The following is a 57,550-nucleotide window of genomic DNA, read 5'->3' on the forward strand; positions in this document are numbered from 1 at the left end:
CCGCGCGGTTATGGAGACAAAAAGCGCAACAATTCACCGAAAAATGCCGTTGCCGGCACGCCAACTCCCCATTACTGGATCTGCCCATAAGACAGCTGTTGTAGGCGATCCGCCATTGGCCGCAGTCCTCACAGGCTTCGACATGACCACCCAACGCAGCGGTGCGGCAGTGTTCGATCGCCGACATCACCTTGAGCTGCTGCAGGCTCAGATGCCCTGCATGGGCGACCCGGTATCCGGGGCCGGCAGCACGGAAGATATCGGCGACCTCCAGGTCCGCGCGCACCGGTTCAGCCGGGAGGCGTCTTGCCTTCCATCAGCGCCATCAGCCGGTCGAGCGGCCCTGCGACCGCGTGGATCGTCCGGGTCGAGACCTTGGTGTAGAGCGCGGTGGTATCGAGCTTGCTGTGCCCGAGCAGCACCTGGATGACACGGATGTCGACATCCTGCTCAAGTAGGTGGGTGGCGAAGCTGTGACGCAGCGTGTGCGGACTGACGCGCTTGCGGATGCCGGCGACTTCGGCTGCTTCCTGGACCGCGCGATGCAGTTGCCGCGACGAGATCGGCGCCGTGCAGCCGCGCCCCGGGAACAGCCAGCCATGGGGGAGCATCACCCCCAGCCGCTTGCCTTCGCGCCACCACAGCCGCAGCAGTTCCAGTAGCTGCGGCGAGAGCATGGCGTTGCGGTCCCTGCGTCCCTTGCCCTGTTCGACGCGGATCAGCATGCGTGTCGAGTCGATGTCGTCGACCTTGAGGTGCGCGACCTCGGACACGCGCAGGCCCGCGCCATAGGCGACACCGAGCGCGGCCTTGTACTTGATGCCTGGTGCTGCTTCGAGGAGCCGCGCCGCTTCCTCAACGCTCAGCACATCGGGCAGCTTGTGCGGATAGCGCATGATCACCAGCACACGTGCCAGATCCCGCCGCTTCAGCGTCACCAGGAACAGGAACCGCAACGCCGAGACCGCGCCGTTGATGGTCGCAGGCCCAACGCCGTTCTCATGCTGATACAACTGGAAGCGACGGATGTCCTCGGGCGTCGCAGTATCGGGAGAGCGTCTGAGAAAGGCTGCGAAGCGTCGGACATGACGAACGTAGTCCTGCTGCGTATGTGGTCCCAGGCCCCGCATCAGCATGTCTTGCTGCATGCGCTGGCGAAGCGGTGTGATCGGAGCGTCGGTCGACAGGGTAGCCATGGCAAGTTCCTCTCGTTGAAGGGAACTCCATGGTCGGATCGCGGGCTCTACCCGCTCAAGGCCTATGAATACCGCGCCATCTCAGAATCAGGCGACCCTCCCGCGAAGCGGGTTCGTGCATGGGGCGCATAGCTGCCGGCCAGATCGCCCCGCCGCGTTTCAGATTTGCGTCCGAGGCGCCGGGATCAGGGCCAGGCTAAGACAACCATCCAAGCAACACAAAATACGGGGTAGTCGAACTCATCGTCCGGCCCCGTATTTTGTGCATCGCGGGAGGAAGGTGCGACACACTCCGTCGGCCTGTGTGCCGCAAGCCGGCGGGGTTGCAGCTTCAGGCGGCGGTGCTGACGCGGCTTGGCCCAAGAATCGATCTGACCTTGTCGGCGACCGCGCGCCCGAGATCGGCGTTGTTTTCGGCGGTGAAGTGAATGCCGTCGACACCGTCCGTGGTGACGAAATCGCCGGCGTTGAGGAAGTCGATCTTCATGAAATCGGCCATCGCCTTGTACTGACTGGCCAGATCCCTCGACTTTTCGTGACCGCCGCCGAACATGCCCTCGAACCATGGGTCGGGCATCGGGCTGAGGGGCGGCGGCGCAATGACCAGCGCCTTCGGAGCCGGATAGGGCGTGCCGACACCGCCGGCACTTGTCAGGATCTGCCCGACCAGTTTCGCCATTCCATTGGCAATCTCGTAAGGCGTCCGGCGGAAATAAGACTTGGTGTCGTTGGTGCCGAGCATCACGATGACCAGGTCCAGCGGCAGATGGCTGGCAATCGCCGAGGGCAGGTAATTGGCGCCGTTCAGGCGCGGATCGTTGGGGTCGTCGAGGCAGGTCGTGCGCGCGCTCAAGCCTTCTTCGATGATGTGATAGCCTTCGCCGAGCGCCGACGCCATCACACCCGTCCAGCGCTGATCATAGGGGTAGCGATAGGTCGGCGACCCTTCCTTGACCGGAACCCAGCCCCAGGTCAGCGAGTCGCCATAGCACATGATGTTTTTTGGCGGTGACATCCATGTCTCTCCATCTGTTTGCAATTGTCTGAACGCGCGGTTTGTCGGTCCCGGCCAGCGCCGGGGCCGAACTGCCTTTCGCTGTCTCAAGTCAGGGGGTTCGCACGCGCACTCCGTAGAAGATCGCCGCGCCGAGGATGATGACGCCCTGGGCGATGAGCTTGCCGGGCTCATCGATGCCGAGCACCGTCATCACCACGAATAGCAGCGCAAAGCACAGCGCACCGAAGAAAGGCCCCCAGACGCCGCCGTCGCCGCGGCCGAAGACGACGCCGCCAAGGATCGTTGCGGCAACCGCCAGGATCGGCAGGTCGAGACCGACCCTGACGCTGCCGACGGCAATCGAACCGGTCTGCACCAGGGCCGCGATCGCCGCGATCAGGCCGGCGAGCGTATGTGCCAGGATGACGGTGCGCTGAACCGGCACGCCGGAAAAATGGGCGGCTTCGGCATTCTCCCCGACCGAGGCGACATAGCGGCCAAACACCGTCTGCGACAGCAGCAGCGACACCGCGGCGGTCAGCAGGATCCAGAACAGAACGGGCGTCGGTACCGACAGGAATTTCGTGTTGTAGAGGTCGTTGAACAGCTTCGGCACGTCGCCGGGTGGATTTCCGCTCGACAGGAACTGCACCAGCCCTACCAGGATGATGCTGACGGCCAGCGTAACGATGACGGCCGATACCCGCCGGTTGCCGATCATGAAGCCGTTGAACAGGCCGATGACGAGGCCAGTGGCGAGCGCCAGCGCGACGAAGAAGGGCATCGACGCGCCGGGGAAACTGCCCGACGAGATGAAATAGTTGATGAGCAGGATGATGCCGCCGCCGGAGAGGTCGATCGACTTCACCCGCATGACGACGAGCTGGCCCAGCATCAGGATGCCGAGCGGAACGATCTGCCTGATGAAGATGCCCATGATGTTGAGGTTGAGCATGTTCGGCCGCGCGATCCACAGCGTAGCCAGCAGCACGAGGAAGACAAAGTATGACGGCGGTATGCGCAGCAGACGCCGTGCGATCGGATTTGCGAGAGCCATAGCTCAGAGTCCCATCTTCTTGCGGGATTGCAGCCCGACCACCGCCAGCAGGATGCCGCCCTTGATCGCGGTCTGGACAAAGGGCGAGACGTTGGCGAGGTTCATGCCATTGGCCAGCAGCGCCATGACCAGCGCGCCGATCACCGTGCCGTGCAGACTGCCGATGCCGCCCGAGAGCTGGGTGCCTCCAAGAGCCACGGCGGTGACGGTGTCGAGTTCGAAAAGCAGCCCGACATTCGGATCGCCCGACACGATGCGCCCGGCCAGGAAGACACCGGCAACGGCCGCGAAACACGAACAGACCACATAGGCGAGGATGATGTTGCGACGGTCGGAGACGCCGAAGTTGCGCGCGGCACTCTCGGCGCCGGACGCGATGCCGCCGCCGATCGCAAACAGGTGCAGCCCGTATCGCGATCCGTAGAGCAGCTTCCAGGCTGCCAGGATCACGACGATGCCCCAGAAAACCGGATAGGGAATGCCCAGGAAACTGCCTGAGACGGCAGCGATGACGATCTCCGGCACGGTGCCGCCGGAGACGGGACGCAAGATGCGCGTGATGCCGAGCACGATATACTGCGTCGACAGCGTCGCGATGATCGGATGGACGTTGAAACGGGTGATCGCCAGGCCGTTGATCAGCCCGATCAGCGCGGCCAGCATGAAGACCGCGGGGATCAGCACGATCGCCGGCTGGTCGAGCGCCAGCACCGCCGTGGTGAAACTGATGACAGAGCCGACGGACAGATCGAGCCCGCCGATGAGCACGACGACGAGTTGTCCGAGCGCCGCGATGATCAGCGGCATCGCCTGAGCAACCAGGTTGAAGAGGTTCTCGGCCGTCGCGAACTGTGTCGTCTCGACAGTCAGCCACAGCGAAATGAGCAAGGCGACCAGCAGCGGCAGTCCCCACAGGCCCTGCCGTGTGTTGCGGCCACTCAGGATGTTGAAAAGCGAACGATGCATGGAAGCCCCTAATGCTGGCGCGTGGAGCCGCCCATCAGGGCCGCGTCGAGGATCTTGTGTTCCGTCGCCTGCGCCGCCGGCATTTCGGCAACGATGGTGTCGTGATGGACGACGTAGATGCGGTCGCAGAGCCCAATCAACTCGATCGTCTCGCGCGACAGCACCAGCACCGCGCCGCCCTTGCGGGTGAAGTCGCGCAGCAGATGATAGATCTCGGACTTAGCGCCGATGTCGACGCCGCGGGTCGGCTCCTCCACCAGCAAAAGATCGAGATCGGCGGCGAGGTAGCGGCCGAGCAGAACCTTCTGCTGGTTGCCACCCGACAGGGAGCCGACCGGAGCCGACGGCCCTGACGCCTTAATGTTCAGGGCCTCCATCATGCGGGCGATGACGCTTCGATACGGTCGCGCCGGCGCGAGTTCGGATTGCCTCGAATGCAATCCGATGGCGATGTTGTGGGCGATCGGCAAAGCGAGAAAGAGCCCCTCCTCCTTGCGGTCCTCGGGAACGAAGCCGACCTTCAGTTGCTGCAAATGGCGAACGCCCGACGACGCCGAGAGCGGCATCTTCAGCGCCTTGCCGTTGACGGAAATCGTCCCGGCGAAGGGATGGTAGCGGCCGATCAGCGATCTCAGGAAGCGTTGCTGGCCCTGCCCCTCGAGCCCGGCCAGGGCGACGATCTCGCCTCTGTGCAAAGTCAGCGACAAAGGCTGCGATGTCTCGGTGATCCTGAGGTTTTCGACGCGCAGGATCTCGTCGCCCTTGTCGCCCGTGCGATCGGGAAAAAGGTCCTGGAGTTCGCGTCCGACCATCATGGCGATGAGTTCGTCCGTGGTGATCTCGGACACCACCCTGGTGCCGACCAGCGCGCCGTCCTTCAGCACCGTGACCGTGTCGCACAGCTCGAAGATCTCCTCCATGCGATGCGAGATGTAGACAACAGCCTTTCCCTTATCGCGCAGCCGGCGGATGTTGCGGTTGAGCACATCGACATCGGCCGCATTCAGCGCCGCCGTCGGTTCGTCGAGAATGAGCACGCTGGCGTCCGCCTGGATGCAATGCGCGATCTCGACGAATTGCCGCTCGGCGATCGTCAGGTTGGAAACGAGTTGTGATGGATCGAGGGTGAGGCCGAGTTCGCCAAGCGCCTTGGCGGTCTGGCTGCTCATAGCGGGATAGTCGATCGAGCCGAACCGGGTCGTCGGCTCCCGGCCAAGAAACATGTTCTCGGCGATCGACAGATTGGGCAGCAGCGAATGCTCCTGGAAAACGGTCGAAATGCCTGCATCCAGCGCGGCGCGCGGGGACTTCAGATCGAGCTTTTCCCCGTTCATGAAGATTTCGCCGGAATCGGGCTGATGCACGCCCGCCAGGATCTTCATCAACGTCGATTTGCCGGCGCCATTCTCCCCCATCAGGGCGTGAACGCTGCCCGCCTTGAGATCGAGGGAAACGGAGTGGAGCGCCTTGCTCCCTCCGAACGCCTTCGAAATGTGGGACATATCGATAAGACTGGTCACGAAACCCTCGAACGAACCGGATTCGACAGATGGAACGGCCCGCGGGGAATGCCTGTCCACTCCCCGCCAGCCACGGCGCCGTCACTTCTTGCCGTAATATTCCTTGAGCTTGTCCTCGGGCAGTTCGCTCGGCCACCAGACATTGGCGGTCAGGTCGTCGCGATAGTATTTGGCGGCCTTGTCCTTGTCCCAGCCGTCGGGGTTGTAGACGTAGCGCTTGTAGAGCTGTTGACCCTCGAGCAGGGCGACGGCGGCACGCACGCCGGCGGCGCCTTGAGCGGGGCTGTATTCCGGCGAGATCGACTTGAAGCCGTCCGTGATCCACTGGCCGAAATAGCCATTGTTGCCCTCGCCCGAAATCGGCGGAATGGGCGTGCCGAACTGCTTGAAGACATCGACGCAGGCGCGTGTCATGTCGGCGCCGGACGACCAGATGCCGTCGACCTGCGGATTGTTCAGATAGAGCGTCTCGCACAGCTTCTTGGCCTTGTCATACTGCCAGTCGCCATGCTCCTCGGCGGTGATCTGCACATGCGTGCCCTTGAGCGATTCCAGCAGGCCGTTGTAGCGGTTGGTGTCTTCCGGATGGCCGGCCAGGCCACGCAGGACCCAGATCTTGCCGTTGTCGCCGACGGTCTTCACCAGCCAGTCGCCCATCACCTTGCCGAAATGTTCGGCGCCGCCCTGGATCTCGGTGGTGTAGGCATCGGAATCGATGCGGCCGGTGTGAAGGACGACGGGGATGCCGGCGGCGACCGCCTTGGCGATGCTGGCGTTGGCCGATGTGCTGGTCACCGGCTGAACGATGATCGCGTCGACATGCTGCGCGATCAGATCCTCGATATCGGCCACCTGTTTCTTTTGGTCGAAGCCCGCATCGAGTAGGATGAACTTCGAGATGCGCTTGTCCTTGGCCGCGGCGTTCTCCGCCTCATGCGCCACCTGCACGGTCCAGGTGTTGGCGTTGACGCCGAAGTCGCTCATTCCGATGACCCAGGGCGGGTCCTTCTTGAACGCACCGGCCGCGGTCATGCGCGTGTCGTCGGGGCGCGGCGCGACGCCGTCCATCAGCTTGACATCTTCCGCATGCGCCAGGGATGTCACGGCAAGCGCTGATGCAACGAACATCCCCAGACCGACGGTTTTCAGCAATCCTAACATTGAACTCTCCTCCTTGTGGTTGCCCCGGCCGCACGAATTCGTACGGGCCGCGAGACGCTCTCCCAATGCACGCTCGTCGTCGCAAACCGACCGATGCACGCAATTCTCCCGCCCCCGAACACATGCGTGTCGAGGTCCAACCTGGGCTGGACGATGATGACGGTTGAGAACTCCTCCGGGCACTTTAGAAGCACAGCGGATTCGGCCTGTCAATAGTTAGTCATGTTGAATGACTATTCCCTTGCTTGCCTTTCACCGCTCCTCTATCCATCATGAATGGCGCTCGCCGGCTTCGGCGCGCTGTCAGTCCCGGCGGGAAAAACATGCGATCAGTCTTGTGCTACGGCGATTCCAACACGCACGGCCAGATCCCCGGCAGGGGGCCGCTCGAGCGCTATGGTCCCGATGAGCGTTGGCCGGGGGTACTGCGTGCACAGCTGGGGGCCGATTGGTATGTCGTCGAGGAAGGATTGAGCGGTCGAACCACCGTCCATGACGATCCGATCGAGGGAGCACACAAGAACGGCCGAACCTATCTTCGCCCTTGCCTGCAGAGCCATGCGACGCTCGACCTCGTCGTCATCATGCTCGGCACCAACGACCTGAAGATCCGCTTCAACAAGCCGCCGTCGGAAGTGGCGATGGGGATCGGCTGCCTCGTTTACGACATCAAGGAGCTGGCGCCAGGCCCGGGCGGCCGCACGCCCGAAATCATGATCGTGGCCCCGCCGCCGATGCAGGACGACGTCAAGGAATGGAAGTCCATCTTCGCCGGCGCGCCGGAGAAATCGCGCCTGCTCGCGCTCGAGTTCGAGGTTCTGGCGGACTCGCTGGAACTGCACTTTTTCGATGCCGGCTCGGTGGTGTCCTGCAGCGAAGCGGACGGGTTTCACATCGACGCTGAAGCCCACAGATTGCTTGGCACGGCGCTCGCCCGCGCGGTCGATGCCATCGGCTGGAGCCGCTCGGCATGAGCAATCATATCGCCGTCCGGCAGCGCGCTCTTACCGACGGGGCGACCCTTGCCTGACATGAGATTCGCACCACCCAATCCCTTGCGCATCGCGGATCGTGCGAGCGGACTGAATGCGTTGAGCGTCCGCAGCTACAACGAGCGGCTGGTGCTGTCGCTGCTGCTGCAGAACGAAGGCATTTCGCGGATGGAAATCGGCGAGAAGACCGGCCTGTCGGCGCAGACGGCCTCGGTCATTGTCCGTTCGCTTGAGCAGGAAGGCCTGGTCTCGCAGGGCGAGGCGCAGCGCGGCCGCGTGGGACCGCCCACCATCCCGCTTTCGCTCAATCCGGAGGGCGCCTATGCGGTCGGCGTCGGCTTCAGCCGGCGCAGGATCGACATCGCGCTCATCGACTTCATCGGCACCGTGCGCTTCCACAAGCAGCTGCCGGCGGATGAAGCCAATCCCTTTCCGCAAAGCAGCGATCTGCTGGGCGCGATCAGCCAAGCCATGACCAGCTTGCCGGTCGAGGTGCGCAGCCGGGTCGCCGGCATCGGCTTGGCTGTTCCCGACGACGTCGACGCCATGGCTGCAACCCGCAACGGATCGAGCACCTCCCTGAAGGCTCTGCAAGGCGAGATCGAAGAGCAAAGCAAGCTGCCGGTTTTCGTGCAGAACGACATCACCGCGGCAGCCGGCGGCGAGAGCATGTTCGGCGTCGCAAAGCCGCTCAACGACTATCTGTTCTTCTATCTTGGTGCACGGCTGCAGAGCAGGCTCATCCTCAATCACCAGATCTACAAGGGGAACTCCAGCGCCAGCTTCGATCACGGCCTCGTGCGCCTGGAGAGCGAATTAATCCTGCGCGAGCACCCGTCCGAAATCATCTGGAGCAGCAGCCCTGAATGGCCTGATCTTGGCGAGGCCTACAGCGCATGGCTGGGCGAATGTTCCGACCGCCTAAAAGCGTCGATCTCGGCACTGACCCAGTTTGTCGAATTCAGGACGGTCGTCCTGTCCAGCTATGCGCCGCAAAAGATCGCCAAGGGATTGTGCGACGACATCGGCCGGGAATTCCCCGGCATCGAAGCGCTGCCGGCGCGGGTCACCATCAGCCCGAAGGCCGTGGGAGCGGCGAGCCTGCCGTTCAGCTCGCGCTTCATGATCCAGTGATCGTACCGAACCCGCTCTGTCGCTAGCCAACACAGGCGACGCGCCCGCCCGAGCTAAAACAGCCTCAGATACTGCGCAGCGTCTGGTAGCAAAGTTTGCAATTGCGCAGAAAGAAGCCCTAAGCTCTTGCGGCATAACGTCAAGCTAACTGATTCTATTGAGTTTTTTGGCGCACCCGACAGGATTCGAACCTGTGACCTCTGCCTTCGGAGGGAAAGGCACTCCTTGCGCCAGATTTGTAGGCAGGACGGCCTCGTCAGCCGCTGCAGCGAAGTCGGAACTGGCAGCTCTCCGAGTGGGGGGAAAGGCGGTAGCGCTCTCCCGCTACCAAACTCCGACGGGGAGAGAGTGTTTCCCATTTTCAGGTCGCAGCCGCAGATTACCGTCTGAGCCGAACGCAGGCCTTCACTGTACCAGGAGAGCCTTGCAGACAGGCGAAGCCGTGAGGCGATACTCGCCCACGCCTCGACCAGTCACAGCACAGCGGATTTGAGCGAGCGCTCGACCGCCTCGCCGAGCTCATCGTGGCGCGAGGCCACCATGGCGAGGCATGGCTCCCGCCATACGACCATTTGGAGCGCGCCCTGCAGGATCATCGAGCAAAGGAGGAGCGCCTCGCCGCAGTGCGCCAGCGTGTCATACGATCCCAGGATCGAACGGCAACACGATCTTCCAGGCCGAAGTCAGCGACCGTCCGTGATACGTACTTAGGGGATTTGGGGAATAATCACAGCAGGACCGGATAGATCGCGCGCTTCGACGGCCCGATGCAGGTCTTGAACCTGGGTCCACTCGAACCGGGAGTAGGAATTGGTATCGAACATTCCGTCCGACATGGCCTTATATAGGTTGGCGGCGTTCTCCCGAAATTGCGCCGCTGCCGCGTTGTGCGGAAAAATGGAAGGTCTGGTCAGGAAGAGACAGCCTTTGCGGTTCAAGAGTTCCGGATCGATCGCCGGAGCCGGTCCGGATGCCATGCCAAAGACAATGACAGTTCCGAAAGGGGTGGTCAGATCCAGCGAAGACAGGAACGTGTCTTTGCCTATTGAATCGAAGACTGCGTCGACCTTGGTACCTCCGGTCCATTCGAGAATTTCGTCCTCCCAGCCTTTTCTCGAATAGTTGACAGCGAACGCACATCCGTTGGCTTTCGCCAACGAGCATTTCTCGTCCGATCCGACCGTCCCAATCACGGTTGCCCCAAGCTTACTGGCCCAACTTGCCACTATGGAGCCGACACCGCCGGCAGCGGCGTGCAGGAGCACCAGATGCCCATTACGCACGGGGAACGTTTTTTGTATCAGATACTGCGCCGTCAGACCTTTGAAGAAGTGGGCGGCGATCACCTCGTCCGAAAGGCCATCAGGAACGGCAACCAGCTTCTCGGCGTTGACGGTCCTGAATGTCGCGTAGGCTCCTGGGCCCGCGCCCATATATGCGACCCGATCGCCGATCTTGAACTCCTCTACTGAGGAATCCAGATCCTCAACCACTCCCACTGCCTCATGTCCCAGGCCAGTAGGCAAGAGAAGCGGCGCTATGCCTTTGCGTTGCGATATATCGATGAAATTGAAGCCTATGGCAGTCTGCCGAATGGTCACTTCTCCACGGCCGGGTGGCCCCAACTCCAAGTCAGCAAAGTGCATAACCTCCGGGGGGCCATGGTGCTCTATCTGAACAACTTGAGCCTTGGGCATTTGGAAATCCTCCTGTCGTCATCGACCGATATGGATATCGGGCCTTTTGCCGGGTCATCGCGGACGTATACGAATGTCGCCACCTCTTGCCGGCAGGCCATCATGATTGTGCGAACCAATATTTGGTTTCAGCACTGAAGGGCTGGGCCAAATCGCTCCTGAAAGACCCGAGCGCCGGCTGGCCGACAGCTTGATCAAGTTCGGGCAAACAGTCCTGTCACGTGTTGCGACCGCTCCGTCATCTGCGCCGGCGCAAGCCTGCATCGGGTAAAGCGAAACCTTGCTTCGCATTGTTCAAATTGCGTTCAGTCGCAACGTCGGCTCTTGCTCAGCAGGGGCGCAGAGTTTGTTGCGGGTCCCTGCGAATTGAATCTACCTGCCAATATTGGATCGTGGAGATGTCCTACAAACTGATCGTGCAGCAATTTGCCGACGAGATCGCCGTACGAGACGGCGAAACAATTCTTGAAGCGGCGATGCGCACCGGGCACGACTATCCTTCGGACTGCAGAAACGGAGTTTGCGGCGAGTGCAAATGCGCTCTCATCTCCGGTTCCGTGGACATGAAGCAGTATCTGGATGTCGCCCTCGACGAGGACGAGAAGCAACAGGGTTATATTCTCGGCTGCCGCTCGATGCTGCGAAGCGATTGCGAAATTGCTCTGCTTGACCGAGAAGAAGCGCCTGCGGCGGCCTTTCGTTCGGTCGAGGCAACGGTGCGATCCGTCGAGCGGGTCACCCATGACATTGCTTTAGTGCAAATGGTGACGAAGGACGGCCGGCCCTTCGACTTTGCTCCGGGCCAGTATGCCAATGTGCAATTCTCCCAGCATCCCCCGCGAAGTTATTCCTTCGCCAACACGCCGACCTCAAACCTCCTGGAATTTCACATAAGGGCGGTTCCCGGTGGCAGAGTCAGCCCACACCTCTATGCGGACCTTAAGCCAGGCGACGAAGCCATCATCGCCGGCCCAAAAGGCATGGCATATCTGCGCAAACAGCATGTTGGGCCAATTGTATTCTGTGCCGGAGGTTCAGGGCTGGCACCTATCCTGTCGATGATCCGCTGGCTCAGCCGTGAGCAGGTTGCAAGAACCGCTTATCTCTTTTTCGGCGTTCGGTCAGAAAGAGATGTCTATTGCGAAGCCGAGATCACCCATCTTTGCAAGAATCTGGGCTGGGGTCCGCCACAGATCGTGCTGTCAAGCGCGAGCGGCGAAACGGCCAGCCGCAAAGGTTTTCTCGCCGACGCTATCAGGCAGGATTTGACCAGTTGCGAGGGGATGAAGGCCTATCTCTGCGGTCCACCCATCATGATCGAGACCTGCCGTAAGTCGCTATTGGACCTTGGTCTCGCCCGACAGGACTGCCACGCGGACGTCTTCTGGACGCCCGCGTCCTAGTCGCGTCCAGCAATGATGAAAGCGTTCGTTGTCGAGCATGATGCTTTCCGACAACCGCGTTCCCTGTCGAGATCATACTCCCGATTTGCCGGCATTTGGTCCTGGCATGGGTCGTTGTGAGATGCCGCGGCGCCGGGCTGAGAATCGTTCGCTCATTCTCACATGATCACAACAGTCGGACCGAGCTGCTGCTTGGGAATGATTTCGCTGGTGTCTTGCATTATGCAGCAAAATTCCACCACTTTGGCAGCCTTCGGCGCCAGCTTACGCTGTTCGGTCATATGAGCCAAGTGTTCCAAGGTTTCCATGGTGAAGATGTCGGGCTCATCAAGTGCCGAGATAGCCGGCGCTGAGTTGCGGGCAATGTCGCCTTTGGACGAGACGTAAATCCCATCTTCCTCAAGCAATGGCGAGCAATCCCACCAGGCGCCCTCGGCGCGGAAGTCGGCTATCACGTTGGCCTTGAACTGCCCCAGTTCAGCCAATGACCTTTCTACCTGTTTCGCACCGAGCGCCACCAAAGCGTTGTGAGCCCAATCCTCAGCTACGGCGTGTACGGTCGCATGCCTCGTGACTGCGAGCTCGACAGCAGCGGGACCTGCTCCCTCATTTGCGCCGAGTACGAGAATTGTCTCTCCGGAATAGAGACGCGCCCAGGTGAGTACGCGTTCGCCTAGGCTGTAATGCGACGATAGAAGTGGCAGGATGTTGATCGGCAGTTCGGCCGGTACCGCGCATGCATCGAGCGCAGAGGCGACCAGATAGTCCGCGGCCCCACCGTCGCGGTCGATTCCCAAGAGACCGGCACCTACGCGGCGACCGAGACCGGGATCGATGATCACTATGTCGCCAAGGCGCCAGGCGGGCACATCTTCGCCCACCGCGACAATCCTACCAGCTACGCCGCTGCCGACGATGCGCCTCTTGTCACCCCCGGTGAAATCGCCGCTTAGCTCTTGCCGGCTTAGGGAGAATGCCATCACCTTGACGAGCACCTCGCCAGCATGCGGTCGCGGAACGGGACAGTCTTCGCGCACCTCCAGGGCGTCCGTCGTTCTTACAAGTGCCCTCATCGTGATCTCCCGGATCTCAATAGTTCGTGACCTGACGCAAAGGAACAGGCTGGCAGACCTAGAATAGGGCAGCACCCCTCCTTGTAGGGCCTTTTCGACTTTTCTGCGCGGGTTTGGAGCCGAAGTTTGGTTCGTTAATCGACAATGGTCAGGCTGTTGGGTGGAGCGCAATATCTGCAGGCGGAGATGATGGCGGGTCGGACTGTGGATTGCGCGAGCCGGCTTGGTTGGCAAGCTCGCTCGTCACGAAGTTGAATGGAGGCTGCGACGATGAATGCTCATGACAGGTCCGGTTTGGAAGCTGATCCGCTCTCGCCCCACGACATCGAGAGGCTCGACCGCAGCACCAACCTTGCCGAGGGCCTGCCGGGGCGGGCCTACTATGATCCGTCCTTCTACGAGGCCGAGCGCAAGCATATTTTCGCCGCCGGTTGGGTGGGCGTCGGATTCGCCAGCGACATCCCCAATCCTGGCGACGTCGTTCCCGTCAGCGTTGCCGGATACGAACTAATCCTAGTGCGGCTGAAGGACGGCAACATCAAATGCTATCATAACATCTGCCGTCACCGCGGCATGAAGCTCGTCAAGGACAAGGGTAACGTCAAGACGATCCGCTGTTCCTATCATTGCTGGACCTACGGGCTGGAAGGCAATCTTCTGGCCACGCCCGCCATCGCTGGCGTCAACCAGAACAACGCCGAGAACTTCGACCTCGCCGAGCTGTCCCTGATCGAGGTGCGCAGCGGCCAGTATTTCGACATCATCTTCGCCAACATCGACGGCAAGGCTGTCGAACTCGAGACGTTCCTGAAGCCTGTTCGCGACCGCGTCGAAGGCACCTTCGACTTCTCCCTCCTCAAGCCAGCGGATTCGGCGACGGGCCGCGGCAGCCGGGACTTCGCGGTCAACTGGAAGATCGTTCTGGAGGGAGGGATCGAAGACTACCACCTGCCGTTCGTCCACAAGGCCTTCGACCACAGCAAGGACTACACTTCCGAAATCGGCGGCGAGGTCTATTCGGGCTTCTCGTCGCGGCGCTCACTTGCCGACGCCCAGAAGCGCTACGCCACCAAGGCCTCGGACGGCAATGCGCTGCCCTTCTTCCCTGTCATGGAGGAGACCGGGGTCGCGCACGCGGTCATCCTGTTCATCTTCCCGGCCACAATCCTGACCTGCACGCCGAGCTACGTCTCCGCGTCTCTACAACTGCCGCGCGGGCCCACTTTGACCCACTACACCTCCCGCACCTACTTCATCGGCGATGCGGCCATCGCACCGGAATTCAAGAAGCTGCGTGACGAGAACACCATCTATTGGAAGCAGGTTCTCGACGAGGACGACGGACCCTGGACCCAGGTCCAGGCCATGGCGCCCATCCGCGAGGAACTCAACCTGCCAAGCCGCTTCTCTCCGCACTGGGAAGTCGCCCTCCACAACTTCCAGAAAACCATCGCCGCAAAACTGAAAGCTGCTCAGTAATCAATCCCGTCAAAACCGAGTCGTGGAAAAGCACCGGCATGGACAACACATCGAAGCCACGCAACGCCATGCCGATGTTGGGCATTGCCGATTCCACCACGTTCATGGGCGTCGCAGCCTGCACAGATATCGAAGATCTCGACGCACAAGTCGTCGTGATAGGCATTCCATGCGCCACCCCCTATCCGGGCGCTGTTGGCTACGCCCACGCGAACCTCGACGCACCACAAGCAATTCGAGACGGACTGGCGATGTGGGCTGGAGCGAAGGACCGTTACGACTGGGATCTTGCCGCGCTCCCTTTTTGTGGAAGGGAAGGTCTCGTTCGAGACTTTGGCGATTTGCCAACGCGGCCTGACATGCCAGAGGAGAATCGCAATCTTATCCACGAAACCATCTTGAAGATCATCGACAGGGGGGCCGTTCCCGTCGTGATAGGCGGCGACGATTCGGTGCCAGTTCCAATCATCAAGGCTGTTGCGGCAAGAACGCCAGATCTGACCATTCTACAGATCGACGCGCATATCGATTGGCGCGACGAGGTCGATGGAGAACGCTACGGGCTATCCAGCGTGATGCGGCGCGCATCGGAACAGCGGAACGTCGCCACGATGGTCCAAGTAGGCGCCCGCGGCCTGAGTTCGGCTGGCCACAACGAAATCGCCGACGCAGAAGCTTGGGGCGTGAGATTTTTTCCGGCGCATGTCGTTCGTCAAAAAGGCATCCAACAGATTGTTGAAGCAATACCGGCCGAATCCCGGGTCCACATAAACCTCGACTTAGACGGCCTTGATCCTACAATCATGCCTGCTGTGTTTGTTCCGGCGCCTGGGGGGCTGTTATACTGGGAGGTCGTCGAACTCATCAAGGCTGTCGCGGCAAAGGCAACGATCTGTAGCCTTGCAGCCGTGGAGTTTGTTCCGTCGAAAGATCCGCGCGGCACTTCGGCGTTGACCGCTGGCCGGATCATCTCTTTGGCCATCGGGTCCATTCTTAAAAATGTATCGTCTGCGGCGGCCAGATGAACGGCCGCGCCCATCACCCCTTCGATCGGGGACAGATCACAGGGGGCGCTTCTCCAAACCTGACCTTGGCGCTACGCCGTGAGTCGACCCGCTGCGGCCCTTCTGTTGAGGAACTGCTGCGGCAACTCCTTCCCCCGTCCGCTCGTGGCGCTTGTCGCTAAGCGCATCGCGATTCGGACCTCGATGATCTTCAGCCCGCGCTCGCTCGGACATGCCGTCCGCCGTCACGTCTTCAAACATCATCTCGGCGATGGTGTCGGAAACACGGTCCGCCGCGGCAACCAGCGCTTCATCGAGGTGATGAATGTAGCGGCTCGTGACTGACCCTGCGGCATGGCCGAGCATTGCGCCGATCGTAGGCTCGGAGTAGCCGAGATCGCCAGCTATAGAAGCGAACGAATGCCGAAGCGTGTGCGGAGTGACGCCGACAAGGCCAGCGCGCTTCACCATCCTCAGCCATGCCTTTGGCAGGCCCCCGAAAGACTCTGCTTTGCGTGCGCCTGCCATGACGAACGCCGCACCCGTAGACGGTTCACCGAGAGCCTCCAGAACGACTTTTCCAACAGGGCGGACCGAAGCGCGTTGGCAGTAGTTTTCTCGGATGACAGCCTTTTTTGTTGACCGTCATTAATCCCGTCGAGCGCAGGAAGCTCCAACTATACCATCCCACCGTGCTGGTGCTCTGATTTTGCCGGATGGAACGCGCCTTGCTCTGTCGCAGGGGCCATTGGGGTTTCGCCAAAGTCCAATCCTGCCGAGGCCCGCCGAGTATGGTAAGAGGTTAAAAGGGGGCAACTATGGTGACCACAAAACTCACGCCGCGCGTGCCGCGGAGCCATCTATCCGTACGTGTGCCTTGGCACGATGCCGGCTGGGATGGCACGGTCTGCCGCGCACCGAGTCAAAACTCGAGTTGTTTGGCGCTCAATCGCATTGGCGCCGCCAAGAACGATGAAGTTGAGGAACCGTATGCCGGTCAGTTTCTCGATTCAGTTCCACGCGACGAAGCGCCACCATGTTTCTCGGAGCGGGTTAGCTTTCTGTCGGCCAGACCACAGCATCGTCCGTCTCGCGCGCCATGCCTACGCGCGAACTAGCGATGATCATCGGCACATCCGCGACACCCTCTTTCTTCATCCGGCCTTTTCAGCGGCCGCCACCCCCTTCGGCTGGCTTCTGAAGGACCGCGCATGGGGTGAAAAATGGAAGAAGGGATCGATCGACGCCGGTGCTCTGGCCGAACGGTGGGGCATCGACTCCCATCCCGAATTTGAACCCGACGGTCCTGACTGGCTTTACGATCGCCCCTGGATCCAAGGCCATCGTAATCAGCAGGGCCTGCTCGACGCATTCTTCTCAGCCATTGAGCCGAAAGAGAGTCTCGTCTTCTTCTACGCCAAGCGAACACCCCTGCTCGACGACGATCAATGGATCATCGTGGGAGCCGCCAAGGTGACGTCGATCGGCGACTTGCGCGAGTGGGACTATGAACCCGGCGCCACCAGCCCAATTCGCTCGTATCTGTGGGAGCGAAGCGTCTGCCATACGTTGCGTCCGGACGGGTCGGGCGGAGTTCTCCTTCCCTTGCACGAGTTGCTTAGGCAAGCCGAGGCCGATCCAGCTCTCGACATAAGCGACTGCATCGCCTTCGTGCCGCCTGAATATCGGTCGGAATTCTCCTACGCGAGCGAGCTGGTCTCGCAGGGCACCGCGATCTCTGCACTACTGGCAATGAAAGAGGCGCTCGCGACCTTCGGCCGTCGCTTCGGCGGCGCTTGGGGATCGCAACTGAAATGGATAGACGAACGACTCGGCGAACTATGGGAGCTTCGCGGACCGTATCCGGGACTAGGATCGCTTCTCACGGCGCTCGGCGTGCCGCACGGCCATCAACTCGCTCAGCACGCTTGGTCGCTCGCCGGCAAAAACGGCAACACCTGGACCGCGCTCGGCAAACTTGTTGCGGCTCCGGCCACGGCACCGCGTGATCTGGCACCACAGCTTGCCGCGCTCAAGGACATTTGGACCTACCTGCATTCAAATGGGGGCACCAAACGGCGGACGCTGGCCATGCTGCTGGCCCGGGTCAATCTCTCATCAGAGCAGGCGGCACGCTGGTGGGATCCAGCCGCGCGTGGCGCTGCCGAATTGAGCTATGTCGGCAAACCGATTGCGGACGATGCGATCGTCGCCAATCCCTATCTCCTCTTCGAATGCGATCGAGGACAGGTCGATCCGATAGCCTTCCGCACTGTCGACCAGGCGGTTTTTCCTCAAGCCGCCGTGCTCGACGCCCATCCGGTGCCGGCTCCGTCAGCCATGACGGGCCCGGTCGATGGTCGGCGTCTGCGCGCAGCGACCCTCTCGGTGCTCGAAGAGGCCGCCAACGAAGGGCATACGCTCCTGGGACGCGACATGGTCCTCGCCGCAGTCAAAGGCCTCGCCGTCGAGCCTTCACTTCCAGCGACCACCGATCATTTCGAGATTCACAGCGAGGCGCTCAAGCCGCAGATTGAGCATTGCACACTTGATGACGGCGCGCCCGCATTCCAGCTTGACCGCCTCGCGGCGGCGCGGATGCTCATCGAGCGGACGGTCATCAAACGCGTTAGACAAGGCAGGCGCCTCGACGTTCCGGTCGATTGGCGCGCCGAGCTGGATAGCAATCTGCCGGGTTCCGCGCCTAAAGGGTCACTCGAGGACCAGGGTCGCAAGGAGAAGGCAGCGGCGCTTCGCGAACTTGCAGCGTCCCGGCTGTCGGTCCTGATCGGCGCCGCCGGCACCGGCAAGACAACTCTGCTAAGGTTTCTCTGCCAAGCGGATCCGATCAAGAACGCGGGCGTGCTGCTGCTCGCGCCGACGGGCAAAGCGCGAGTCAGGCTGCAGACGCAAACCGGGATTTCGGCGAAGACTCTGGCCCAATTTCTGCGGCCTCGGAGATATCGCGAAGCGACGCAAAGCTACCACGTGATTGGCGATCTGGAGCGTTCTTCAGGGCATAAGACGGTGATCGTCGACGAGGCGTCGATGTTGACCGAAGAGCAGTTGGCCGCACTCATTGACGCATTGAGTTCTGTCGATCGCATTATATTGGTCGGCGACCCCAGCCAGTTGCCCCCAATCGGTGCGGGTCGGCCATTCGTTGATATCGTCTCGTTGCTCGCGCCGGAAATCGTCGCGCCAGGAGCGCCAAAGGTTGCGCCAGGCTACGCGGAACTGACCGTTGGTAGCCGGCAACGCGGCGCCGACCGTAGGGACTTAGAGCTTGCTGACTTGTTCAGCGGGCGAGCCTCGGGACCCGCGAGCGACGAGATCATTTCGCACCTCTACACCGGCTATAACGGAGGCCATCTGCGTCTCTGCCTGTGGTCGTCCCCCTCTGATCTTGCTTCACTGCTTCCCAAGATCGTGGCGGAGGAGCTCGGCATCGACCCGGCCGATCGCGAGGCGTCTTTCTCCGAGCTTGCGCTCGGAGGCACGCGCAGTGGTGACCATGTCTATTTCAACTTCTGGTCTTCAGGGCCGGCCGCCGACAAATGGCAGATCTTATCGCCGTTGCGAGGTGACGCCGCCGGCACGCTGCTGACCAATCGGCTCGTCCAGAAATATTTTCGCGGCGAGACCCGCAAGGCCGCCGAACTGGCTGATCGTCGCTACGCCAAGGTTTCCCCGCCTATGGGCAAAGACGGCATCATATACGACGACAAGGTGATCAACCTTGGCAACCACCGGAGGACCTGGGTCTATCCGGATGCGGACGCGGACGGCAACGCTTCGCTTTGCTACGTCGCGAACGGGGAGATCGGCATCGCGACTGGACCCTTTAGAAAAAAAGGCAAAAAAACGAACCTCAACAACGTCCGCGTCACTTTCTCCTCGCAACCCGGTTTTGAATATACCTATTGGCCCAGCGATCTCGGTGAAGACGGCAGCCTGCTCGAATTAGCTTACGCACTGACCGTCCATAAGGCCCAGGGCAGCGAGTTCGACACGGTGTTCGTGGTTCTGCCCAATCCCTGCAGAATCCTGTCCCGCGAGCTTCTCTACACGGCGCTGACCCGTCAAAGCCGACGACTCGTGATCCTGTGTCAGGGCGACCCGCATCGGCTGGTTGATTTCCGACACCTGTCCGACGCGGCCCGCCGCCTTACCAATCTATTCGGACCACCTCGACCGATCGTAGTTGGAACGCGGATTTTTGATGGCAAACACATTCACCGCTCACGCCGCGGCGAACTGATGATCTCCAAATCGGAAGTGATAATCGCCAACGAGTTGCAAAGCGCCGGTCTTGATTACGCCTATGAACGTCCACTCATCGTCTCTGACGGCAGCCGTCGATATCCTGACTTCACGGTCGAGGACGCGGTAACCGGCAGCATCTGGTATTGGGAGCATCTCGGCATGAAGGGAGATGCCGAATATGATCGGAAGTGGGCGCTCAAGCTCCAGTGGTATCGGGACAATGGGATCCTGCCAGAAGAGGCGGGCGGTGGCCCCAACGGCATCCTGGTAACTACCGAAGAGCTCGACGGTATCCAGACTGACCAGATCATGGCGCTGATCGCGAAGATCAAGGATGGTGTCTAGGGTTGGCCTCCTTACTCGCGTATAGTCTGCGGGGGCGAGCCTCGGATGGTCGCGGCAGCGTTCGCGGGTCGGCGGCTAGAATGTCATAGGACTCCAGCGGAGACATAGTTGTCAGTTTCATTCACGCTGGGGCGCCAATTGGCCAGAGAAGATTCGAACTAGCCCTCGCAAAGGCTATCGAATTTTCGAATGAAGGCTTCTTGAAGGGACCTGTTGGTCGTGAGCTGCCGTCCGTACGATTTGACGAAATCATTGAAGGCAGGTTGCAGACGATTCCGATAAATGGCCGGAACGCTTGTATCGATAGCCTGTTTAGCTGACGGGTCTACCTGTATACGCCATCGCCCTTTTGTCCGCGCTTCATGTAACAGCCCACACCGGACACAGGCATAAAACTCCCTAGCGGTTCCCGCGCGCGCAAACATAGTTTTGAAGGGCTCATTTGCTTCAAGGAAGCCAACAAACATATTGCCACTATCCGAATATTCATCAGCTCCCAACGGGGGGTCGCCTTTTCGCCGATAGCGGTAAGACTTGCCCACGAGCGTAGAGGCCAGAAATTCAATCAGTGAACAGTGAAGGGTGACGATAGCAAATCCTTCACCCGCCTTTTCCGGCATATTTTCCAATGCCCCAACCGGCTCAAAATACCTGCTGTTCAGACGCGCCAAGAAGAAGTCGCCAAAAGCATCTGTCCAGAGCTGCGGGTTCTTCGATCTTGAGAGCCGGCGTCTGGCCGCGGACCAATCGCCTACCGTCTTGTCGCCGGCGATGCGGGTATCCCTGTGAAGCCTCACAACGTTGCTCCCAACAGCGCCAGAGCCTCTATCCGCGATGGACGATCCTGGACCGGGTCGCCTGCCGTCTGAGTGTTCTCGACTGCAGCGACATACTCCTCCGGCAAAGCGTGTTCGCGCGCTCCGGCCACCACGAGGCGCAGATACCAGTCGTAAGGCTTCAAATCGGGATCGAGAAAGCCATCACTGGCAATGTAGGTGAAGGCCTCAAGCTTTCCCGTTTCATCGCCAGTTCGCACGCGAAACCGTTCCACGCGATCATATCCCTTGCCGGCGCCCTCGAAACGGTCAAGCTGCGATAGCTCGCGTTCATCAAGCTCAAACATCACGCCCACAATCCGCTGCCCAACACGAGTATCCGGGACAAGTGTGGCCTTCCCGGATCCGTCTTGGCCGCGCTTGAAGAATGCGAGCGAATAGTTGCCTGCCGTCGCAACCCCTTTGACCTTTGCCGAAGGGCAACGCGCCTGAAGACGGGCTGTGAGCATATTTGAGCCATAAGCGAAGTACAGCAGCGTAGCCATTTTGAGGAAACTACCACGGAAGCCGGCGGAGACGTATGGACTGCCCGTTGCGCCAACGGACAGACCTTCAAACTACGAATCTGGGGGTCAGGAGTTCGAATCTCTTCGGGAGCGCCATTCCAAGTCGTTGAAATCGTTAACATTTTTGGCGATCAACCGGCAGCGGCACCGGCTTAATTTTTTTCAGCCGGTTTTGAAAGAACGGACATTCCTTCGAGTTATGTCGCAGCTTGGCGTAGGCGCGACCGGGAAAGGAAGTGAAGCCTGACCCCGTGTCCCCCAAGAGCGGCCACGTTCGAAACCCATGCGGCACCAACTGACCGCCGAGTCGTAACCGATAGAGCGCTGCCCTACCCTGGCCTCGTCGAAATGCTCGTCGGTGCACGACAAGCCTTTGCGCCGGTCGAAAGGAATCGCGTGAAGTGCTTGGTCACAAGCGGATGGTCAGAAGAACGTGACCGGAAATGGGACCAGGACCCACGCGATGGGCGGATGTGGTCGTCATTATGACCGGGACCGCGAAAGTCGAAGAAGCGGGACAGCCAGCGTTCCAGCGGATTTGTAGCTCTCGCTGTGACTTTGCCAACGCTGGGAACTGACCTGCGCGGCAGACCCATCTCCCCGACAACAGATCATGACTTCGAGCCTATGTCGGTATCGGTGGTTGCGTGAACCTGCACCGTGGCGGATACATGCTCACGAACTGAAGCGGTTGGTGGAATGATTAGCGGAGTGAGTGAGGCCTTGGCTTCGTCGCGATTTCTATGAGGTCTGGAAGCTCACCTATGGATTGGATCTATCCACAGCACCTCTTCGGGTGCTTCCACAGGTTTGATGTCCAGATTGACGACCACCGGCTCTTGGCCTGACCTGACAAGAACGCATTCCAGCGTCTCGTCGCGGCTGGCATTGATCTCCTGATGCGGCACGTAAGGCGGCACATAGATGAAGTCGCCGGGGCCGGCCTCCGCCACATACTCCAGGCTCTCGCCCCAGCGCATGCGCGCCTTGCCCTTGACGACATAGATGATGCTTTCCAGATCGCCATGGTGATGAGCGCCGGTCTTGGCGTTGGCGTGGATGGTCACCGTGCCGGCCCATATCTTTTCGGCGCCCGCCCGAGCCTTGCTGATCGCCGCCGCGCGGTTCATGCCGGGCGTCTGCGCCGTGTTGGGGTCGAGCGAATTGCCGGGAATGACCTTTACCCCGTTCTCGCGCCAGTCGACTGGCGCGTGGTCGTGGTCATGCTCATCGTGGCCGTCGTGCCTGTGGTCGTGTGTCAAGATCTTGCTTCCTGTTGTCGGCTGTTCACGCCGCGACGCGGGCGGTGATGGTCTTCAGGGCAGCGATGATATCGACCGGTTCGGTGCGCACAAGCCAGTCCGGGCTGACATCGGCAAATCGCACCGTCCTCGATTGATCGATGATCACCGCCGTCGGCATGGGAAGTTCCCAGGTTCCCGTTCCGGTCACCTCGCCGATCGGGTTGCCGCTTTCGAGCGAAACGCGGCGGGAAGGTTCGTCGAAGGAATAGAGGATGCCGAACCGGCGGCCCAGCGCATTGTCCGCGTCCGTGGCGATCAGGAAATCCAGCCTGTGACGGTCCTTGATGTCGTGCAATTTTTCGCCAACTTGCGGACTGATCCCCACCAGGGTCGCCCCCAGCCTGCTCAGCTCCGGCGCAAGATGCTGATTGTAGTAAGGCAACGCGACATTGCAGACCGGGCATCCCGCGAAGCGGAAGAAGATCAGCACCAGAGGCCCGTTCTCGAGAAGACCCTCCAGCGTAAGTGACTGGCCGTCCACCTCGGTCAACGCGAAGGGCTGAACGGTATCTCCTGCTTTGACGAAGGCCGAGCGGTCGGCTGTATCGACGAGCAGGCGGCGCTGGTCGACATTGATCTTCAACCTGTCGGCCGGCATCGTCAGCGCCCGCTTGGCCTGGAATTCGGCAAGGGTTCCGTTGAGCGATTGCACCTTGGACATTGGTCTTCTCCGTGGTGAAGATTGGACGCCGAAGCGGCGCGGATGATCCGGCCGTCGAGTTTCGTTCAGGATAGGTGGCCGAGGCCGCCGCGCGAGAGAAGAAATTGCGCGAAGGGTTTCGCCGCGCAACGAATTGTCTATTTCGGGCGGCCAAGCCGAGGCCAGTTTTCCATCGAACGATCGGGCACGAACTGGCATCTACCAAGCAGCAGTCGGTCACAAGATGCGCGCGTCCGGCTGGGCTCGGCCGCAGGCATGATTTTCTAACAGACAGCAAACATTCGAAACGACAGCGACTCCTTCTCTCTAAAATCTATAAATATTGTAGACATTAAGACGCCTCGGCAGCCATTCGCTCGCGCAGTCCGGTGTTCGTTCGAAAAACTTGGAACTTTCAACGACAAAGGGGGCCTGCATGTCTCACGCAAAACTGGTCGGCCTGATCGGCAGTTTCAACCGTCCCTCCAAATCCTACGCTCTGGTAGAGGCGGTCGCAGGGCTTGCATGCGCCCGATACGGTCTTCGCTCTAGACTCTACGACCTGGCCGATATCGGTCCTTCGCTGGGCAACGCCCGGCGCTATGATGATCTCGACGCGGGCGCGCGGAAAGCCATGCAACACATCATCTCGGCCGATGTGCTCGTCGTCGGGTCGCCGACCTACAAGGGCAGCTATACCGGGCTCTTCAAGCATTTTCTCGATCTGATCGATCCGCTCGCCCTGCAAGGCAAACCGGTAATCCTGACCGCCACGGGCGGCGGCGACCGCCACGCGCTGATCGTCGAGCATCAGCTTCGCCCGCTTTTCGGTTTCTTCATGGCGCATACGCTGCCCAGCGCCATCTATGCGGCAGACAGGGATTTCGACGACTACCGCCTCGTCTCGCAGCCCGTTCGCCATCGTGTCGAACAGGCTGTAGCCGAGCTTGGTCCGTTCTTTCCGCAAGCATTGCATCACGCCGTGGCTGCCGAGTGATGCCGTCGTCTATTGCGGCAGAAGGGATGCGTAGATGACGGTTACCCCGCTTCGTCCAAGGGCTGCAACGACCGCTCGCAAATCCGTCGAGGCGGCGGCTGAATTGGCGCGAACATTTGCCGAGACCGCCGGCGACTTGGATGAGAGTGCCGCATTTCCGCACGAGAACATTTTTCGGTTGCATGATGCTGGTCTTATCGCCCTGACGGCGCCGGTCGAACTCGGCGGCGGCGGGGCGGGTCTCGCCGAAGCATCTGAGGTAATCCGCGAAATCGCCCGCGGCGAACCGTGCACCGCGCTTATCCTGATCATGCAGTACATAAACCTTGCCACGCTGCCAGGCGGGCGCTGGCCCGAACACCTCATGCGCAAGGTGGTCGGCGATGCCGTCGAGAACGGCGCCTTGATCAACGCGTTTCGCGTCGAGCCAGAACTCGGCACGCCGATACGAGGAGGGCTCCCGGCGACAACGGCGCGGCGCACGGCCGATGGCTGGTCGATCAGTGGCCGAAAGATCTATTCGACGGGCGTGGAAGGCCTGAGCTGGGCGATCGTATGGGCGAGAACCGACGAAGATGAACCGCGTGTCGGCGGCTTTCTGGTTCCCGCCAATGCGCCTGGACTGCGCATCGAAAAAACCTGGAATCCACTCGGCATGCGCGCCACCGGAAGCCACGACGCCGTGCTGGAAGATGTGCGTATCCCCCTCGACCATGCCGCCGACATTCGTCTTCCGTCTGAGTGGGATACGCGCGGCGAGGGACAGGCCGCATGGTTCGGCACGCTGCCGGGCGCGCTCTATACCGGCGTCGCGCAGGCAGCGCGCGATTGGCTGGTGCGCTTTCTGAAGGAGCGCGTGCCGACCAATCTCGGCCAGCCGCTGGCGACGATCCCACGCATCCAGCAGGCGGTTGGGGAAATCGAGGAATTGATCGCCGTCAACCTCCGGCTGATCGCATCAGCGGCGCGCGATGTCGACGAAGGGCGTCCTTTCACCCTGTCGGCAGCCGGCCTGATCAAGGTGGTCACGACGGAAAACGCCATTGTCGCCGTCGAAAAGGCGCTGAAGCTTACCGGCAATCACGGCATCTCACGCCACAACCCGCTCGAGCGCCATCACCGCGATGTGCTTTGCGGTCGCATTCACAGCCCGCAGGAAGACACGGTTCGGCTCGGCGCCGGCCGCCTTGCGCTCGGTATCTGACCAGCAAACGACGGAGGTTTTCGTGCCAGTCGAATTCATCGGTTACATCGGAAATTTCAACGCATCGGAGACGATCGCCCGTTCCGGCCCAATCATCAGCCGCGAACACATCGCCGCTGCCGCCGCCATCCACGAGAATGGCGGGTTCGACCGGGTGCTGCTGGCGTTTCACTCCACGTCACCGGAAAGCATCCTCGTCGGCCAGTATGTGACCAGCATCACCCGGAAACTGAAATTGATGATCGCGCATCGGCCGGGTTTCACGGCGCCGACGCTTGCCGCGCGCCAGTTGGCGACATTGGATCATTTGAGCGGCGGCCGGGTCTCGGTCCACATCATCACCGGCGGCAACGATCAGGAGCTGGCGCAGGACGGCGACCACCTGACTAAGGACGAGCGCTATGCCCGCACGAGCGAGTATCTCGACATTGTGCGCAAGGAATGGACCAGCGAAAAACCGTTCGACTTTGAGGGCAAGTATTATCGGATCGCCGGCGGCTTCTCGGAGGTCAAGCCGCGCGGCCAAGATGGCATCCCCGTCTATTTCGGTGGCTCCTCCGACGCGGCGATCGCAGTCGCCGGCAAACATGCCGATATCTACGCCTTGTGGGGCGAGACCTATGCGCAGGTTGCCGAGACAATCCAGCGCATCCGCGCCGCGGCGGACGCTCATGGCCGCGCGCCGCGCTTCAGCCTGTCGCTGCGCCCGATCCTGGCAGATACGGAGGAGGCGGCATGGGCGAAAGCCGACCGTATCCTGCAGCGCGCCAAGGCCCTGCGCGCCAGCGCTTCAGGCGAGCGCCTGATCAACGTCAATGCCAAGAATGGTGTCAGCGGGCCCCCTAACGAAGGTTCGCGCCGCCTGCTGGCGGCGGCCGCGCAAGGCGCGCGCCTCGACAAGCGTCTGTGGACGGAAATCGCAGCGCTGACCGGAGCCAGCGGCAATTCGACCTCGCTGGTCGGCACACCCGACCAGGTCGCGGAGGCGATGCTCGACTACTACGATCTCGGCGTCACCACCTTCCTCATCCGCGGCTTTGATCCACTCGAAGACGCCTTCCACTACGGCCGCGATCTCATCCCGCGCGTGCGGACGCTCGTGGCGGCGCGGGACCGCGCCGCGCCGCATGTCCAGGCGGCCGAATAGTTCCCAGGCGCAAGGTTGGCGGCCCCCACTAATCCAGCACGGCATCCTCAAGGAGAATCGAACATGACCTGGAAGACTTTTGCATCGGCAGGCAGCAGTTCCCTTATCGGCGGGCTTGACCGCCGCTCGTTCCTCAAGACGGCGGGAGCGCTCGGGCTTGCTGCGCCGCTTGGCGCGGTGTCCGCAAGCAGCCTCTGGGCGCAGGCCGTGGCACCGGCCAGCGAGCTGAAGAAGATAAAGTTCGCAACCAACGCCTCGGCCATCTGCCTGGCGCCGGTGTTTGTCGCGCAAGAGCAAGGCATCTTCAAGAAATACGGGCTCGATGTCGAATTGGTCAATTTCGGCGCCTCGACCGAAGCGCTTCTTGAAGCCATTGCCACCGGTAAGGCCGATGGCGGCGTCGGCATGGCGCTGCGCTGGCTGAAGGCCCTGGAGCAGGGCTTCGATGTGAAGATCACGGCCGGATCGCATGGTGGCTGCACGCGTCTCGTCGCGCTGAAATCGAGCGGCATCACCGATCTCAAGCAGCTCAAGGGCAAGACGATCGGCATTTCCGACCTCGCCAGTCCCGGCAAGAATTTCTTCTCGATTCTGCTCCACAAGGAAGGGCTCGATCCGATTGCGGATGTCGAATGGCGCCAGTATCCCGGTGAGCTTCTGCAACTCGCCGCCGAAAAGGGCGAGATCCAGGCCATCGCGGACGGCGACCCCAAGGCCTATTTCTGGCTGCAGGATCCGAAATACATCCAGGTCGCGTCGAACCTCGACCACGGCTTCGAAAACCGCGTTTGCTGCATCGTCGGCCTGCGCGGCAGCCTGATCCGCGATGATCTCCCCGCCGCGCAGGCGCTGACCCGTGCGCTGCTCGAAGCGCAGGACTGGACTGTTGCCAAGCCCCAGGACGCCGCCAAGGCCTTCCTGCCGAATGCACCCAAGGACAAGACGGTCGACGAGCTCGTCGGCGTACTGCTTTCGCAGACGCACAATCACAATCCGGTCGGCGCCGATCTGAAGCAGGAAATCGCGCTCTATGCGCAGGAGCTGCGTGACGTGCAGGTGTTCAAACAGTCGACAGATCCGCAGGAGTTCGCTGAGCGCGTTTATGCCGACGTGCTGACGGCGTAGGAGATGCTACGATGACTTCGATTGATCCATCGCTTTCCGGGCATTCTGAAACCTCTCCTCTGGAGGGAGCTCCCGCGCGAACCGGTGCGGGCATATGGGTGTTCGGGCTGGCAGCAGCGGCCAGCTGGGTCGGCGTGGCCGCGCTGATCGAACTCTGGCCGGAGATCATCCCGCAGCCTTACGGCCGGGAGCTGGCGATCATTTCGCTGGTGATCGCGCTCGGACTGATCGTCGTCGCGGCAACGGGGCGGCTCTTTGGAGCCGCCGCAATCACCACCCGCTATTATGGACCCTGGTTCGTCGCAGCCGCGATCGTTGTCGGGGGCTGGGAGATCGTGACGGCAAAGACCGGCGTTTTGCCCGTGCCCTTCTTCTCGTCGCCGCAGAGCATTCTGGAAGTGTTCTTCGACGATTGGGGCCGGCTTGGCATCAGCGTCTGGTATTCGGTGCTTTTGCTGGCGAAGGGCTATTTCTTCGGCGCTGCCGCGGGCTTCGTCACCGGCGTGACCATCGGCTGGTCGCGGGCGGCGAGCTACTGGGTGCATCCGCTGTTGCGGCTGATCGGACCGCTGCCGGCGACGGCCTGGCTACCACTCGCCTTCTTCATCTTTCCGACCAGCGGCTCGGCCAGCGTGTTCCTGATCGCGCTCGCGACCGCCTTCCCGATGACCATCCTCACCTGGTCGGGCATCGCCAGCGTCAACCGGGATTATTACGATATCGCCCGCACGCTCGGCGCAAAGCCATCATTCCTGATCCTGAAGGTCGCGATACCGGCTGCTCTCCCGCATGTCTTTGTCGGACTTTTCATGGGTCTCGGCACGTCCTTCGCAGTGCTCGTTGTCGCCGAAATGCTCGGTGTGAAAGCAGGCCTCGGCTGGTACCTGCAATGGGCTCAAGGGTGGGCCGCCTATGCCAACATGTATGCGGCTCTTCTGGTAATGGCGCTGATGTGTTCGAGCCTGATAACCATTCTCTTCAGAGTGCGCGACTGGACGCTTTCGTGGCAGAAGGGCCTGGTCAGATGGTAGCTCTTGCAACGAACACCATTGCAGCGTCCGCCGCTGCCGGCCAGAAGATCGATATCCAGAGCGTCTTCCATCAATTCGAGCTCGAGGGCGAGCCGCTGCCGGTGCTCGACGGCATCGATTTTTCGGTGGAGCCAGGATCGTTTGTCGCGCTGCTCGGCCCGTCCGGTTGCGGTAAGTCAACGCTGCTTCGCCTTCTCGCCGGGCTCGACCATCCGACCAAAGGTGACTTGAAGGTTGATGGTGAAAACGTCGGCGATCCGGATCCCTCGCGCATCATGGTCTTCCAGGATCCGACTTTGTTTCCGTGGCGCACGGTGTGGGACAATGTAGCGCTTGGCCTCGAAGCCCGAGGTATCCTGAAAAAGTCGCGCCAGCGTGTCGATGATGCCATCCAGCTCGTCGGGCTTGACGGCTTCGACAAGGCCTATCCGCATCAACTCTCAGGCGGCATGGCGCAGCGTGTGGCGCTGGCCCGCGCCTTGGTGAACGAGCCGCGCCTGCTGCTGCTCGATGAGCCTCTGGGCAAGCTGGATTCGCTGACGCGCCTCACCATGCAGACGGAGCTTGTTGGGCTTTGGCAGCGCGCCGGACTGACCGCCGTTCTCGTCACGCATGACGTGGAGGAAGCGCTGTTCCTGACCCAGCGTGTGCTGATTTTTGGCCCGCGCCCGGCGCGCATCGTCGCCGATCTGAAGGTTGATCTTCCCTATCCGCGCCATCGCGGTGACCCGCGCCTTGCCGAACTTCGGCGCGAAGCGCTCGGCCATCTCGGTCTGGCGGCGACCTGGTAACCGAACACGGATTGGAAGCCCCGATCATGGAGAAACTGAACCGCAGCCTACGCGCCGCCCTTGCAGCCGCCGCTTTTGCGATTTCGTTGCCCGCCAGCGCTCACGTCACTTTCGAGAACAAGGAGGTGGAGGCAGGACGCCCCGTCAGGTTCGTGCTGCGCATTCCGCATGGCTGCGCGGGTTCGGCGACAACCGCCATACGAATTGCGATTCCCGACACGCTGAGCGGCGTGACGCTCGAGCCCAAGCCCGGCTGGACGCTTTCGGCCGCGACCGGCGATGCGACACCTGTTCAGGTCGCGGGCGCCGGCAACGGCAATGGCGGCCTGCAAGAGAAGGAGATCGCCTGGACTGGCGGCAGGTTGGAGAACGGCCAGCACGACGAATTCATCTTTTCGGCGACGGTCAGCGCGCAGGCTGGCACGATCTACGTTCCGGTCGTGCAGGAGTGCGAGAAGGGCGTCGAACGCTGGATCGAGATCCCGCCGGCCGGCGGTTCGTCCGAAGACCTCAAACATCCGGCGCCCTCGGTCCGCGTCCAGCCTTGACCCTGCCGACCAGAGCGGCACTCCTGGCGAAGGCAATGGTGGCGATCTTCGCCGCCATTTTCGTGCTGGGGTTTTGCGCCGGCTCGGCTTTTGCCCACGCGACGTTGATCACGGCCGAGCCCGCCGACGGAGCGGTTGTGCCGGTTGCCCCGCAAGCCGTTACGCTGCGTTTCTCCGAGCCGGTACGACCATTGGTCGCGCGGCTGATCCATCCGGGCGGACACACCGAAATCCTGAAAGACATCGATGACAGGGGCTCGGTCATCGTGCTGACCCTGCCGCCAAACCTCGAAAGAGGCACACATATCCTGTCCTGGCGCGTGGCATCGTCCGACGGCCATCCGATCGCCGGCGGGCTGCTGTTCTCGGTCGGCGCGCCGAGCGCGGTTGCCCCGCAGGCCGTCCAACAATTCGATCTCCCGGTTCGGATCGGCCTCTGGTCGGCACGATTTCTGCTGATGCTCGGGCTGATCGTTGGCGTCGGCGGCGTGGCCTTCGAGGCCCTGATCGGCCGCTCTGGCCCAGGACAATGCCGGATCGTGACGGGGTCTCTCTTCCTGGGCCTGGCCGCGACGCCAGTGCTCATCGGGTTCCAGGGCCTCGATGCGCTGGGCGAATCCGTTCCAGCCCTGACCCGGTCCGAAGTCTGGAGTGCCGGCCTCTGGGCAACGAGCTATGGCCGCTCCACGTTGCTGGCGGCGACGGCACTGGCCCTCGCCTATGCGGCCGGCGAGGCCGGCCGGACGCGGTTCGGCCTTTGTCTTGCCGCCCTGGCGCCTCTGCTGGTCGGCGTGGCGGTCGCCAGCGCCGGTCACGCCTCGACCGCATCGCCGCGATACCTCACCGTGCCTGCCGTCTTTCTCCATACGGTGTCGGTCTTGCTCTGGATCGGCGCATTGGCGCCACTCGGTATGGTGCTGGCCCGTGGAGATGCCGCAGCGTCTCTCGCGCTCAGGCGCTTTTCATCCGTCATTCCGGTGATCGTCAGCGTCCTCGCTCTGTCCGGTCTGCTGCTTTCCGTCGTGCAGGTGCAAACCGTCCCGGCTTTGTGGAATACCGACTATGGCCGCGTGCTTGTGGCCAAGCTCGCATTGGTTTTCGTGCTGTTCGTGTTCGCAGCGATCAACCGTTTCTATTTGACCGCTCCCGTGATTGCCGGCGACGCCCGCGCGACGCGGCGGCTGACGCGCAGCATAGGGACTGAGATCGCCATTGGGACAGCCATTATCGCCGTACTCGGCCTGTGGCGTTTCACGCCGCCGCCGCGCGCGATCGCGGCAAATCCCGCACTGTTTGAGGCGCAGGAAGTCCATGCCCGGAAGGACGGCGTCGGGGCCAACCTGTCGATCCATCCGCCCATCGTCGGGCCGGTCAGGATCGAGATCCGTGATCTCAATCTCGATGGAAAACCGCTCACACCGATCAGTGTCAGCGTCGATCTCGACAAGCCGTCTTACGGCATCGGCCCGTTCACACGCGACGCGCGCCCGATCGAAGGGCATGGCTATCTCGCAGACGGGTTCGTCTTGCCTCTCGACGGGTTCTGGATCGTGCGTATAACCATTGTGCTCTCGGAATTCCGGTCGGTGACGCTGATCGACGTCTTTGATGTCCGCAAGAGCGTTCCGACAAAAACTGGATGAACACGCCGAAGCCTCCGCCGGACAGCCGCGCCGGAGAAATCAACTCCCCAATACGCCGCGAATTCGCAATCATATTTCTAGTCTATAGATTTGATAAAATTTAGGTTGATGTGACGTTCGGCCGTTCGCGCAAGATGATTTTCGTATTCGGCCTCATCGACCGAACAGGAGATTGAGATGTCGAAAAAGCGCCAGTTGAAACTCGGGTTCATGCTGCATGGCGTCGGAATGGGATGGGGCGACTGGCGTCACCCGGACGCCGACCCGACCGCGAGCACCAGCTTCGAGTACTACAAGAGGCAGGCGCAGCTCGCCGAAGCCGCCAAGTTCGATTTCCTCTTTGTTGCCGACAGTGTTTTCATTACCGAAAAATCCAGCCCGCATTATCTCAACCGCTTCGAGCCGCTGACGATCCTGTCGGCCCTGGCCGGCGCGACTTCCCATATCGGCCTCGTCGCCACGCTCACCGCCAGCTACAGCGAGCCCTTCAACGTCGCGCGCCAGTTCGCCTCGCTCGACCACATCAGCGGCGGTCGCGCCGGCTGGAACGTGGTGACCTCATGGCTTGAAGGCAGCGCGGTCAATTTCAGCAAGTCCTCGCATCTGGCGCACGACACGCGCTATCGGCTTGCCGCCGAACATCTCGATGTCGTCCAAGGTCTGTGGGATTCCTGGGAAGACGACGCGCTCGTTCACGACAAGGCGAGTGGCGTGTTCTTCGATCCGGCAAAGCTTCATCCGCTCAATCACAAGGGCGAGTTTTTCCAGGTCAAAGGGCCGCTCAACATCGCCCGCTCGGCGCAAGGCCAGCCCGTGATCTTCCAGGCTGGTGCTTCCGAAGACGGCAAGAACTTTGCGGCCAAGCGCGCCGACGCGATCTTTGTCCACCATGACGATCTCGACGAGGGCAAAACCTACTACCTCGACACCAAAAAACGCGCTGCCGGTTTCGGTCGTGATCCCGACGAACTCGTCATCCTGCCCGGAATCCGCCCGGTGATCGGGTCGACCGAGGAGGAGGTCGAGCGCAAATACCGGGAATTCGCCAACCTGACCTCCATCGAGAACGCGCTGTCGATGCTCGGCCGCCCGTTCAACGACTATGATTTTCTACAGCACGACCTCGACGCGCCGTTCCCGGATGTCGGAGCGCATGGGGCGAACAGCAACCAGAGCACATCGCGCAAGATCCTGGAAACCGCGGCGCGGGAGAACCTTACGCTTCGCCAGGTCGCGCTGCGCTTTGCGACGCCGCGCACCGAATTCGTCGGGACGCCGGAGCAGGTCGCCGATGCGCTCCAGCGCTGGCTGCAAGAACGCGGCTCCGACGGTTTTGTGATCAACGTGTCGTTGCCGAAGGAGTTCGACGTCTTTGTCGAGGCCGTCGTTCCAATCCTTCAGGCGCGCGGCGTCTACCGCACCGAATACGAAAGCGAGACGTTCCGCGGCAATCTCGGCATTCGCGTTCCGCCCAACCGTTACGCCACGAGTGTCGCCGTGGCGGCCGAGTAAGCCTTCTGCCGCCCCCCCAGCAAATTCCTCCCACAAGCTGAAAGTGAACCCTCCCATGACCGCCATCTCCCGTCGCACATTCAGCCTCCTCGTTGGCGGGCTAGCAGCCGTCGCGACCCTCTTAACGCTGCCGGCTCTCGCCGCCGAAGACCTGAGCAAGGTCGTTCTGCGCGTCGGCGACCAGACCGGCGCGACCCGCGCCAAGCTGGAAGCGGCTGGTCTCCTCAAGGACGTGCCTTATCACATCGAATGGTCTGTCTATCCGGCCGCCGTCAACCTGCACGAGGCGCTCAAGGCCGACGCCGTCGACATCGGCCAGGCGGCGGATTCTCCAACCGTCAGCGCGATTGCAGGCGGCTCCAAGATCAAGGTCGTCGCCAATTTCTCGAATGGCGGGCTCGGCAGTTCGCTGATCGTTCCGGCCGGCAGCACGATCAAGACGATCCAGGATCTCAAGGGCAAGACCATCTCGCCGACGACCCGCGGCAGTGTTGCTCACTATTTGACACTCGGCGTGTTGAAGAGAGCCGGGCTGACCACCAGTGATGTGAAACTCGCCTTCCTCACGCCGGCCGACGCGAGCGCCGCCTTTCAGTCTGGCAGCATCGATGCCTGGGGCACGTGGGGCATCTACCTGGCGCGCTCGGTCGGCACGCTGAAAGCGACTGTGCTGATCGACGGGCCGGGCATCAACACCGGAAACTTCGTGCTGAGCGCGACCGACGGCGCGCTTGCCGACCCCGGCAAGGCTGCCGCGATCGCCGATTTCTCCGACCGCATCGAGCGCGGCTACAAATGGTCGCTCGAAAACAAGGGTGCGTTCATCGATTTCTATGCGGGCTTCACTAAGCAGGACAAAGCCCTTGTCGAAAATATCTATCCGATAGAAGCCGCATACAAGCGCACGCCCATCGACGACACATTCGTCGCCTCGCTGCAGAACGTGTTTGACACGTGGAAAGAGGCCGGCGTGCTAACCGGCTCGCTCGACCTCCGCGACTACGTCTATCGCGGCCTTCCGATCAACTGAGGCAGATTTGAGGAACAAAGGTCGATGAACTCGATCGCGACGATCACCATCGCACCAAGCGCCGCCGAAAGACATGTGCCTGGTGAACCGGCAGGGTTGGCCAGGCAACGCATCGAGCCGGCCTCGGCTTCCGCGCGCAGCCTGCCGCGCTGGGTGAGGCGGGCATCCGGACCAATCGCTCTTGTCCTGCTTTGGCATATTGCCTCGCTGACGGGCGCTTTGCCTGGTGAAGTCTTGGCTGGTCCGTCCACGGTGATCTCCAGCGCCGTCAAGCTATTCCAGACAGGCGAATTGCAGGCAGCGATATGGGTATCTCTCGTCCGTGTGCTGATTGGCCTGGCAATCGGCGGTACGGTCGGGGTGGCGCTCGCTGTGCTGGCGGGGCTGTTCCGGATCGGTGAAGATCTCATCGACGCGACGATGCAGATGGCGCGCACGCTGCCCCATGTCGCGCTGATTCCGCTGCTCATCATCTGGTCTGGCATCGGCGAAGCGCCAAAGATCGCGCTGATCGCTCTGGGCACCGCTTTCCCGCTCTACCTCAACGTTTATGCCGGCATTCGCAACGTGGATTCGACGCTGATCGAGGCCGGTCGCACGCTCGGGCTTTCACGCGCGGCAATGATACGGCATGTCGTGCTGCCGGGTGCGCTGCCGAACGCACTGGTTGGTCTTCGCTATTCGCTCGGCGTTGCGTGGCTGTCGCTCGTCTTCGGCGAGCAGATCAATGCCGCGGCCGGCATCGGCTATCTCATGGCCACGGCTCGCGAGTTCTTCCAGACCGACGTCATCGTGGTCTGCCTCGTCGTCTACGCACTGCTTGGGCTTGCGGTCGATTTCACGGTCAGAACTCTAGAAAAGGTGTTCCTCGCATGGCGGCCAGCGTTCAGCGGAACTTGACAGTGGTCGAGACGGATGCGCCTGTGCGCGTATCCGAACGGCCGAAGGTTGCAGGACAGGCGGTCAGGGTTCGTGGCCTCACGCGTCGCTTCGACGAGCGCGAGGTGTTGAAGAGCCTCGACGTCGACATCGCGCCGGGCGAGTTCGTGGCGCTTCTCGGCGCCAGCGGCTGCGGCAAGAGCACGCTGCTGCGCATCCTCGCTGATCTCGACCGCGAAATCATCGGTGAGGTCGAGGTGCCGGTCCGCCGCGCCGTCGCGTTCCAGGCGCCGCGCCTGATGCCATGGAAGAAGGTGTGGCGCAACGTCGTGCTCGGCCTGCCGGGGCGGCCTGACAGGGCGCGCGCGCTGGCCGCGCTCGAGGAGGTTGGCATCGGCCATCGCGCCGACGCCTGGCCGAAAGTTCTGTCCGGCGGCGAGGCGCAACGCACCTCGCTCGCACGCGCGCTGGTCCGCGAGCCCGACTTGCTGCTGCTCGACGAACCTTTCGCCGCGCTTGATGCGCTGACGCGCATCAAGGCGCAGGACCTGGTAGGCGAACTCTGGGAACGGCATGGCTGCGCCATTCTTCTGGTCACGCATGACGTGGAGGAGGCGGTGCTTCTCGCCGACCGGGTCCTTGTGATGAAAGACGGCATCATCGCGCACGAGGAGCGGATCGACCTGCCGCGCCCGCGCGACGTCGCCGATCCGGTCTTTGGCAGAACACGCGGCAGCCTTCTCGACTGGCTGGGGGTGCGACATGGAACTCACGGCAATGCCTGAAGGTCTTGGACGATGAGCCGGTCGCCGGAAGAGACGCTTGGATTGACCGCTGACGTGCTTGTTGTCGGCGGAGGTCTTGCCGGAACCTGGGCGGCGTCTGCCGCGCGTCGAGCCGGCGCTTCCGTCATCCTAGTGGATAAGGGTCATTGCGGCACCAGTGGCGTAACCGCGACTGCGGGACCGGGGCATTGGTGGGTGCCTCCCGATCCTGCGGAACTCCGCGAGACCACGATCCTCAACCGACTGAAGACCGGCTTTGGCCTCAACGATCCGGAATGGATGGCGCGCGTTCTGGCGCTCACTTGGGAAAGCCTGCCGACCCTCGAGGGCTTGTACGACTTTTCCACGGACGAGAATGGCGTGAAGCAGTATCGCGCCTTGCGCGGCCCGGAATACATGCGCGCCCTGCGCAAGCTGGTGGACGGTCTTGGCGTGACCGTTCTCGACCACAGCCCGGCGCTGGAATTGCTCCAACGTGCCGACGGCTCGGTGTCAGGCGCGCGCGGCATCCGGCGACAGGCGGGCGGGGACTGGCAGGTCAATGCCGGCGCTGTGGTGATGGCCACCGGTGGCACGTCGTTCCTGTCGCGCCTGCTTGGCTCGCACACCAATACAGGCGACGGCTATCTGATGGCGGCGGAAGCTGGCGCCGAACTCTCCGGGATGGAGTTCACGACCTACTATACGGTCGCGCCGGTACGCTCCACGATGACGCGCTCCATGTCCTACGCCTTCGCCACTTATTACGACGAGGACGGCGCGGTGATCCCGATGCCGCCAGGCCCGGATACAACGCGGCCACTGGCGCGTGCCATGTTGAAGGGACGCGTGTTCTGCGACCTCGCTCGCACGCCCGAGGACATCCGTGCTCAGGTGCCGACGATTTCGCCGAACTTCATGTTGCCGTTCCGGCGGTGGGGCATCGACCCCTATAAGGATCGGTTCGAAGTGACCTTGCATGGGGAAGGGACGATCCGCGGGATCGGCGGGCTCCGCATTGTCGGCGAGGATTGCGTGACCTCTGTTCCGGGCCTCTATGCCGCTGGCGATACGGCGACTCGCGAACTCGTTGCGGGCGCGATTTCGGGAGGCGGCAACATCAATTCGGCTTGGGCGGTGTCGTCTGGTCAATGGGCCGGAAGGGGTGCGGCGCGCTTTGCCGCGGAAAATCCTGCCGCGCCGGGCGCAAGACCCATCGGGCAGGCGGGCCTGCGTCCGGCCACCGTGCCGAGCGATGTCGATCTCGGTGCGGCGCAGTCCGCCATACAGGGCGAGATGCTACCTTACGACAAGAACGTCTTCCGCAGCGGTCACGCGCTGAAACGTTCGGCCGAAACGCTCGACGCCGCCTGGGCGGAGTTCGATGCGCGCGCCCGCGGCGTCGGCGATGCGCTGCTGAGAACTCGGGAGACCGCGGCCATGCTGGCCACGGCGCGCTGGTGTGTCGCGTCGGCTCTGGCACGCGACGAAAGCCGCGGCATGCACCAACGCGAGGACCGGCCGCAGACCGATCCCCGTTTCAACCGGCGCATTCTCGTCGGCGGCCTGGACAAGGTCTGGACAAGGTCCGACTACGGCCGCGCATTGGAACTCGCATCATGATCGAACTCGTCATCGCCGAGCGTTGCACGGGCTGCAACGCCTGTGTCGAAGTCTGCCCGACCAACGTGTTCGAAGTGGCAACCGGCGGCTTGCCGCGCATCGCCCGGCAGGCGGACTGCCAGACCTGCTTTATGTGCGAACTCTATTGCCGGGAAGACGCGATCTATGTCGCCCCGGACTGCGAAGCCCCTACCCTAGTCGACAGCGACGTGATCGTGGCCTCCGGTCTGCTCGGCGAGTTCCGCCGCAACCACGGCTGGGACGAGTGGGCAGCCGATTCGCGCTATACTAACGAACATTGGCGGATGGAGAGCGTGTTCCTGCGCGCACGGGATATGGCGATCTCCGAGGCGGCGGCGAAACGGAAGGATGGAAACTAGCCGTCGGGCAAGTGAGGATCGTGCGACCTGACGACGGGAGTGTTTGATGATTTTGGCTGAAGGTGTAGTGCAACCGAGGCGAGGCAGTAAGAACTTGCCCCGAGGCAGCTTTCGGGCGAGCTTCCTCAAGCCGCCGGCTGCATGGCCGCCCTCAGCAGCATACCGAATAAATCGCGCGGTTCGTCGGGATCGGCGAGCAGGTCGAGTTCCTCGTAGAGGCCGGTCGCCTGCAACTGGTCGCGCACATAGCGCAGCGCCGAAAAATCCTCGATGGCGAAGCCGACTGAATCGAACAGCGTGATCTGCTTGGCGTCCTGGCGGCCTTGCACCTTGGCGGTGATCACTTGCCAGAGTTCGGTCACGGGATGGTTGGGATCGAGCTGCTGGATCTCGCCCTCGATGCGTGTCTGTGGCGGGAACTCGACGAAAATGTCGGAGCGCAACAGGATGTCCTTGTGCAGTTCGGTCTTGCCGGGGCAATCGCCGCCGACGGCGTTGATGTGGACGCCGGAGCCGACCATGTTGTCGGTGAGAATTGTGGCGCACTGCTTATCGGCGGTAACCGTCGTGATGATCCCGGCACCTTCAACCGCTTCCTGCCCGGTTTCGCAGATGGTGATGTCGAAGCCCATGCCAGCCAGGTTCAGCGCGCATTTCAGCGAGGCCGAGCGGTCGATGTCATAGAGCCTGAGCCGGTCGACGCCGGTAAGCGCCTTGAAGGCGATCGCCTGGAATTCCGACTGGGCGCCGTTACCGATGATGGCCATGGTGCGCGCGCCGCTTGGCGCCAGATACTTGGCCGCGACAGCAGACGTGGCGGCGGTGCGCAGCGCGGTCAGGATGGTCATTTCGGTCAGCAACATCGGGTAGCCGCTGCCGACGTCGGCGAGCACGCCGAAGGCAGTGACCGTCTGCAAACCCTGGCGCATGTTCTTCGGATGGCCGTTGACGTATTTGAAGCCATAGAGGCGCCCATCGCTGGTCGGCATCAGCTCGATGACGCCATCGTGGCTGTGCGAGGCGATGCGAGGCGTCTTGTCGAAAAGTTCCCAGCGACGGAAGTCTTCCTCGATGTAGCTGGCGAGTTCGGTCAGGAAGCGCTCGACCCCGATAGCAATCACCAACTTCATCATGCGATCGACGCTGACGAAGGGGACGATGTTCAGCTTTGCCGTGGTCATTATCAAAAGCTCCCGGAATGGCTGCGGGTGGGGCGGTCCATGATACGGCGGCCCATCAGGCTCGCCGTCAGGTCGACCATAAGCGTCGCGGTGCGGCCGCGCTCGTCGAGGAAGGGATTGAGTTCAACCAGATCGAGGCTGGTGACCAAACCGCTGTCGGACAGCATCTCCATCACCAGATGCGCCTCGCGGAAGGTGGCGCCGCCGGGAACCGTGGTGCCGACCGCCGGCGCAATTGACGGGTCGAGGAAGTCGACGTCGAGACTGACATGTAGCAGCCCGCCTTCCGCCGACACGCGCGCCAGGAAGGCGCGCAGCAGCGGCGCGATGCCATGCTCGTCGATGGCGCGCATGTCGTGCACGGTCACGCCCGCCTGGTTGAGCGCGCTGCGCTCGGCCGGGTCGACGCTGCGCAGGCCCATGGTGCAGATACGCTTGGGATCGACCGCTGCCGGCAGATCCGGAAAATAGCCGCTAAAACCCGGCTGGCCGCTGGCGTAAGCGAGCGGAACACCGTGCAGATTGCCGCTGGCGGTGGTGTCGAGCGTGTGGAAGTCCGGATGCGCGTCGAGCCACAGCACGAACAGCGGACGCCCGGTTTGGGCAGCGCGGCGGGCGAGGCCCGACACGGTCCCGGCCGAGATCGAATGGTCGCCGCCGAGAAAGATCGGCATGGCGTCGTCGCTCGCGGCGTAGGCAGCTTCGGCAATGGCGTATGTCCAGGCCGATATCTCGGGCAAGGCCTTCAGCGCCAGGTTGCCATGTATGACGTGCCTCACCGGAATTGCCTGGACGGCGCCCATATCCTCGACAGCGTGACCGAGGCCGGACAGCATCTCAACAAGGCCGGCGGTCCTCAGCGCACTCGGCCCCATTTCGCATCCCATTCTGCCAGCGCCGTCCTGCACCGGCGCCCCGACGATTTTGCAACGCATTGTTTTTTCCGCGGCCCAAGTTTCGAATGATCGCGAGAAGATCATGGCGAGCCGGCGATCTGAACAGGCAAAATTGGCAATTCGGGAAGCGTGGTTTATCGTAATGGCACCCAAACTGATCAAAATGGTACCCCGATGGATTCGCTCGACGAACGGCTTGTGACCTTGCTTCGGCATGACGCTCGGCGCAGCGTGTCGGATCTCGCCGTCAATCTCGGCGTCTCGCGCGCCACGGTCAGGGCACGTATGGAGCGGCTGGAACGGTCCGGCGACATCATCGGCTACACGGTGGTGCTGCGCGCGGACGCGGTTGATCAGCGCATCCGCGGTATCATGCTGATTGAGATTGAGGGCCATGCCGCCGACCGCGTGGTCCGGGCGCTGGGTGGCTTTCCGGAAGTCTCGACCATCCATACCACCAATGGCCGCTGGGATCTGGTCGTCGAACTTGGGACCGCATCACTGACGGATTTCGATGCGGTGCTGCGGCGCATCCGACTCATTGCCGGCATAACAGGCAGCGAAACCAGTTTGCTCCTGGCGACGCCGCGCACGACCCGAGCGCGACTGACCTAACGGTGGCGCTTAGCCGTTGCTGCCGGCCAGAAACTGACGGAAGCGCTCCGATCGGCTGGCAGTGAATAGCTCGCCTGACGGTCCTTCATCCTCGACCAGCCCCTTATGCAGGAATACGACCTTGCTGGAGACATCTCTGGCGAAACCCATCTCGTGGGTTACGATGAGCATCGTCCTGCCTTCCTCGGCAAGCGCGCGCATGACACGCAAGACTTCGCCGACAAGTTCGGGATCGAGCGCCGAGGTCGGCTCGTCGAACAGCATAACTTTGGGCCGCTGGGTAAGCGCCCGCGCAATGGCCGCACGTTGCTGCTGGCCGCCGGACAGGTGGGCCGGATAGTGGTTGCGCTTATCGGCAATCCCGACCTTGACCAGCATCGCCTCCGCCTCTTCCACGCATTCCGCGCGAGGACGTTTCTGGACGTGGATGGGCGCCTCGATCAGGTTCTCGAGGATCGTCATGTGCGACCAAAGATTGAACCCTTGAAACACCATGCCGACGCGAGCGCGTATTGCTTGGAGCTGCCGCAAGTCGGCCGGGCGCGTCTTGCCGCCCTTTTTCTCGAGCAGGATTGTTTCGCCCCCGACCTCTATGCGCCCTTCATCCGGAACCTCCAGCATGTTGATGCAGCGCAACATCGTTGATTTTCCCGATCCGGAAGAACCAAGGATGGAGACCACGTCTCCCTCCCTGGCCTCCAGGGAGATGCCCTTCAGAACCTCCAGATTGCCGAAACGTTTACGGAGCCCGGTCACGCTGACGGCCGGTTGATGCGGGTTTGTCATCATGCACCTCTGTGCAGGGCGTCGGCGGACACCGGTGGCAGTCTCAAATGACCAGTCAGACCGTAGTCAGCCCACTGAAGAAGCCGCGTGACGAGGAAATTGATCAGGAGGTAGATGGCCCCCGCGACAACAAGAATTTCGATGGCGCGGAAAGACTGGGAGATGAGTTTGGCGGCAAGGCCCGTCACCTCCATCAACGTGATGATCGATGCCAGCGACGTCGCCTTGACCATGAGGATGAACTCATTGCCGTATGCTGGCAGTGCCTGACGCAGGGCAAGGGGAAAGACGATCCGTCGGTACAGCACGGTCGTGCGCATGCCACAGGCGCGTGCCGCTTCGATCTGGCCTGGCGGCACCGACAGCAGAGCGCCACGAATAACCTCGCTCGAATAGGCAGCCGTGTTCAGGCTCAGGGCAATGAGGGCGCACCAGTATGGTTCGCGCAGGATCGGCCAAAGAAAGCTCGTCCTGATAGCATGAAACTGTCCGAGCCCATGGTAGATAAGGAATATCTGGACAAGGAGCGGGGTAGACCGGAACACGAAGACATAAAACCGGGTTGGCCAGGCCAGCATGAAGATTCCGGACAAGCGCGCTAGAGCAAGGGCGACTGCCAGTACAGTTCCGAGCGCCACCGACGAAACCGCCAGTTTGAGCGTCAGTGGGACCCCTGTCAGGAGCGTCAGCAGCGTCTCGTACAGGAAGGAGAAGTCCATCATACTGGCCTCGTTCCACGCGTGAGGCGCCATTCGGTCCGCCGTAGGAGCCATCCCGAGATCGACGAGATCACCAGATACAAAACAGCAGCGGCAAGGAAGAAGGTGAACGGCTGGCCAGTGGAACCGGCGCCGATTTGCGCCGTCCGCAGAATTTCCACGAGGCCAGTGACAGAGACAAGCGCGGACTCCTTCAGCACCAGTTGCCAGACATTGCCGAGGCCCGGCAGCGCGTGCCGGAGCACCAGTGGGGCCACGATCCTGCGAAACAGTGTCAGCTGCGACATGCCGCTTGCTATCGCCGCCTCGATCTCGCCTGACGAGACCGCCCGATACGCCCCGCGCATGACCTCCGTCTGATAGGCGCCCGATACCAGGCCGATGGCAAGCGAACCAGCCAGGAAACCGGGTAAGCTTATGAAGCCAGATGCTCCAAACAAACCGCCCAGCGGCGTCAGCACGGCACTCGAGCCAAAATAGAACAGATAGATCACGAGCAGATCGGGTATGCCGCGAAGGATCGTCGTATAGGCGTCGGCAAGGCCCCGGGATAAGTAACCACCCTTGAGCTTTGCCCAGGCGCCTGTCGTACCAATCAGCAGGCCTATCCCGAACCCTGTCAGTGCCACCGCCATGGTCATTACGGCCCCATGAAGTAGCAAAGGCCCCCAGCCATTCTCGCCAAACCCAAGTAGGAAGCCGGAGCCCATCACCCTGTGGCTCCCTGCTGCTCGTGCTGCGCGGCATGAATTGCCCCAGAGGCGATCGCACCGTTCGAAAATCGGGCGGGACTGAAAGCTGCAATTGAGAACGCGCTTTTGCCGTCGGCGATCATCTCGGAGATGACTGAACCCACGATCGGTCCAAGTTGAAATCCATGACCGGAAAAGCCGAACACATGCCAGAAGTTTTTGGCGACGGAGCTTGCACCGATGATCGGAAGGATGTCGGGCGTAACTGCCTCCAGCCCTGCCCATGTTCGAACGATGGTCGCCTGACGCAGAATCGGGAAAAAATCCCAGACTGTTCGCGCACTTTCGACCATGCGGTCAGCCACGGTCAGCGTGGTTCCGGCATCGAGGTCCGGCTCGCCAAGAACGCCGCCGCCGATGACCACCGTGCCGACTTCCGTCTGCTTCAGGGATAGCTTGCGGTCGATGCCGATGACGACGGGATCGAGAAAGCGCTGTATGCGCGAGGTTACCATAAGGGTCAGCGCGAGATGCGTGCTTGGCAATTGTTCGCCGATCATCCCTGCGATCTGCCACGCCCACGCACCACCACAATTGACGACAATGTCCGCATGCATCTGGCCTCGTGTTGTATCGAGCTGCCATTTCGAACCAGCTTCCGCCACATCGGTCACACAGGTGTGCTCATAGAAACGGGCGCCAAGCTGCTCTGCCCTGGCACGGAAGGCCTGTGTCGAGCGAAACGGATTGGCGTGGCCGTCGCGACGGGAAACAATGCCGCCAATACACATGTCTGATAGTGTCGGGACCAGTCGCCTGACACCCTTGGCATCGAGCATTTCCTCCAAATCGTAACCCAACGCCTTCATCTCGGCGGTCCGCTGCGCGCACCAGGCGAGTTCCGAGGCGCTTGCCGCCACCCCCACCTGTCCGACGCGGCTGATAAATTCGCAGGTTTCAGCCAAGTGCGATCCGAGCAGCCTGTCCAGGTTTTCCCAGATATCCATCGCTGCGATCGACAGCGGGATTTCAGCGACGTCCCGCATCAATTGCCTGACGCCACCGGCATTTACGCCCGAGGCATGGCGGCCCACGATATTCTTTTCCAGCACGATCGGCTTGAAACCCTGCTGCGCCAGATGAAGCGCGATGGAGCAACCGTGCAGGCCTCCGCCGATGATGATGACGTCTGTTTGCATGGTCCCCTAGACTCTCTGGCTGGGATCGCCCGAACTGGCAGACAGTTCAGGGTCGCATTCGGCATTCTGCAGATGAGCCAGTTGATCGAGTGGCAGTGGTTTGACCGGAATGCGGAGCCGGAAATAGCCGACATCCTTCATCGAGAGGCCGCGGTGCTCAGCCAGGATTCGCGCGATCGTCTGGCCACACATGCGGCCCTGGCATTGCCCCATTCCGCATCGGCTTTGAGATTTGAGCTGATCGAGTTCGACAAAGCCCTGGCCGTCGATCAGTTTTCTGATCTCCCCAGCGGAGACCTCTTCGCAGCGGCAGACGATGTCAGCGTCGGCCGGAGTCCTGATCGCCTCAGAAGGAGAATAGAGGTGGTCGAGAAGGCTGCGCAGGCCTACCTGACGGGCGAGCGCCTGCTTGTCCCCGGTTGCCAGCCGGTCTCGTTCCTTCATCGATATCAGCCCAAGTCGAAACGCTGTTTCCAGCGCGGCAAGTCGCCCGGAATGTGGCGCGGCCTTTGCACCTCGGGTACCCGCTCCATCGCCAGCAACGGCGATACTCTCATGGCTGGTGGTGCCCCATTGATCGACAACCGGTGCCCAGGCCACTTGCGCCTCATCCCATCGATGTGCGCACCGCAGGCTCGCGGTCAACTGGATGTTCGGGATCACGCCCTCGTGCAGAAGAAGAGCAGACGCATCCACTCGATGGCGCTGTCCTCGGCTTTGAAACGTGACCGCTTCCAGTCGGTCCCGGCCTTCAGCTCGGATGTCACTTGCATGGAATACTGGAACGCCGGAGGATTTGATCGCTCGGATCCACTTCAACCCGTCAAGCAGATCGCCGGCGCCAGCACGCACTTGTGACAGAAGCCGGATTTTCGAAAACCACGACGTGGGTTTCTGCGTCTGAAGGATTGCCCGCAAAGGTGCACTAGCAGCAAGCAGTTGCAGAGCGATGAGATAGACAAGCGGTCCAGAGCCGGCGAGAACCGTGTCTTCATCCGGTACGATGCCGGCGGCTTTCATCACGGTCTGGACGGCGCCTGCCGTCATAACCCCCGGCAGCGTCCATCCCGGCACGGGCACCGACCGCTCGGCAGCCCCAGTTGCGATCAGCACGCGGTCGGCTTTGAGAAGATAGGCCTGCCCAGATTGTGAAACACCGATCTTGCCGCTCGGCGTGACCTGCCAAACCGAACTCGAAGGCTCGTAGCGAACTCCACTTTGGCGGAAGCCCTCTACCAGCGCGTTTCCCTGTCCATAATGCTTTCCCAGGATTTTCAGCAGGCGCCAGGAAGAGCGGCTGACCGCTTCGATGTTGCGATAGGCTTGGCCGCCTGGAGTGGGCTGCTCGTCAAGAAGCACGGTATCGATGCCGAGGCCTGCGGCAAGTGTGGCGGCCGCCAGGCCCGCTGGACCACCGCCAATGACCGCAAACTGGCATGTTCTTGGCAATGTCATTTGTCTTCCAATCTGCCTGTGCCCAACTGAGACCGAACGATCATTCCGTCGGCAACAATCGACAGGCACGCTTGACGGTCCGACTTTCCGTCGATTTCCACCAGGCAATCGAAGCAGTTTCCAATCATGCAGAAGGGCAAGCGCGGCGATCCCGAAACGGGTGTCGTTCGGAAGTGATCGACGCCAGCAGCAAGCAATGCGGCGGCGACACTTTCTCCGGCCTGGCATGAAATCGCCTGACCATCGAAGACGATCGTCGCCGTCGACGGCACTTCGTTGAGTCGTCGAAATTTCATAGCGCATTTCTTCTCGAGTTCGGTTGTCGCTAGAGCCTGAGCCCGCGCTGCGAATGAAGCCAAGCCCCATTGAGCCGCCGCGGAGCCTCATCGTGCGGTGCGAGCGATCCGAGGTCGCTTGCACGGGTCATGTCAGTCCTTGACCGAAATATCGGCCCCGAACCATTTTTCCGTCAGGGCCTTGTTGAACCCGTCGGAATCCACCGCGTGGATCGCCGTGTTGAACTTCTCCTTGAGCGCGGTATCGCTTTTGCGAAGCGCAACATTCGTCGTACCGCTGCCGAGCACGCCTTCGACGAACGTTGGCCCGACCAACTGTGCACCACTCAACTCGGGCTTGGCCAAAGCCGCGTTGAGGACCGTGACGTTCGCCATGACGAGATCAACCCTGCCTGCCACCAGGTCGAGGTTCATCTCATCGATCGTCTTGTAGGAACGGATGGTCACCGCATCCTTCAGGTAGGCATCGGCAAAGAGCCCAGCCGTCGTCGATCCCTGAACGCCAAGAACCTTTCCTTTGAGGGAAGCAGCCAGATTTTCGACCACCTTTCTGGAGCCGTCGGGATTGGTGCGCAGGTTGAAATCCTCCCGCGCCGGAACGACGTTGTCGAGGCCGCTCTCCTTCATGGCCATGAACGCGTTCGGTGCCCTGGAATATGGATCGGAGAAAGCAGCGACTTTCTGACGATCGGGTGTCACCCCCATGGACGCAATGATAGCGTCGAACTTCCCTGCGTTCAGCGCCGGCAGCATTCCATCCCAATCCTGCCCCACAATCTCGCATTCAGCCTTCATGCGACGGCACAATTCCTTGGCAAGATCGATCTCGTAGCCGGCCAGGCTCCCGTCGGGGAGCGTGTAGTTCCAGGGTGCATAGGCACCTTCCGTGGCAATACGGATGTGGGTGACATCCTCAGCCCAAGCTGAGCCTGCCGACGGCATGACGGTGAGAGAAAGGACGGCCGACAACAGAATATTCTTGATCATGTGAACCCCTTTTTGTTGCCGAACAGCGACCGACACATCCGAAATGAATCGGAAAATTGAATAGGGTCGGTGCGAGCGACAATCGACCCGCACCTGCGCCAAGCTCGTGAAACTGTTCGATTTAGTCTGCTTTGTGCAGACCTCGTTGGAGTTAATTACAAATCGCCGCTCCGTTCCAATACGAAAAGTTGCGCAGCGTATAGGAGTTACCTATGGATTTGACTCATCACTTCCGAGGAGCGATCCATGAACTACAAGCAGCTTGAGGCGTTCCGCGCTGTGATGGAGGCGGGAACCGTGACCGGCGCGAGTGAGCTTTTGCATATCGCCCAGCCATCGGTCAGCGCGCACATCTCCAACCTTGAACACGCGTTGAAGATTCAGCTGTTCATACGGCGTGCGGGTCGCCTGGTTCCAACCGCAGAAGCGATGCTGCTCAACGAGGAGGTTGGCCAGATCGTCAAGGGCATGACGCGGATTCGTCGCTTGGCCGATGACATTACCCAACTTGAGGCCGGCCGCCTCACCATCGGTGTCTATCCAGCACTTGCAAGTATCGTCCTGCCGCGTTTTCTCAAGGATTTTGCCGGACGCCATCCGAAGGCTCGGATGAGCATTTTCCCCAGCGCCTCACCGAGGATCGCCGAGCTGACCGCTGGGCGGCAGATCGACGTTGGTCTCATCCAGGCGCCGGTGGTCGACATTGCGATCACCTGCGATCTGATCTTCGAGGCCGAGTGTGTCTGCGTGGCGCCTCTCGACCATGCCTTTGCCAACGAAGAAATCATTGGCCCATTACAATTTGCGGAGCAGGCTTTCATCGCCTTGGGGCGAGATGATCGTACCAGGCAGGATATTGACCGCGCGCTCGCCGATGCGGGCATCTCCATCGACTGCCGTTTTGAAACTCCCTTCGCCGATACAGCCTGCGCGCTCGTCGCACAGGGCCTGGGAGTTTCGATCGTCGATCCGTTTTCTGCAGCCCGGTGGGAAGGCCAACTCACCATCCGACCTTTCGCTCCTCGACTTCCCTGTCACATCTACATGACACGCAACCGCACGCAGGTGGCATCGATGCTGCAACAGGTATTCGAGCGGGAGTTCCGAACCGCGCTTGAAGATAACCGAAGTGGCAATGTGAGGCTGTTTTAGCTGAAGCAGGAGGATCACATGCAAACTGGGTCGCGACGCTTTAGGCCGCACACTTGCGATTATCCATCGGGTTGACGAACTCGCGACGAAAGGCCAGCCGAGCTCGCCACGGCCAAGCTGAGGCGAGCGCGGCGCCGACGGCCTTAAAGGAAAAAGGGCGTACAAAGCGCAAGCACCGAAATGTCCCCTGACGGGGACAAGCCATCTCGTGCTGAAGCCGGTTCGTGACTCCGAGACCGGTTCAACAGGGCGGCCTAAGGAGCGTTAGCATAGCGCCGCCGCAGGCGGGACGCGGGACTGACCGCCCCCGGCGAGGGGTGCCATTCGGATCGCAAGTCGCGGGCTGGCGGTTGGCGATTGAGGTTTGCCCTTGTTCAAGGTCCCGAGTGAGGTTTTACCAGCACGCTTGGATCGTTGAGGTAAGGATCTAGAACCGTCTTTGTCTTCGCATGCTGGGTGTTTGGGTTGATCAGAGTAGGAGATCGGACCAGCCCTTCCTTCGAGATGCTCGTGTCGTGGGCGGTAATGTGGCCCGCCCAAATTGACCCTTCGGCAGCCGAATCCTTGACGATGGGGCTGTTGTCAAGGCCAAATACACCGCTACCGGAAACGTCAAGTCAGCAGCCTTTCCATCCGAGATGCCGCGCTGCTGCTGCCATTCGGCATAGTGGCGCGCCGGTGCAGACTTGGCTCAAAGCGCATCCTTGATTCGAACCACAATGGTGAATCATCAAAGCAGGGGATCAAACACGTAACTCTTCGGTCATCGGTTCTAAAACCTATGGGAACGGTCGGCCTTGTCCTTCCATAGGCGGGCCTACCGAGCCCCTTTCGATGATGGCAGTCGGCAGAATGAGCTTTTCGGGCGGTCGAACTTCGCCCTTCAGACGTCGAATAAGAAGCTCCGCGACGCTTTTGCCAAGCGCATAGTCGGGCTGGTCGATGACGGTAATCGGCGGGGTTGTCACGCTCGTCCAGTCCGCATCATGGAAGGTGATCAGCGAAATGTCCTCGGGAACCCGCAAGCCGTGCTGGCGGATCACCCTGAATATCTCCAGCGCTATGACACTGTCGGAGGCAAGGATCGCCGTCGGCCGATCTGGTCCGGACAGCAGCCTGTCGGTAATCCTGCGCGTTTCGGCGGGGCTTGTCGCACCAAGGCGAACATAACGTTCTGGCCGCTCAATTCCGGCATCTCGACACACGGTGAGGAAACCGTCGATGCGCTCGCGAATCGAAGAGGTGTATATTTGCCCGAGATCGCGGTACTCACGCCCTTCGGCGTCGACCGCGATCACATAGGTAATCTTGCGGTGGCCGGCATCCGCAAGAATGCAAATGGTGATGCCGCGATCGTCGGCGGTGACAGTGTCGACATCCAGATCGGGCAGCGCCCGGTCAAGCAGGGCAAGCGGCCGGGCTGAACGGTGGATGTCGCGCAGATGCGAGATATCCCGCAATTCCGACGGCGTGACGATCAGCCCGTCGACGCGCTTGCCAACCAACAGCCGCACAGCTGCCTTTTCGACTTCGATCCTCTCGCCGGAGTTGGCCAGAATGACGTTGAATCCGGCTGCCCATGCCGCATCGGTGATGCCGCGCACCGCGAGGCTGAAGAAAGGGTTCTCGATGTCGCCGACAACCACCCCGATGATGCCGGACCGGCCGGTCGTCATGCTGCGGGCTAGCTCGTTTGGACAGTAGTTCAGTGTCTTGGCGGCGGCCATGACGTCCGCGCGGATCGCATCGCTGACGACGCCGTATCCGCCGAGCACGCGCGCGGCCGTCGCTTTCGACACATCTGCCGCGCGGGCGACGTCCCTGACTGTTATCGACCGGGGATTGGGCGCGGTTGTTTTCATCGGAACGCGATCATCCGGTCCGCGCTACGCAGGTGGCAACCAGGCGGGAAGCGCGAACGCTATTTTGCTGGGTGTGGATAGCCGAAGGCTCCCTCCCACTCGCAAGCAGCGGCCGCTGACTTCGCTCCATGCAGGAGAGATGCCTCGATGGCAGCTCCCTGGATTGTGGCGGAAAGGAAGCCTGCTATGAACGCGTCACCCGCCCCCATTGTGTCGACGACCTTGGCTTGAACGATCCCTTGGCGGAAAGTGGATCTGCCGTCACTGAAGACAGCGCCACGTACGCCTTGGGTAACGCACACCATCGGTGCGCCGAGCGAATGGAGTTCCCGTATGAACGCCTCTGTCTCTGGGTCGTTCATGTCCGAGGCCGAGAGGAAAGCAGTCGTCACGAGCGGGCAGATCGCGGCGAAGTAATCCTTATCGCGACCGGTCGAAAAATCGTAAGAAAGGCGCCGCATGGGAGCGAATTCGGGGCAACTCTGGCTCAAGATAGCTGAAACACGACGAGTGGACGTTTCCGAACCGCTTAATCAGAGACAGATCGGATTCATCCATGCGCAGGGCGAGACGCTTTCGCACGCCACCGTGGTTGGATCCGACGAAGACACGATCGCCGTCCACGAGAGTGACTCTGGCTTTGCCAGTTTCGCCCCTGACGTAACGCGTATAGTCGTCGGAGAGGCCCTCGGCGGCCATGCAGGATTGAATGTGCCTGCCTTCCTCGTCGTCTGCCAGAATTCCGAGATAGACCGTATCTGCCAGTCCGGACCTTCGAGCAAGAACGGCCACGTTGAGCGCATTTCCACCCGGATAGTAGACGCCCTGGTCGAGATAGTAGTCCACAACATTGTCGCCGATGCCGACCAAGCCGCGTTCGCGGGAGAAGTTCGAATCCATTTTGATGCCTACGACGAAGAGAAAGAAAAAGGCGGAACCGCGGTCGGTTCCGCCCCCTTTGTTCCTAGTATTCCATCTTCCACATGAAGCGACGAACAGTCAGCGGATGGCCCTTGGCTTCTGATAGCTTGTCTGCGTAAACCCGCAGGACGGGCGAGAAGACCCGAGGTGCAAGGTACTCGGACACTGTTCCAGGCAGCGAGGTAACCCCGAGATCCTTCGCGTCCAAGACAGTCACGCGCTTACTGTATTTTTGCACGAAGGTAAGCGCGCGCTCGTCCATCGGACGGGATGGTCCCACACCAAGAAGCTGGATGAATGGCACGTCGAAGTCTGTGATCTCGAACGGCCCGTGGAAATATTCGCCGGCGTGAATCGCTGCCGAGTGAACCCACTGCATTTCTTGCAAGAGGCAAATGGCGAAAGAGTAGGCCGGGCCGTAATTCGCTCCCGAAGCCATCGTGTAAATGACAGCCTCACGTTTGTGGGCCTCTGCAAATTCAGCGACCTTTCCAAGATGCTGCGAGACGAGGTTGTCCACCAAAGCAGGCAGCGCGGCGAGGCCCTCGTCGAGATCATCGATCTTGGTGTTGCCTTCCCGAATTTTGAGAATGCCAAAGGTTAGTCTCGCCAACACTGCGGCCTGGTGTATCGGCGACATGGTCATGGGCGAGAAAAAATAGGAGACGGTAAATTCGGAAGCTTGATCGAGAGGGCTGCCAAGGTCATGCGTCAGCGAGATCGTCAACGCACCCGCCGCGCGCGCGATTTCGACGGCTTCGACCGCTTCGGGGGTCGTGCCCGAATGAGAAAGGGTGATGACGATCGAATTCTTGCCGAGGCGTTTCGGTGCCCGCGCTTTGAACTCGGCCGCATTGAGGGCGTTGCCAATGATGGCCTTTGCCTCGCGCTCCACGATGTACTGGTTGGGGAGCATTTGGGCATAGGAGCCGCCACAGGCAACGAAGAAGATGTCAGTGACATTTTCCCGAGCCGCCACGGCATTCAACGCATTCGCAATTTGCGTGTCGGTTTGTTCGGCAGTCATGTCGAGTCCTTACTTGTTTTGACGAGGTTAAAGGCGCGCGTTTGCGCTATGTAAACCGCGCTATCTGGGGGCGCGGGATCTGGAAAGCTGACCGATCACGATCAGCAGTATCGAAACGGTGACGAGACAGGTGGAGATCGCGGCGATCGTCGGATCGACCTGATCCCGTAGTGAATTGAACATCTTGCGATTCAGGGTGGCGCCCGATCCGGTCGAGATGAACATTGCCACCACGACTTCATCGAACGAAGAGAAGAAGGAGAACAACATCGCCGACACTATTGAGAATCTTATCTGCGGCAGCGTAACGGTAATGAAAGCGTACAGTCGGGTCGCACCGAGGCTGCGGGCCGCTTGCTCCTGGTTCATGTCGTAGGAGGCGAACCCCGACGTCATGACAATCATGACGAACGGCAACGCAATGGCAGTGTGCATGAGAGTCAGGCCGAGCGTCGTGTTTACGAGGCTGAGACGCGCAAAGACGAATAGAGAACCGACGGCAAGTAGGATGACGGGGATAGCGATCGGCAGAGCGAACAAGCCCCAGAGAGCGGTCTTGAAGCGTATCCTGCCGACCCAAAGGGCATACGCTGCGGCCGTTCCGATGATCGTGGCGGATAACATGCTGAGGATGGCAACGTTGACCGAAATCAATGTTGCTCGCATCCACGCCGGCGACGTGAAGTAGCTCTCGTACCACCGAAGAGAGAAGTGCTTGGGGGGGAACTCCAGAAATTCCGATCCCGAGAACGACATCGGGATAACAATCAAGGTGGGCGCTACAAGAAACGCTATCGCGAAGATGGTGATGATGTACAGCCAGAGGCGCTGCAGATGCGTGACTTGCGTCATTGACGCAGGTTGAAGCAACCATTTCATCGGAACATCCCCTGTCCGGCTCTTCTGCCGACATAGGTCGCCACGAGGATCAGTAGAATGGTGATCACAAGCAGAACGATTCCGAGCGAACTGGCAGCGCCCCAGTTCGTGTAGAGGCGTGCAGTTGCATCGATGCGCATCGCAGCCATGATCACCCTGCCACCGCCCAGCACCGCTGGAGTGACGTAGAAGCCCAGGCACAGGACGAACACCATCAGGATGCCTGCGAGGAATCCGGGCAACGAAAGCGGGAAGAAGACGTCGCGAAAGGCCCGTGCGGGTGTGGCGCCGAGGTTAGAGGCGGCGGCGATTAAATTTTGGTCTATCGCTTTCATCGAGGAGAAGAGGGGTAGGACCAGGAAGGGCAACATGATCTGTACCATGCCAATAATCGCACCCGTCACGTTGTGACTTAACTCGAGCGGCTCCTTGATCAGCCCAAGCCCAATCAGGCCATTGTTTATGAGGCCGTGGTCCTGCAGCAACACGAGCCACGCGTATGTCCGGACGAGTACGGGGGTCCAGAAGGGCAATAGGACAAAGAGCAATGCCCAATTCTGCAGACGCTCCGGCAGATGCGCTAAAATGAACGCCAGCGGATAGCCGATCGCAGCCACCATGATTGTGGTGAGAAGCGAGATCCGGAAGGTGATGTTAAAGACCTCGCCATAGACTGGAGTCGTCCAAAGTCTCGCGTAATTTTCGAAGCTGAAGGAGCCGTCCTCCCCAACAAAGGAAAGATAGAGCATGACTCCAATCGGCAGAAGGATAGCGCATGCGAGGAGAGCTATGCCTGGCAGGAGAAGGGCCTCAAGACTGAGGCGTTCCCGCCTATCGGCCTTTCGAAGCACTTCACGGTTTAAGCTGCTCGACTGCGTGGGGGTAGGGCTTGTAGACATGTCAACGCCCCCTGTCGTCGCGTACGACTCGGCTCTCGCTCTTGTGTAGACTGAGCACGATCGGACTGCCGACAGCGGGCAGGTCCGAATTGCTTGCCTCGTTGAGGTGGCGTCGAACCGTTATCAACTCCCCCCAGCGAGACGGACGAATGCCAGGCTGCTTTCGCCCTGGAAAAGGACGCGCTCCAACGAGCCGTCAAAGTAATTGCGGTCCGGCCGCTTTTGATCGGCCTTTCCAACCTCTAGTTTTTCCGGCCTAACGACCAGAAGACCAGGCGCTTGCCCCGCCGTGCTATCGGCGACATCGAGCAACTGGTCGCGATAGTAGGGCGCGCCATCTCGGATCGAGACGCTAAGCAATGTGGACTCGCCGATGAATTCGGCGATGAATGCGGTTTTCCTCCCCTGAGAGACACGATTGTGCCGCCAAGGTCAGGCATTTCCGTCCACCACTATGCGGCGGCGCTTCATGGCTATGCTGCCAGCTCCAGCACGCGCTGCCAGCGCGGATGCTCGTGCAGTGGCGCAAAGTCAGAATCCTGCTTCACCCATGCCTTGGTCTCGTGGTTTGCATGAGGCAGCAGGCGTTCCAGCAGATCGAGCGCACGATCGAGCTCGCCGAAATGACAGCAAAGGCAGGCGGTATTGTATTGCGTCAGAATGTCGTCCGGATCGATTGCCAGCGCACGTGCCGACCATTCCGTGGCACGTTCGGTCTCCCCGATCAAGGCGAGAGCATTTGCGCCGAGATAGGCTGGCCGGGGGTTCTCAGGATACTTCGCCAATTCGCGCTCGGCGCGTAACACGCCTTTGCGACCCGCTTCCCTTTCGTCTTCCGGCCGCCCTAGAGAACGATAAACCTGCATAAGCAGAAGAACAGACTGGTAGTCATCGGGCTTGATCTCGGCGGCCCGCTCGTAATGGTGGGCAGCCCCTTTGAGCTTACCTTGTGCATAGCACGCACGCGCGTAGAAATAATGCGCTTCGAATAGATTGGGATCACTTGCGATAGCCTGCTCGAACTCCTTTTCGGCCTCTTCATATCTTTGGCCGACCGACAGAGCGAGGCCACGCGACGCGTGTGCTTCTGCCAGTCCACTTTCGATATCGAGCGCCTTACCGCTGTTGGCCAGAATGCTTTCGAGAGAAACTTTCTCGTCGTAATTTAGGAATAGAAAGGAGTCGCAGTCGGCGATGCCCGCATAGGCGCGCGCATAAAGTGGGTCGAGTTCGATAGCTTTGCCGAACATCCGCTTCGCCAGCACATAGTAGGTTTTGGACGTTCGGTGAAAAAACTCTCTCCCCCTCAGATAATACGTATAGGCCTCTACATTGTCAGTGGGAGCCGCCCTGATCGCCTTCTTTTCGGCCGGCAGCAGCTTGACCTTGAGCTGATCGACGATGGTGTGAGTGATCTCGTCCTGGATCGCGAAGATGTCGGTGAGTTCACGGTCGTATCGGTCGGCCCAGACGTGACCGCCATCAGCCCCGTCGATAAGCTGTCCCGTGATACGGACGCGCTGACCTGCCTTCCGTACGCTCCCCTCGAGCACGAATTTGACGCCGAGTTCCCGCGCCACTTGCTGCACCTTCACGGGCTTGCCTTTGTAGGTGAATACCGTGTTGCGGGCGAGGACGTGGAGGCCAGAGATTTTCGACAGGTCGGTGATGATGTCTTCGGTAATTCCGTCGGAGAAATACTCCTGCTCGGGGTCGCCGCTCATATTTGTGAACGGCAGGACAGCGATTGAAGGTTTTGCCTTCATGTGGCTTTGAGGAGATGCTGTTATCGCGCTGTCCTCAAAACTGAACGGCGCGGCGAGTGCGACGTGGTAGACCCTGACCGGCCGGTCGATGTTCTTGAGCTCGTGTTCCCCCATGTCCTCGAAATCCAGATCAAGATTCTTGCCGAGATGGTCGCGAACCGCACCGGAGATCGCAATGCCTCCGGGCCGGGCGATGCTTTCAATTCGCGCCGCCACGTTGACGCCGTCGCCGTAGATGTCGTTGTCATCGAAGATTATGTCGCCAACATTGATGCCGATGCGAAATTCGATGCGGCGCTCCTCTTGCACGTCGGCGTTGCGCTCGAGCATCCTGCGCTGGATGTCGGTCGCGCAAGCGACAGCGTTCACGACGCTCTGGAATTCCACCAGCATACCGTCGCCTGTGAGTTTCACGATCCGGCCCTGGTGCTCGGCGATCTTGCCGTCGACCAGTTCTCGCCGATGCGTCTTGAGCGCCGAAAGCGTGCCGCCCTCGTCGAGACCCATGAGCCGGCTGTAACCGACCACATCGGCAGCAAGTATCGCGCTAAGTCTCCGTTCCATGCGCGGCTAGCCTGTTTTTTTCGGCGGGTCAGGGTAGCAGGTTCTCACAGCAGCGGCATCACACTAAATACGGTCCTCGTAACACCGGAAGGAGAAGGCATTCAACTTAGGTGCAGACGAGGCGAGCCACGGAGATAAAGCGGAAGCGATGAAAGCCCCTGCGTCAAGAGTGTCACCGCGGCCTCATGGCTTTTTCTACGGCGATCACGGAGCGTCCGCTTCCTGTACCTATCCGAAGTTGACAGGCACGTTCTGGACCGAGCCGGCGGTAGGATTCGGCTCTGCCGTACAGCCGCGGAGCGTTCTACGTCGCCGTTGGGTGGAGGACCGCTCTTCAAGTGTGGCTCTCGGAACGACGTGGTTGCCGGACTTCCGGTCTTTCAGCTTCAGTCGACGGCCAAAGGAGGCTTTTCCCGACGGCGGAATGACAATGCGCGCGGCTATACGGCCGCGCGCTTCAGTTGTCGGGGGTCCGACTGATCAGATCGCCTGACCACCCGAAACCTCGATCCGCTGTGCCGTAACCCAACGGTTATCCTCGCCCAGAAGGCTTGCCACCATCGGCCCGATGTCGTCGGGCAGACCCACGCGGCCAAGCGCGGTCATCCCTGCGAACTGCGCGTTGACTTCGGCATTGTCGCGCACCAGCCCGCCACCGAAATCGGTCTCGATCGCTCCGGGCGCGACCGTGTTCACTGTGATCCCGCGCGCACCCAGCTCTTTCGCCATATAGACGGTCAAGATTTCGACCGCCCCCTTGGCGGCCGCATAGGCCGAGAAGCCCGGATAGGACACGCGGGTCAGGCCCGAAGAAAAGTTCACGATCCGCCCGCCATCTGCGATGAGCGGCAGAAGCGCCTGCACGAGGAAGAAAACGCCCTTCACATGGACGTCGAACAGACCGTCGAACTGCGCCTCGGTGGTATCGCCGATTATGGTGAATTCGCCGTGGCCGGCATTGTTGATTAGGTAATCGAAGCTGTCGCGGCCCCAGGTCTCTTTCAGCGCCGCGCGCAGGGTCTCGGCAAAGGCCGCGAAGCTGGCGACCTCGCCGAGATCGAACTGCAGGGCAACCGCCTTACGGCCCAGGGCTTCGATCTCGGCCACAACCTCGCGAGCCTGAGATGCGTTGCCGCGATAGGTGACGATCACGTCGCGGCCATGCTGCGCGATGCTGACAGCGGTGTTGCGGCCGAGGCCGCGGTTGGCGCCGGTGACAAGTGCGATCTTGGTCATGCGGGAAGTCCTTTCATCCGAAGCGATGGGGACAACATGCGGCAAGAGCGTCTCCAGTTGTTGCCGATTCCTCGCGTAGTCTTGCCTGTTCCTGCAAATCTGGATCGGCCTTGCGGCAAAGATTTTCCAGAATGTCCGGATTTCTTGCCTGATCCTTCTTTAGTTCTT

54 protein-coding genes are annotated in these 57,550 nt (G+C 61.1%); 22 read left to right on the plus strand and 32 right to left on the minus strand.

What is annotated here, in order from left to right; translation table 11 throughout:
• The 7 genes from NKH02_RS21540 to NKH02_RS21570 all read right to left on the minus strand — a co-directional run.
• Positions 1-286: transposase zinc-binding domain-containing protein (locus NKH02_RS21540; RefSeq protein WP_352881251.1), on the minus strand; the 286-nt coding region annotated here is incomplete at its 3' end.
• Positions 287-290: 4 nt separating this feature from the next.
• Positions 291-1,196 (minus strand): tyrosine-type recombinase/integrase, encoded by a 906-nt coding sequence (locus tag NKH02_RS21545; protein ID WP_352881253.1) that lies wholly within the window; start codon positions 1,194-1,196, stop codon positions 291-293.
• A 331-nt stretch (positions 1,197-1,527) separates the two neighbouring features.
• Positions 1,528-2,211: an SGNH/GDSL hydrolase family protein gene (locus NKH02_RS21550; RefSeq protein ID WP_352881255.1), complete on the minus strand. Its 684-nt coding sequence runs from the start codon at positions 2,209-2,211 to the stop codon at positions 1,528-1,530.
• Between the two features lie 91 nt (positions 2,212-2,302).
• The gene (locus tag NKH02_RS21555) at positions 2,303-3,250 is read right to left on the minus strand and encodes an ABC transporter permease (protein WP_352881256.1); all 948 of its coding nucleotides are present in this window, start codon (positions 3,248-3,250) and stop codon (positions 2,303-2,305) included.
• Between the two features lie 3 nt (positions 3,251-3,253).
• Positions 3,254-4,216: an ABC transporter permease gene (locus NKH02_RS21560; protein ID WP_352881258.1), complete on the minus strand. Its 963-nt coding sequence runs from the start codon at positions 4,214-4,216 to the stop codon at positions 3,254-3,256.
• An 8-nt stretch (positions 4,217-4,224) separates the two neighbouring features.
• Entirely contained in the window at positions 4,225-5,736 is a 1,512-nt protein-coding gene (locus NKH02_RS21565; protein ID WP_352881259.1) for a sugar ABC transporter ATP-binding protein, read from the minus strand.
• An 81-nt stretch (positions 5,737-5,817) separates the two neighbouring features.
• A complete protein-coding gene (locus NKH02_RS21570; protein ID WP_502913851.1) occupies positions 5,818-6,864 on the minus strand; it encodes a substrate-binding domain-containing protein in 1,047 nt (348 codons plus the stop codon).
• A 356-nt stretch (positions 6,865-7,220) separates the two neighbouring features.
• On the opposite strand from NKH02_RS21570, the gene NKH02_RS21575 reads away from it, so the two are divergent.
• Together NKH02_RS21575 and NKH02_RS21580 are read left to right on the plus strand one after the other, a co-directional pair.
• On the plus strand, positions 7,221-7,871 hold the full coding sequence (locus NKH02_RS21575) for an SGNH/GDSL hydrolase family protein (RefSeq protein WP_352881262.1): 651 nt from the start codon (positions 7,221-7,223) through the stop codon (positions 7,869-7,871).
• Positions 7,872-7,928: 57 nt separating this feature from the next.
• Positions 7,929-9,023 carry an ROK family transcriptional regulator gene (locus tag NKH02_RS21580; RefSeq protein ID WP_502913852.1) on the plus strand — a complete coding sequence of 365 codons (1,095 nt, stop codon included), beginning with the start codon at positions 7,929-7,931 and terminating at the stop codon, positions 9,021-9,023.
• Between the two features lie 707 nt (positions 9,024-9,730).
• Here NKH02_RS21580 and NKH02_RS21585 read toward each other — a convergent pair.
• Positions 9,731-10,720, minus strand: coding sequence for a quinone oxidoreductase family protein (locus NKH02_RS21585; protein ID WP_352881265.1), 990 nt, complete (start codon positions 10,718-10,720; stop codon positions 9,731-9,733).
• Between the two features lie 398 nt (positions 10,721-11,118).
• Here NKH02_RS21585 and NKH02_RS21590 point away from each other — a divergent pair, with 398 nt between their 5' ends.
• Entirely contained in the window at positions 11,119-12,123 is a 1,005-nt protein-coding gene (locus tag NKH02_RS21590; protein ID WP_352881267.1) for a 2Fe-2S iron-sulfur cluster-binding protein, read from the plus strand.
• A 158-nt stretch (positions 12,124-12,281) separates the two neighbouring features.
• Here NKH02_RS21590 and NKH02_RS21595 read toward each other — a convergent pair whose 3' ends face one another.
• Entirely contained in the window at positions 12,282-13,196 is a 915-nt protein-coding gene (locus tag NKH02_RS21595; protein ID WP_352881269.1) for an alcohol dehydrogenase catalytic domain-containing protein, read from the minus strand.
• Between the two features lie 270 nt (positions 13,197-13,466).
• On the opposite strand from NKH02_RS21595, the gene NKH02_RS21600 reads away from it, so the two are divergent.
• Together NKH02_RS21600 and NKH02_RS21605 are read left to right on the plus strand one after the other, a co-directional pair.
• Positions 13,467-14,675: an aromatic ring-hydroxylating oxygenase subunit alpha gene (locus tag NKH02_RS21600; protein WP_352881271.1), complete on the plus strand. Its 1,209-nt coding sequence runs from the start codon at positions 13,467-13,469 to the stop codon at positions 14,673-14,675.
• A gap of 38 nt (positions 14,676-14,713) precedes the next feature.
• Positions 14,714-15,700, plus strand: a complete 987-nt coding sequence (locus NKH02_RS21605) for an arginase family protein (protein ID WP_352881273.1) — start codon at positions 14,714-14,716, stop codon at positions 15,698-15,700.
• A 36-nt stretch (positions 15,701-15,736) separates the two neighbouring features.
• On the opposite strand, the gene NKH02_RS21610 is transcribed toward NKH02_RS21605, so the two are convergent.
• Complete coding sequence (locus NKH02_RS21610) at positions 15,737-16,207, minus strand: tyrosine-type recombinase/integrase (protein ID WP_352881274.1); 471 nt, start codon at positions 16,205-16,207, stop codon at positions 15,737-15,739.
• Positions 16,208-16,669: 462 nt separating this feature from the next.
• On the opposite strand from NKH02_RS21610, the gene NKH02_RS21615 reads away from it, so the two are divergent.
• Complete coding sequence (locus NKH02_RS21615; protein WP_352881276.1) at positions 16,670-20,290, plus strand: AAA family ATPase; 3,621 nt, start codon at positions 16,670-16,672, stop codon at positions 20,288-20,290.
• 158 nt (positions 20,291-20,448) lie between these two features.
• Here NKH02_RS21615 and NKH02_RS21620 read toward each other — a convergent pair whose 3' ends face one another.
• The 4 genes from NKH02_RS21620 to NKH02_RS21635 form a co-directional block, all read right to left on the minus strand.
• The gene (locus tag NKH02_RS21620; protein ID WP_352881278.1) at positions 20,449-21,087 is read right to left on the minus strand and encodes a hypothetical protein; all 639 of its coding nucleotides are present in this window, start codon (positions 21,085-21,087) and stop codon (positions 20,449-20,451) included.
• Positions 21,084-21,611, minus strand: a complete 528-nt coding sequence (locus NKH02_RS21625) for a gamma-glutamylcyclotransferase family protein (RefSeq protein ID WP_352881280.1) — start codon at positions 21,609-21,611, stop codon at positions 21,084-21,086. Before NKH02_RS21625 ends, NKH02_RS21620 begins: the two co-directional genes overlap by 4 nt.
• Before the next feature lie 779 nt (positions 21,612-22,390).
• Positions 22,391-22,894, minus strand: a complete 504-nt coding sequence (locus NKH02_RS21630; protein ID WP_352881282.1) for a cupin domain-containing protein — start codon at positions 22,892-22,894, stop codon at positions 22,391-22,393.
• 25 nt (positions 22,895-22,919) lie between these two features.
• Positions 22,920-23,597: a peroxiredoxin-like family protein gene (locus NKH02_RS21635; protein WP_352881284.1), complete on the minus strand. Its 678-nt coding sequence runs from the start codon at positions 23,595-23,597 to the stop codon at positions 22,920-22,922.
• Positions 23,598-24,012: 415 nt separating this feature from the next.
• Here NKH02_RS21635 and msuE point away from each other — a divergent pair, with 415 nt between their 5' ends.
• The 14 genes from msuE to NKH02_RS21705 all read left to right on the plus strand — a co-directional run bounded on the left by msuE (position 24,013) and on the right by NKH02_RS21705 (position 38,250).
• Positions 24,013-24,573: an FMN reductase gene (gene msuE, locus NKH02_RS21640; protein WP_352881286.1), complete on the plus strand. Its 561-nt coding sequence runs from the start codon at positions 24,013-24,015 to the stop codon at positions 24,571-24,573.
• Between the two features lie 34 nt (positions 24,574-24,607).
• On the plus strand, positions 24,608-25,777 hold the full coding sequence (locus tag NKH02_RS21645; RefSeq protein WP_352881287.1) for an acyl-CoA dehydrogenase family protein: 1,170 nt from the start codon (positions 24,608-24,610) through the stop codon (positions 25,775-25,777).
• A gap of 22 nt (positions 25,778-25,799) precedes the next feature.
• Entirely contained in the window at positions 25,800-26,924 is a 1,125-nt protein-coding gene (locus tag NKH02_RS21650; RefSeq protein ID WP_352881289.1) for an LLM class flavin-dependent oxidoreductase, read from the plus strand.
• Positions 26,925-26,987: 63 nt separating this feature from the next.
• Positions 26,988-28,049, plus strand: a complete 1,062-nt coding sequence (locus NKH02_RS21655) for an ABC transporter substrate-binding protein (protein ID WP_352881291.1) — start codon at positions 26,988-26,990, stop codon at positions 28,047-28,049.
• Positions 28,050-28,060: 11 nt separating this feature from the next.
• Positions 28,061-29,080 carry an ABC transporter permease gene (locus NKH02_RS21660; protein ID WP_352881293.1) on the plus strand — a complete coding sequence of 340 codons (1,020 nt, stop codon included), beginning with the start codon at positions 28,061-28,063 and terminating at the stop codon, positions 29,078-29,080.
• Positions 29,074-29,871, plus strand: coding sequence for an ABC transporter ATP-binding protein (locus NKH02_RS21665; RefSeq protein WP_352881295.1), 798 nt, complete (start codon positions 29,074-29,076; stop codon positions 29,869-29,871). Before NKH02_RS21660 ends, NKH02_RS21665 begins: the two co-directional genes overlap by 7 nt.
• A gap of 26 nt (positions 29,872-29,897) precedes the next feature.
• The gene (locus NKH02_RS21670; protein WP_352881297.1) at positions 29,898-30,419 is read left to right on the plus strand and encodes a YcnI family copper-binding membrane protein; all 522 of its coding nucleotides are present in this window, start codon (positions 29,898-29,900) and stop codon (positions 30,417-30,419) included.
• A complete protein-coding gene (locus NKH02_RS21675) occupies positions 30,416-32,062 on the plus strand; it encodes a copper resistance CopC/CopD family protein (RefSeq protein WP_352881299.1) in 1,647 nt (548 codons plus the stop codon). The genes NKH02_RS21670 and NKH02_RS21675 overlap by 4 nt, the downstream gene beginning before the upstream one ends.
• Before the next feature lie 177 nt (positions 32,063-32,239).
• Positions 32,240-33,574, plus strand: coding sequence for an LLM class flavin-dependent oxidoreductase (locus tag NKH02_RS21680; protein ID WP_352881301.1), 1,335 nt, complete (start codon positions 32,240-32,242; stop codon positions 33,572-33,574).
• 55 nt (positions 33,575-33,629) lie between these two features.
• Complete coding sequence (locus NKH02_RS21685) at positions 33,630-34,604, plus strand: ABC transporter substrate-binding protein (protein WP_352881302.1); 975 nt, start codon at positions 33,630-33,632, stop codon at positions 34,602-34,604.
• A 24-nt stretch (positions 34,605-34,628) separates the two neighbouring features.
• Entirely contained in the window at positions 34,629-35,504 is an 876-nt protein-coding gene (locus NKH02_RS21690) for an ABC transporter permease subunit (protein ID WP_352881304.1), read from the plus strand.
• 23 nt (positions 35,505-35,527) lie between these two features.
• Complete coding sequence (locus tag NKH02_RS21695; RefSeq protein ID WP_352881305.1) at positions 35,528-36,268, plus strand: ABC transporter ATP-binding protein; 741 nt, start codon at positions 35,528-35,530, stop codon at positions 36,266-36,268.
• 12 nt (positions 36,269-36,280) lie between these two features.
• On the plus strand, positions 36,281-37,870 hold the full coding sequence (locus NKH02_RS21700; RefSeq protein WP_352881306.1) for an FAD-dependent oxidoreductase: 1,590 nt from the start codon (positions 36,281-36,283) through the stop codon (positions 37,868-37,870).
• Entirely contained in the window at positions 37,867-38,250 is a 384-nt protein-coding gene (locus NKH02_RS21705; RefSeq protein WP_352881308.1) for a 4Fe-4S binding protein, read from the plus strand. The genes NKH02_RS21700 and NKH02_RS21705 overlap by 4 nt, the downstream gene beginning before the upstream one ends.
• A 125-nt stretch (positions 38,251-38,375) precedes the next feature.
• Here NKH02_RS21705 and ocd read toward each other — a convergent pair whose 3' ends face one another.
• Entirely contained in the window at positions 38,376-39,431 is a 1,056-nt protein-coding gene (ocd, locus tag NKH02_RS21710; RefSeq protein WP_352881310.1) for an ornithine cyclodeaminase, read from the minus strand.
• A gap of 2 nt (positions 39,432-39,433) precedes the next feature.
• On the minus strand, positions 39,434-40,366 hold the full coding sequence (rocF, locus tag NKH02_RS21715; protein ID WP_352881312.1) for an arginase: 933 nt from the start codon (positions 40,364-40,366) through the stop codon (positions 39,434-39,436).
• 135 nt (positions 40,367-40,501) lie between these two features.
• Here rocF and NKH02_RS21720 point away from each other — a divergent pair, with 135 nt between their 5' ends.
• Positions 40,502-40,942, plus strand: coding sequence for an Lrp/AsnC family transcriptional regulator (locus NKH02_RS21720; RefSeq protein WP_352881314.1), 441 nt, complete (start codon positions 40,502-40,504; stop codon positions 40,940-40,942).
• Between the two features lie 9 nt (positions 40,943-40,951).
• Here NKH02_RS21720 and NKH02_RS21725 read toward each other — a convergent pair whose 3' ends face one another.
• The 7 genes from NKH02_RS21725 to NKH02_RS21755 all read right to left on the minus strand — a co-directional run bounded on the left by NKH02_RS21725 (position 40,952) and on the right by NKH02_RS21755 (position 47,058).
• On the minus strand, positions 40,952-41,728 hold the full coding sequence (locus tag NKH02_RS21725) for an ABC transporter ATP-binding protein (protein WP_352881315.1): 777 nt from the start codon (positions 41,726-41,728) through the stop codon (positions 40,952-40,954).
• The gene (locus NKH02_RS21730) at positions 41,728-42,447 is read right to left on the minus strand and encodes an ABC transporter permease (RefSeq protein ID WP_352881383.1); all 720 of its coding nucleotides are present in this window, start codon (positions 42,445-42,447) and stop codon (positions 41,728-41,730) included. Before NKH02_RS21730 ends, NKH02_RS21725 begins: the two co-directional genes overlap by 1 nt.
• The gene (locus NKH02_RS21735; RefSeq protein ID WP_352881317.1) at positions 42,447-43,157 is read right to left on the minus strand and encodes an ABC transporter permease; all 711 of its coding nucleotides are present in this window, start codon (positions 43,155-43,157) and stop codon (positions 42,447-42,449) included. The genes NKH02_RS21730 and NKH02_RS21735 overlap by 1 nt, the downstream gene beginning before the upstream one ends.
• Positions 43,157-44,338 carry an NAD(P)/FAD-dependent oxidoreductase gene (locus tag NKH02_RS21740; RefSeq protein ID WP_352881318.1) on the minus strand — a complete coding sequence of 394 codons (1,182 nt, stop codon included), beginning with the start codon at positions 44,336-44,338 and terminating at the stop codon, positions 43,157-43,159. The genes NKH02_RS21735 and NKH02_RS21740 overlap by 1 nt, the downstream gene beginning before the upstream one ends.
• A 6-nt stretch (positions 44,339-44,344) precedes the next feature.
• Positions 44,345-45,793, minus strand: coding sequence for an FAD/NAD(P)-dependent oxidoreductase (locus NKH02_RS21745; RefSeq protein WP_352881320.1), 1,449 nt, complete (start codon positions 45,791-45,793; stop codon positions 44,345-44,347).
• The gene (locus NKH02_RS21750; RefSeq protein WP_352881321.1) at positions 45,790-46,089 is read right to left on the minus strand and encodes a (2Fe-2S)-binding protein; all 300 of its coding nucleotides are present in this window, start codon (positions 46,087-46,089) and stop codon (positions 45,790-45,792) included. Before NKH02_RS21750 ends, NKH02_RS21745 begins: the two co-directional genes overlap by 4 nt.
• A 132-nt stretch (positions 46,090-46,221) precedes the next feature.
• The gene (locus tag NKH02_RS21755) at positions 46,222-47,058 is read right to left on the minus strand and encodes a transporter substrate-binding domain-containing protein (RefSeq protein WP_352881322.1); all 837 of its coding nucleotides are present in this window, start codon (positions 47,056-47,058) and stop codon (positions 46,222-46,224) included.
• Positions 47,059-47,322: 264 nt separating this feature from the next.
• Between NKH02_RS21755 and NKH02_RS21760 the strand changes: the two genes are divergently transcribed.
• Entirely contained in the window at positions 47,323-48,228 is a 906-nt protein-coding gene (locus NKH02_RS21760; RefSeq protein ID WP_352881324.1) for a LysR substrate-binding domain-containing protein, read from the plus strand.
• 779 nt (positions 48,229-49,007) lie between these two features.
• On the opposite strand, the gene NKH02_RS21765 is transcribed toward NKH02_RS21760, so the two are convergent.
• The 9 genes from NKH02_RS21765 to NKH02_RS21805 all read right to left on the minus strand — a co-directional run bounded on the left by NKH02_RS21765 (position 49,008) and on the right by NKH02_RS21805 (position 57,382).
• A complete protein-coding gene (locus NKH02_RS21765; protein WP_352881325.1) occupies positions 49,008-50,090 on the minus strand; it encodes a LacI family DNA-binding transcriptional regulator in 1,083 nt (360 codons plus the stop codon).
• 59 nt (positions 50,091-50,149) lie between these two features.
• Positions 50,150-50,551, minus strand: coding sequence for a PfkB family carbohydrate kinase (locus NKH02_RS21770; protein ID WP_352881327.1), 402 nt, complete (start codon positions 50,549-50,551; stop codon positions 50,150-50,152).
• The gene (locus NKH02_RS21775; protein WP_352881328.1) at positions 50,511-50,990 is read right to left on the minus strand and encodes a PfkB family carbohydrate kinase; all 480 of its coding nucleotides are present in this window, start codon (positions 50,988-50,990) and stop codon (positions 50,511-50,513) included. The genes NKH02_RS21770 and NKH02_RS21775 overlap by 41 nt, the downstream gene beginning before the upstream one ends.
• Before the next feature lie 64 nt (positions 50,991-51,054).
• The gene (locus tag NKH02_RS21780) at positions 51,055-52,038 is read right to left on the minus strand and encodes an SIS domain-containing protein (protein ID WP_352881329.1); all 984 of its coding nucleotides are present in this window, start codon (positions 52,036-52,038) and stop codon (positions 51,055-51,057) included.
• 60 nt (positions 52,039-52,098) lie between these two features.
• Positions 52,099-52,917 (minus strand): ABC transporter permease, encoded by an 819-nt coding sequence (locus tag NKH02_RS21785; protein ID WP_352881331.1) that lies wholly within the window; start codon positions 52,915-52,917, stop codon positions 52,099-52,101.
• Positions 52,914-53,666, minus strand: coding sequence for an ABC transporter permease (locus tag NKH02_RS21790; protein ID WP_352881333.1), 753 nt, complete (start codon positions 53,664-53,666; stop codon positions 52,914-52,916). The genes NKH02_RS21785 and NKH02_RS21790 overlap by 4 nt, the downstream gene beginning before the upstream one ends.
• A gap of 273 nt (positions 53,667-53,939) precedes the next feature.
• Positions 53,940-54,176 (minus strand): TOBE domain-containing protein, encoded by a 237-nt coding sequence (locus NKH02_RS21795; protein WP_352881335.1) that lies wholly within the window; start codon positions 54,174-54,176, stop codon positions 53,940-53,942.
• Between the two features lie 113 nt (positions 54,177-54,289).
• Entirely contained in the window at positions 54,290-56,146 is a 1,857-nt protein-coding gene (locus tag NKH02_RS21800; protein ID WP_352881337.1) for a TPR end-of-group domain-containing protein, read from the minus strand.
• Positions 56,147-56,626: 480 nt separating this feature from the next.
• Positions 56,627-57,382, minus strand: a complete 756-nt coding sequence (locus NKH02_RS21805; protein ID WP_352789692.1) for an SDR family NAD(P)-dependent oxidoreductase — start codon at positions 57,380-57,382, stop codon at positions 56,627-56,629.
• Positions 57,383-57,550: the final 168 nt, after the last annotated feature.

It is taken from the genome of Mesorhizobium sp. M1396 (assembly GCF_040317725.1).
Classification (GTDB): Bacteria; Pseudomonadota; Alphaproteobacteria; order Rhizobiales; family Rhizobiaceae; genus Mesorhizobium.

Bases quoted from the DNA above. Each gene is read 5' to 3' on its own strand.
- NKH02_RS21740 (WP_352881318.1), bottom strand. From the start codon at position 44,338: ATGCAAACAGACGTCATCATCATCGGCGGAGGCCTGCACGGTTGCTCC.
- NKH02_RS21730 (WP_352881383.1), bottom strand. From the start codon at position 42,447: ATGGACTTCTCCTTCCTGTACGAGACGCTGCTGACGCTCCTGACAGGG.
- NKH02_RS21690 (WP_352881304.1), top strand. From the start codon at position 34,629: ATGAACTCGATCGCGACGATCACCATCGCACCAAGCGCCGCCGAAAGA.
- NKH02_RS21785 (WP_352881331.1), bottom strand. From the start codon at position 52,917: ATGAAATGGTTGCTTCAACCTGCGTCAATGACGCAAGTCACGCATCTG.
- NKH02_RS21670 (WP_352881297.1), top strand. From the start codon at position 29,898: ATGGAGAAACTGAACCGCAGCCTACGCGCCGCCCTTGCAGCCGCCGCT.
- NKH02_RS21780 (WP_352881329.1), bottom strand. From the start codon at position 52,038: ATGACTGCCGAACAAACCGACACGCAAATTGCGAATGCGTTGAATGCC.
- NKH02_RS21625 (WP_352881280.1), bottom strand. From the start codon at position 21,611: ATGGCTACGCTGCTGTACTTCGCTTATGGCTCAAATATGCTCACAGCC.
- NKH02_RS21545 (WP_352881253.1), bottom strand. From the start codon at position 1,196: ATGGCTACCCTGTCGACCGACGCTCCGATCACACCGCTTCGCCAGCGC.
- NKH02_RS21775 (WP_352881328.1), bottom strand. From the start codon at position 50,990: ATGGATTCGAACTTCTCCCGCGAACGCGGCTTGGTCGGCATCGGCGAC.
- msuE (WP_352881286.1), top strand. From the start codon at position 24,013: ATGTCTCACGCAAAACTGGTCGGCCTGATCGGCAGTTTCAACCGTCCC.
- rocF (WP_352881312.1), bottom strand. From the start codon at position 40,366: ATGCGTTGCAAAATCGTCGGGGCGCCGGTGCAGGACGGCGCTGGCAGA.
- NKH02_RS21800 (WP_352881337.1), bottom strand. From the start codon at position 56,146: ATGGAACGGAGACTTAGCGCGATACTTGCTGCCGATGTGGTCGGTTAC.
- NKH02_RS21680 (WP_352881301.1), top strand. From the start codon at position 32,240: ATGTCGAAAAAGCGCCAGTTGAAACTCGGGTTCATGCTGCATGGCGTC.
- NKH02_RS21550 (WP_352881255.1), bottom strand. From the start codon at position 2,211: ATGTCACCGCCAAAAAACATCATGTGCTATGGCGACTCGCTGACCTGG.
- NKH02_RS21655 (WP_352881291.1), top strand. From the start codon at position 26,988: ATGACCTGGAAGACTTTTGCATCGGCAGGCAGCAGTTCCCTTATCGGC.
- NKH02_RS21805 (WP_352789692.1), bottom strand. From the start codon at position 57,382: ATGACCAAGATCGCACTTGTCACCGGCGCCAACCGCGGCCTCGGCCGC.
- NKH02_RS21555 (WP_352881256.1), bottom strand. From the start codon at position 3,250: ATGGCTCTCGCAAATCCGATCGCACGGCGTCTGCTGCGCATACCGCCG.
- NKH02_RS21605 (WP_352881273.1), top strand. From the start codon at position 14,714: ATGGACAACACATCGAAGCCACGCAACGCCATGCCGATGTTGGGCATT.
- NKH02_RS21570 (WP_502913851.1), bottom strand. From the start codon at position 6,864: ATGTTCGTTGCATCAGCGCTTGCCGTGACATCCCTGGCGCATGCGGAA.
- NKH02_RS21745 (WP_352881320.1), bottom strand. From the start codon at position 45,793: ATGACATTGCCAAGAACATGCCAGTTTGCGGTCATTGGCGGTGGTCCA.
- NKH02_RS21615 (WP_352881276.1), top strand. From the start codon at position 16,670: ATGCCGGTCAGTTTCTCGATTCAGTTCCACGCGACGAAGCGCCACCAT.
- NKH02_RS21635 (WP_352881284.1), bottom strand. From the start codon at position 23,597: ATGTCCAAGGTGCAATCGCTCAACGGAACCCTTGCCGAATTCCAGGCC.
- NKH02_RS21580 (WP_502913852.1), top strand. From the start codon at position 7,929: ATGAGATTCGCACCACCCAATCCCTTGCGCATCGCGGATCGTGCGAGC.
- NKH02_RS21720 (WP_352881314.1), top strand. From the start codon at position 40,502: ATGGATTCGCTCGACGAACGGCTTGTGACCTTGCTTCGGCATGACGCT.
- NKH02_RS21725 (WP_352881315.1), bottom strand. From the start codon at position 41,728: ATGACAAACCCGCATCAACCGGCCGTCAGCGTGACCGGGCTCCGTAAA.
- NKH02_RS21760 (WP_352881324.1), top strand. From the start codon at position 47,323: ATGAACTACAAGCAGCTTGAGGCGTTCCGCGCTGTGATGGAGGCGGGA.
- NKH02_RS21600 (WP_352881271.1), top strand. From the start codon at position 13,467: ATGAATGCTCATGACAGGTCCGGTTTGGAAGCTGATCCGCTCTCGCCC.
- NKH02_RS21660 (WP_352881293.1), top strand. From the start codon at position 28,061: ATGACTTCGATTGATCCATCGCTTTCCGGGCATTCTGAAACCTCTCCT.
- NKH02_RS21575 (WP_352881262.1), top strand. From the start codon at position 7,221: ATGCGATCAGTCTTGTGCTACGGCGATTCCAACACGCACGGCCAGATC.
- ocd (WP_352881310.1), bottom strand. From the start codon at position 39,431: ATGACCACGGCAAAGCTGAACATCGTCCCCTTCGTCAGCGTCGATCGC.
- NKH02_RS21770 (WP_352881327.1), bottom strand. From the start codon at position 50,551: ATGCGGCGCCTTTCTTACGATTTTTCGACCGGTCGCGATAAGGATTAC.
- NKH02_RS21595 (WP_352881269.1), bottom strand. From the start codon at position 13,196: ATGAGGGCACTTGTAAGAACGACGGACGCCCTGGAGGTGCGCGAAGAC.
- NKH02_RS21735 (WP_352881317.1), bottom strand. From the start codon at position 43,157: ATGGGCTCCGGCTTCCTACTTGGGTTTGGCGAGAATGGCTGGGGGCCT.
- NKH02_RS21590 (WP_352881267.1), top strand. From the start codon at position 11,119: ATGTCCTACAAACTGATCGTGCAGCAATTTGCCGACGAGATCGCCGTA.
- NKH02_RS21705 (WP_352881308.1), top strand. From the start codon at position 37,867: ATGATCGAACTCGTCATCGCCGAGCGTTGCACGGGCTGCAACGCCTGT.
- NKH02_RS21665 (WP_352881295.1), top strand. From the start codon at position 29,074: ATGGTAGCTCTTGCAACGAACACCATTGCAGCGTCCGCCGCTGCCGGC.
- NKH02_RS21700 (WP_352881306.1), top strand. From the start codon at position 36,281: ATGAGCCGGTCGCCGGAAGAGACGCTTGGATTGACCGCTGACGTGCTT.
- NKH02_RS21610 (WP_352881274.1), bottom strand. From the start codon at position 16,207: ATGGCAGGCGCACGCAAAGCAGAGTCTTTCGGGGGCCTGCCAAAGGCA.
- NKH02_RS21645 (WP_352881287.1), top strand. From the start codon at position 24,608: ATGACGGTTACCCCGCTTCGTCCAAGGGCTGCAACGACCGCTCGCAAA.
- NKH02_RS21765 (WP_352881325.1), bottom strand. From the start codon at position 50,090: ATGAAAACAACCGCGCCCAATCCCCGGTCGATAACAGTCAGGGACGTC.
- NKH02_RS21750 (WP_352881321.1), bottom strand. From the start codon at position 46,089: ATGAAATTTCGACGACTCAACGAAGTGCCGTCGACGGCGACGATCGTC.
- NKH02_RS21790 (WP_352881333.1), bottom strand. From the start codon at position 53,666: ATGCTCTATCTTTCCTTTGTTGGGGAGGACGGCTCCTTCAGCTTCGAA.
- NKH02_RS21685 (WP_352881302.1), top strand. From the start codon at position 33,630: ATGACCGCCATCTCCCGTCGCACATTCAGCCTCCTCGTTGGCGGGCTA.
- NKH02_RS21585 (WP_352881265.1), bottom strand. From the start codon at position 10,720: ATGCCCAAGGCTCAAGTTGTTCAGATAGAGCACCATGGCCCCCCGGAG.
- NKH02_RS21560 (WP_352881258.1), bottom strand. From the start codon at position 4,216: ATGCATCGTTCGCTTTTCAACATCCTGAGTGGCCGCAACACACGGCAG.